General features: G+C 38.2%; 56 protein-coding genes and 1 tRNA gene (1 of these 57 only partly in view). 23 read left to right on the forward strand and 34 right to left on the reverse strand.

The window, feature by feature from the left end; genetic code table 11:
* Both AC1M89_RS00535 and epmA read left to right on the forward strand, forming a co-directional pair.
* On the forward strand, positions 1-146 hold the end of the coding sequence (locus AC1M89_RS00535) for a 4-phosphoerythronate dehydrogenase (protein ID WP_481595606.1). 922 nt of this gene lie to the left of the window's left edge; only the last 146 of its 1,068 coding nucleotides appear in the window; its start codon lies off the left edge, out of view; it ends in the stop codon at positions 144-146.
* Positions 143-1,123: an EF-P lysine aminoacylase EpmA gene (gene epmA / locus AC1M89_RS00540; protein WP_481595605.1), complete on the forward strand. Its 981-nt coding sequence runs from the start codon at positions 143-145 to the stop codon at positions 1,121-1,123. Before AC1M89_RS00535 ends, epmA begins: the two co-directional genes overlap by 4 nt.
* Before the next feature lie 12 nt (positions 1,124-1,135).
* Here the strand turns inward: epmA and AC1M89_RS00545 are convergent, their stop codons facing one another.
* Complete coding sequence (locus tag AC1M89_RS00545; protein ID WP_481596792.1) at positions 1,136-1,591, reverse strand: GNAT family N-acetyltransferase; 456 nt, start codon at positions 1,589-1,591, stop codon at positions 1,136-1,138.
* A 166-nt stretch (positions 1,592-1,757) separates the two neighbouring features.
* Here AC1M89_RS00545 and AC1M89_RS00550 point away from each other — a divergent pair, with 166 nt between their 5' ends.
* The gene (locus AC1M89_RS00550; RefSeq protein ID WP_481595603.1) at positions 1,758-2,384 is read left to right on the forward strand and encodes a LysE family translocator; all 627 of its coding nucleotides are present in this window, start codon (positions 1,758-1,760) and stop codon (positions 2,382-2,384) included.
* A 35-nt stretch (positions 2,385-2,419) separates the two neighbouring features.
* Here AC1M89_RS00550 and AC1M89_RS00555 read toward each other — a convergent pair whose 3' ends face one another.
* The 8 genes from AC1M89_RS00555 to AC1M89_RS00590 all read right to left on the reverse strand — a co-directional run bounded on the left by AC1M89_RS00555 (position 2,420) and on the right by AC1M89_RS00590 (position 13,288).
* On the reverse strand, positions 2,420-3,658 hold the full coding sequence (locus AC1M89_RS00555) for a multifunctional CCA addition/repair protein (protein WP_481613701.1): 1,239 nt from the start codon (positions 3,656-3,658) through the stop codon (positions 2,420-2,422).
* A 79-nt stretch (positions 3,659-3,737) separates the two neighbouring features.
* Positions 3,738-6,017: an NADP-dependent malic enzyme gene (locus AC1M89_RS00560; RefSeq protein WP_481596795.1), complete on the reverse strand. Its 2,280-nt coding sequence runs from the start codon at positions 6,015-6,017 to the stop codon at positions 3,738-3,740.
* A 133-nt stretch (positions 6,018-6,150) separates the two neighbouring features.
* On the reverse strand, positions 6,151-9,015 hold the full coding sequence (locus AC1M89_RS00565) for an EAL domain-containing protein (protein ID WP_481613702.1): 2,865 nt from the start codon (positions 9,013-9,015) through the stop codon (positions 6,151-6,153).
* 169 nt (positions 9,016-9,184) lie between these two features.
* A complete protein-coding gene (locus tag AC1M89_RS00570; RefSeq protein ID WP_481613703.1) occupies positions 9,185-9,895 on the reverse strand; it encodes a 16S rRNA (uracil(1498)-N(3))-methyltransferase in 711 nt (236 codons plus the stop codon).
* A 100-nt stretch (positions 9,896-9,995) separates the two neighbouring features.
* The gene (gene metF, locus AC1M89_RS00575; RefSeq protein WP_035266512.1) at positions 9,996-10,832 is read right to left on the reverse strand and encodes a methylenetetrahydrofolate reductase [NAD(P)H]; all 837 of its coding nucleotides are present in this window, start codon (positions 10,830-10,832) and stop codon (positions 9,996-9,998) included.
* 76 nt (positions 10,833-10,908) lie between these two features.
* Positions 10,909-12,291: an adenosylhomocysteinase gene (ahcY, locus tag AC1M89_RS00580; protein ID WP_481596797.1), complete on the reverse strand. Its 1,383-nt coding sequence runs from the start codon at positions 12,289-12,291 to the stop codon at positions 10,909-10,911.
* Positions 12,292-12,503: 212 nt separating this feature from the next.
* Positions 12,504-12,746 (reverse strand): DUF6500 family protein, encoded by a 243-nt coding sequence (locus tag AC1M89_RS00585; protein WP_481613934.1) that lies wholly within the window; start codon positions 12,744-12,746, stop codon positions 12,504-12,506.
* Between the two features lie 47 nt (positions 12,747-12,793).
* Positions 12,794-13,288, reverse strand: coding sequence for a DUF2938 family protein (locus AC1M89_RS00590; protein ID WP_481591309.1), 495 nt, complete (start codon positions 13,286-13,288; stop codon positions 12,794-12,796).
* Between the two features lie 71 nt (positions 13,289-13,359).
* Between AC1M89_RS00590 and AC1M89_RS00595 the strand changes: the two genes are divergently transcribed.
* Together AC1M89_RS00595 and AC1M89_RS00600 are read left to right on the forward strand one after the other, a co-directional pair.
* On the forward strand, positions 13,360-13,737 hold the full coding sequence (locus tag AC1M89_RS00595; RefSeq protein WP_092766006.1) for a MerR family transcriptional regulator: 378 nt from the start codon (positions 13,360-13,362) through the stop codon (positions 13,735-13,737).
* 84 nt (positions 13,738-13,821) lie between these two features.
* Positions 13,822-14,325, forward strand: coding sequence for a cysteine peptidase family C39 domain-containing protein (locus tag AC1M89_RS00600; RefSeq protein ID WP_481596798.1), 504 nt, complete (start codon positions 13,822-13,824; stop codon positions 14,323-14,325).
* Between the two features lie 133 nt (positions 14,326-14,458).
* On the opposite strand, the gene AC1M89_RS00605 is transcribed toward AC1M89_RS00600, so the two are convergent.
* The gene (locus AC1M89_RS00605) at positions 14,459-14,971 is read right to left on the reverse strand and encodes a tetratricopeptide repeat protein (protein ID WP_035265647.1); all 513 of its coding nucleotides are present in this window, start codon (positions 14,969-14,971) and stop codon (positions 14,459-14,461) included.
* Positions 14,972-15,263: 292 nt separating this feature from the next.
* On the opposite strand from AC1M89_RS00605, the gene AC1M89_RS00610 reads away from it, so the two are divergent.
* Positions 15,264-16,862 (forward strand): bifunctional 3-(3-hydroxy-phenyl)propionate/3-hydroxycinnamic acid hydroxylase, encoded by a 1,599-nt coding sequence (locus tag AC1M89_RS00610; RefSeq protein WP_481595599.1) that lies wholly within the window; start codon positions 15,264-15,266, stop codon positions 16,860-16,862.
* Positions 16,863-16,939: 77 nt separating this feature from the next.
* On the opposite strand, the gene AC1M89_RS00615 is transcribed toward AC1M89_RS00610, so the two are convergent.
* The 4 genes from AC1M89_RS00615 to AC1M89_RS00630 form a co-directional block, all read right to left on the reverse strand.
* Positions 16,940-17,833 (reverse strand): LysR substrate-binding domain-containing protein, encoded by an 894-nt coding sequence (locus AC1M89_RS00615; protein WP_481589734.1) that lies wholly within the window; start codon positions 17,831-17,833, stop codon positions 16,940-16,942.
* A gap of 153 nt (positions 17,834-17,986) precedes the next feature.
* The gene (locus tag AC1M89_RS00620; RefSeq protein ID WP_481595598.1) at positions 17,987-18,325 is read right to left on the reverse strand and encodes a DUF3325 domain-containing protein; all 339 of its coding nucleotides are present in this window, start codon (positions 18,323-18,325) and stop codon (positions 17,987-17,989) included.
* Between the two features lie 5 nt (positions 18,326-18,330).
* On the reverse strand, positions 18,331-20,109 hold the full coding sequence (locus AC1M89_RS00625; RefSeq protein ID WP_481608310.1) for a PepSY-associated TM helix domain-containing protein: 1,779 nt from the start codon (positions 20,107-20,109) through the stop codon (positions 18,331-18,333).
* Positions 20,110-20,112: 3 nt separating this feature from the next.
* Positions 20,113-20,466, reverse strand: coding sequence for a hypothetical protein (locus tag AC1M89_RS00630; protein ID WP_481595596.1), 354 nt, complete (start codon positions 20,464-20,466; stop codon positions 20,113-20,115).
* A 163-nt stretch (positions 20,467-20,629) separates the two neighbouring features.
* On the opposite strand from AC1M89_RS00630, the gene rutD reads away from it, so the two are divergent.
* From rutD to AC1M89_RS00665, 7 genes are all read left to right on the forward strand, one after another.
* Complete coding sequence (rutD, locus tag AC1M89_RS00635) at positions 20,630-21,424, forward strand: pyrimidine utilization protein D (RefSeq protein WP_481595595.1); 795 nt, start codon at positions 20,630-20,632, stop codon at positions 21,422-21,424.
* A 300-nt stretch (positions 21,425-21,724) separates the two neighbouring features.
* Positions 21,725-22,837 carry a pyrimidine utilization protein A gene (gene rutA, locus AC1M89_RS00640; RefSeq protein ID WP_481613704.1) on the forward strand — a complete coding sequence of 371 codons (1,113 nt, stop codon included), beginning with the start codon at positions 21,725-21,727 and terminating at the stop codon, positions 22,835-22,837.
* Positions 22,834-23,583 carry a pyrimidine utilization protein B gene (rutB, locus tag AC1M89_RS00645; protein WP_035265662.1) on the forward strand — a complete coding sequence of 250 codons (750 nt, stop codon included), beginning with the start codon at positions 22,834-22,836 and terminating at the stop codon, positions 23,581-23,583. The genes rutA and rutB overlap by 4 nt, the downstream gene beginning before the upstream one ends.
* 33 nt (positions 23,584-23,616) lie before the next feature.
* Positions 23,617-23,997 carry a pyrimidine utilization protein C gene (rutC, locus tag AC1M89_RS00650; RefSeq protein WP_035265663.1) on the forward strand — a complete coding sequence of 127 codons (381 nt, stop codon included), beginning with the start codon at positions 23,617-23,619 and terminating at the stop codon, positions 23,995-23,997.
* 70 nt (positions 23,998-24,067) lie between these two features.
* Positions 24,068-24,607 carry an NADH-dependent FMN reductase RutF gene (gene rutF, locus AC1M89_RS00655; protein WP_481595593.1) on the forward strand — a complete coding sequence of 180 codons (540 nt, stop codon included), beginning with the start codon at positions 24,068-24,070 and terminating at the stop codon, positions 24,605-24,607.
* Positions 24,608-24,635: 28 nt separating this feature from the next.
* Positions 24,636-26,006 carry a pyrimidine utilization transport protein G gene (gene rutG, locus AC1M89_RS00660; RefSeq protein WP_481595592.1) on the forward strand — a complete coding sequence of 457 codons (1,371 nt, stop codon included), beginning with the start codon at positions 24,636-24,638 and terminating at the stop codon, positions 26,004-26,006.
* A gap of 13 nt (positions 26,007-26,019) precedes the next feature.
* A complete protein-coding gene (locus tag AC1M89_RS00665) occupies positions 26,020-26,886 on the forward strand; it encodes an NAD(P)-dependent oxidoreductase (protein ID WP_481595591.1) in 867 nt (288 codons plus the stop codon).
* Between the two features lie 71 nt (positions 26,887-26,957).
* Here AC1M89_RS00665 and AC1M89_RS00670 read toward each other — a convergent pair whose 3' ends face one another.
* The 4 genes from AC1M89_RS00670 to lipA form a co-directional block, all read right to left on the reverse strand.
* Positions 26,958-27,341: a carboxymuconolactone decarboxylase family protein gene (locus AC1M89_RS00670; RefSeq protein WP_179998434.1), complete on the reverse strand. Its 384-nt coding sequence runs from the start codon at positions 27,339-27,341 to the stop codon at positions 26,958-26,960.
* Between the two features lie 50 nt (positions 27,342-27,391).
* Complete coding sequence (locus AC1M89_RS00675; RefSeq protein ID WP_481588487.1) at positions 27,392-28,573, reverse strand: thiolase family protein; 1,182 nt, start codon at positions 28,571-28,573, stop codon at positions 27,392-27,394.
* 258 nt (positions 28,574-28,831) lie between these two features.
* Positions 28,832-31,306, reverse strand: a complete 2,475-nt coding sequence (locus tag AC1M89_RS00680) for an acyl-CoA dehydrogenase (RefSeq protein WP_481613705.1) — start codon at positions 31,304-31,306, stop codon at positions 28,832-28,834.
* 282 nt (positions 31,307-31,588) lie between these two features.
* Positions 31,589-32,602 (reverse strand): lipoyl synthase, encoded by a 1,014-nt coding sequence (gene lipA, locus AC1M89_RS00685; RefSeq protein WP_481613706.1) that lies wholly within the window; start codon positions 32,600-32,602, stop codon positions 31,589-31,591.
* 210 nt (positions 32,603-32,812) lie between these two features.
* Here lipA and sthA point away from each other — a divergent pair, with 210 nt between their 5' ends.
* The gene (gene sthA / locus AC1M89_RS00690) at positions 32,813-34,228 is read left to right on the forward strand and encodes a Si-specific NAD(P)(+) transhydrogenase (RefSeq protein WP_035265673.1); all 1,416 of its coding nucleotides are present in this window, start codon (positions 32,813-32,815) and stop codon (positions 34,226-34,228) included.
* Positions 34,229-34,299: 71 nt separating this feature from the next.
* On the opposite strand, the gene chrA is transcribed toward sthA, so the two are convergent.
* Positions 34,300-35,505 (reverse strand): chromate efflux transporter, encoded by a 1,206-nt coding sequence (chrA, locus tag AC1M89_RS00695; RefSeq protein WP_481595589.1) that lies wholly within the window; start codon positions 35,503-35,505, stop codon positions 34,300-34,302.
* 124 nt (positions 35,506-35,629) lie between these two features.
* Positions 35,630-36,493 (reverse strand): pirin family protein, encoded by an 864-nt coding sequence (locus tag AC1M89_RS00700; protein ID WP_481595588.1) that lies wholly within the window; start codon positions 36,491-36,493, stop codon positions 35,630-35,632.
* Between the two features lie 99 nt (positions 36,494-36,592).
* On the opposite strand from AC1M89_RS00700, the gene AC1M89_RS00705 reads away from it, so the two are divergent.
* Complete coding sequence (locus AC1M89_RS00705; protein WP_481613707.1) at positions 36,593-37,519, forward strand: LysR substrate-binding domain-containing protein; 927 nt, start codon at positions 36,593-36,595, stop codon at positions 37,517-37,519.
* 128 nt (positions 37,520-37,647) lie between these two features.
* Here AC1M89_RS00705 and AC1M89_RS00710 read toward each other — a convergent pair whose 3' ends face one another.
* The 5 genes from AC1M89_RS00710 to map all read right to left on the reverse strand — a co-directional run bounded on the left by AC1M89_RS00710 (position 37,648) and on the right by map (position 43,765).
* On the reverse strand, positions 37,648-38,862 hold the full coding sequence (locus tag AC1M89_RS00710) for an MFS transporter (protein WP_035265749.1): 1,215 nt from the start codon (positions 38,860-38,862) through the stop codon (positions 37,648-37,650).
* A gap of 140 nt (positions 38,863-39,002) precedes the next feature.
* Positions 39,003-40,121, reverse strand: a complete 1,119-nt coding sequence (locus tag AC1M89_RS00715; RefSeq protein ID WP_481613708.1) for an OmpW/AlkL family protein — start codon at positions 40,119-40,121, stop codon at positions 39,003-39,005.
* Between the two features lie 163 nt (positions 40,122-40,284).
* Positions 40,285-41,355 carry an OmpW/AlkL family protein gene (locus AC1M89_RS00720; RefSeq protein WP_035265681.1) on the reverse strand — a complete coding sequence of 357 codons (1,071 nt, stop codon included), beginning with the start codon at positions 41,353-41,355 and terminating at the stop codon, positions 40,285-40,287.
* Positions 41,356-41,588: 233 nt separating this feature from the next.
* Positions 41,589-42,677: an OmpW/AlkL family protein gene (locus AC1M89_RS00725; RefSeq protein ID WP_481613709.1), complete on the reverse strand. Its 1,089-nt coding sequence runs from the start codon at positions 42,675-42,677 to the stop codon at positions 41,589-41,591.
* Between the two features lie 263 nt (positions 42,678-42,940).
* Positions 42,941-43,765, reverse strand: coding sequence for a type I methionyl aminopeptidase (map, locus tag AC1M89_RS00730; RefSeq protein ID WP_481613710.1), 825 nt, complete (start codon positions 43,763-43,765; stop codon positions 42,941-42,943).
* 209 nt (positions 43,766-43,974) lie between these two features.
* On the opposite strand from map, the gene rpsB reads away from it, so the two are divergent.
* The 6 genes from rpsB to AC1M89_RS00760 all read left to right on the forward strand — a co-directional run bounded on the left by rpsB (position 43,975) and on the right by AC1M89_RS00760 (position 48,401).
* Complete coding sequence (gene rpsB / locus AC1M89_RS00735; RefSeq protein WP_035265684.1) at positions 43,975-44,727, forward strand: 30S ribosomal protein S2; 753 nt, start codon at positions 43,975-43,977, stop codon at positions 44,725-44,727.
* 140 nt (positions 44,728-44,867) lie between these two features.
* Entirely contained in the window at positions 44,868-45,743 is an 876-nt protein-coding gene (tsf, locus tag AC1M89_RS00740) for a translation elongation factor Ts (RefSeq protein ID WP_035265686.1), read from the forward strand.
* Between the two features lie 113 nt (positions 45,744-45,856).
* The gene (locus AC1M89_RS00745; RefSeq protein WP_481613711.1) at positions 45,857-46,369 is read left to right on the forward strand and encodes a DUF3465 domain-containing protein; all 513 of its coding nucleotides are present in this window, start codon (positions 45,857-45,859) and stop codon (positions 46,367-46,369) included.
* A 104-nt stretch (positions 46,370-46,473) separates the two neighbouring features.
* Positions 46,474-47,289, forward strand: a complete 816-nt coding sequence (locus AC1M89_RS00750; protein ID WP_481595584.1) for an AraC family transcriptional regulator — start codon at positions 46,474-46,476, stop codon at positions 47,287-47,289.
* A gap of 93 nt (positions 47,290-47,382) precedes the next feature.
* Complete coding sequence (locus AC1M89_RS00755) at positions 47,383-48,081, forward strand: AzlC family ABC transporter permease (RefSeq protein WP_481588477.1); 699 nt, start codon at positions 47,383-47,385, stop codon at positions 48,079-48,081.
* A gap of 2 nt (positions 48,082-48,083) precedes the next feature.
* Positions 48,084-48,401 (forward strand): AzlD domain-containing protein, encoded by a 318-nt coding sequence (locus AC1M89_RS00760; RefSeq protein WP_481613712.1) that lies wholly within the window; start codon positions 48,084-48,086, stop codon positions 48,399-48,401.
* A 49-nt stretch (positions 48,402-48,450) separates the two neighbouring features.
* Here AC1M89_RS00760 and AC1M89_RS00765 read toward each other — a convergent pair whose 3' ends face one another.
* From AC1M89_RS00765 to AC1M89_RS00795, 7 genes are all read right to left on the reverse strand, one after another.
* Positions 48,451-48,894: an Mpo1 family 2-hydroxy fatty acid dioxygenase gene (locus AC1M89_RS00765; protein ID WP_481588475.1), complete on the reverse strand. Its 444-nt coding sequence runs from the start codon at positions 48,892-48,894 to the stop codon at positions 48,451-48,453.
* A gap of 172 nt (positions 48,895-49,066) precedes the next feature.
* Positions 49,067-49,678 carry a septal ring lytic transglycosylase RlpA family protein gene (locus AC1M89_RS00770; RefSeq protein WP_218947276.1) on the reverse strand — a complete coding sequence of 204 codons (612 nt, stop codon included), beginning with the start codon at positions 49,676-49,678 and terminating at the stop codon, positions 49,067-49,069.
* Positions 49,679-49,961: 283 nt separating this feature from the next.
* On the reverse strand, positions 49,962-50,903 hold the full coding sequence (gene mltB, locus AC1M89_RS00775; RefSeq protein ID WP_416224309.1) for a lytic murein transglycosylase B: 942 nt from the start codon (positions 50,901-50,903) through the stop codon (positions 49,962-49,964).
* 309 nt (positions 50,904-51,212) lie between these two features.
* Complete coding sequence (locus tag AC1M89_RS00780) at positions 51,213-51,866, reverse strand: hypothetical protein (protein ID WP_092766031.1); 654 nt, start codon at positions 51,864-51,866, stop codon at positions 51,213-51,215.
* A 25-nt stretch (positions 51,867-51,891) separates the two neighbouring features.
* A complete protein-coding gene (gene queF, locus AC1M89_RS00785) occupies positions 51,892-52,710 on the reverse strand; it encodes an NADPH-dependent 7-cyano-7-deazaguanine reductase QueF (protein ID WP_481613713.1) in 819 nt (272 codons plus the stop codon).
* Positions 52,710-53,483, reverse strand: a complete 774-nt coding sequence (locus AC1M89_RS00790) for an ABC transporter permease (RefSeq protein ID WP_092766033.1) — start codon at positions 53,481-53,483, stop codon at positions 52,710-52,712. Before AC1M89_RS00790 ends, queF begins: the two co-directional genes overlap by 1 nt.
* Positions 53,480-54,415: an ABC transporter ATP-binding protein gene (locus AC1M89_RS00795; RefSeq protein WP_481595579.1), complete on the reverse strand. Its 936-nt coding sequence runs from the start codon at positions 54,413-54,415 to the stop codon at positions 53,480-53,482. Before AC1M89_RS00795 ends, AC1M89_RS00790 begins: the two co-directional genes overlap by 4 nt.
* 187 nt (positions 54,416-54,602) lie before the next feature.
* Between AC1M89_RS00795 and AC1M89_RS00800 the strand changes: the two genes are divergently transcribed.
* Positions 54,603-54,678, forward strand: a tRNA-Arg gene (locus tag AC1M89_RS00800).
* A gap of 276 nt (positions 54,679-54,954) precedes the next feature.
* The gene (locus tag AC1M89_RS00805; RefSeq protein ID WP_481613714.1) at positions 54,955-55,956 is read left to right on the forward strand and encodes a YrzE family protein; all 1,002 of its coding nucleotides are present in this window, start codon (positions 54,955-54,957) and stop codon (positions 55,954-55,956) included.
* A gap of 327 nt (positions 55,957-56,283) precedes the next feature.
* Here the strand turns inward: AC1M89_RS00805 and AC1M89_RS00810 are convergent, their stop codons facing one another.
* Together AC1M89_RS00810 and AC1M89_RS00815 are read right to left on the reverse strand one after the other, a co-directional pair.
* Complete coding sequence (locus AC1M89_RS00810; protein WP_035265701.1) at positions 56,284-56,640, reverse strand: hypothetical protein; 357 nt, start codon at positions 56,638-56,640, stop codon at positions 56,284-56,286.
* 259 nt (positions 56,641-56,899) lie between these two features.
* Entirely contained in the window at positions 56,900-57,601 is a 702-nt protein-coding gene (locus AC1M89_RS00815; protein ID WP_481613715.1) for a putative quorum-sensing-regulated virulence factor, read from the reverse strand.
* Positions 57,602-57,671 lie beyond the last annotated feature (70 nt).

Consider the following 57,671-nt stretch of genomic DNA (forward strand, 5'->3'; position numbering starts at 1 on the left):
ACCATATCTACGATATCTTTAGAGATGATCAGAACTTAAGAGCATGCCTCAAAGATGGGAAAGTAGATCAAGCCTCATTTGATCAATTACGCAAAACATATCCATTACGTCGTGAATGGGCTGCTCATGGAGGGCCTCAGGCATGACTGACTCTCTGAGCTATCTACCAACTTGCGATTTTGCTGCCATGAAAGCCAGAGCGAGGATGTATCAACAGATTCGCCAATTTTTTTTAGAACGTGATGTTTTGGAAGTGGAAACTCCAATTTTGTCTCATGCTGGAGTAACCGATGTCCACTTGGCGTCAGTTGAGGCAAGTCGTCATGTGCATGGTCATTTGAAAAAGCACTATCTTCAAACTTCACCAGAATTTGCCATGAAACGCCTGTTGGCAGCAGGAGTAGGGCCAATTTATCAAATCTGTAAAGTTTTTCGTGATGATGAACATGGCCGTAAACATAACAGTGAATTTACCATGCTTGAGTGGTATAGACCTGATTTTAGTCTCAAAGACTTAATGTTTGAAGTTACAGATTTACTCAATGTCACTTTGGCACATCGTTTTGGCGAAGTGCGACCTACGATTTTAAGTTATAAACATGCATTTATAGATCGCTTAGATCTCAACCCACTTAAATCCACATTAAAGGAATTAAAGGATTGTTGTAATCGTGTTGGGTTAAATCTAGATCTGGGTGATGATCGTCTAGGTTATATCGACTTGTTATTTTCGCATATGGTGGAACCGAGCTTAGGTTTTGATACGCCTGTATTTTTAACAGATTTTCCACCAGAACTTGCATCTCTTGCAAAAACTCGAGTTGATGAAGATGGGGAATTGGTTGCAGCACGTTTTGAGCTTTACATTGAGGGCTTAGAGTTAGCAAATGCTTATGATGAGTTGATTGATGCAGATGTATTGCGTTCCCGTTTTGAAGCTGATAATGCTGAACGCGAAAAATTAGGCTTAGATGTTATGCCAATAGATGAAAATCTCTTAGCCGCATTGCCTAAAATGCCAGAATGCTCAGGTATCGCATTAGGAATCGATCGTTTACTGATGGTGGCAACAGAGAAAATGAAATTAGAGCAAGTGATTACATTTCCTGCTGATCGCTCATAAGTTTTTTTATCCTCAGAATAAAGGACGATCTTGAGGAGCTAATATTTTGACAAATGTCGTGCTATACGCTTTAAAACCGTGATTTAAATAAAACTGATGTGTAGGTAATCGTTCAGCACGATTACCACTACTGACCACAATTTTTTGAATACCTTGTTGACTGGCTATATGTTCAACGTGAGCCAACAGTTTTTGACCAATCCCTTTATCGCGATGCGCCTGATCTACAATGAGTACTAGAATGCGAAAATACGGATCAGTACATTCCCATGATATTTCTTCAACAAAACCAATATATGCGACAACTTGTCCATGATCGATAAATACTAGGGTTGTATAACGCTCCTGAGCTTGCAACCTCATTAAACGTTCTTTCATAACTTCTGTTCGAGTTGGATAGCCAAGTTGGGTAGTCAATTCAGCGATCGCTGCAACATCATGGTTTAAATTTACAGGTTTAATCAGCATTGTCGTGGCTCTTGAAACATGGTTTATAAGTATGAATTGAAGTATGTTTAAATAATTTAATCTTTCATGTATTTTGTTTAGATAAATTTAATATTTTATCTTTTAATATTGGATTTAATTCATCTTTCCGATTTGAAGATTTAAAACAACAATCATAGGCGACTATATGTCTTTTTCTATATTTTTATCTTTTGTAATTTATACAATTGTGACATCCATAACACCGGGACCTAACAATTTGATGGTCGCAACCTCAGGAGTGAATTTTGGACTCCGTGCGACTTATGGACACATTTTAGGTGTAGCGATCGGTTTTGGGGTCATGGTGATTTTGGTTGGTTTAGGGATAGGTACATTACTGAGTCAAAATCAATTGGTTTACGAAATTCTAAAGTTGATCGGTATTGCTTATTTAATCTACTTAGCCATTAAGATTGCTCAATCAGGCTCAGTTGAATTAGATAAAACTCAAGCAAAACCCATTACTTTTTTGCAAGCTGCATTATTTCAATGGGTCAATCCAAAAGCTTGGATTATGGCAATGGGCGCGGTGACGACTTATTTAGCTGCAGGCAGTGAATTTTATTGGTATATCATTTTGGGTGTTGTGTTTGGGTTAGTCTGTATTCCATGTACGGGAGCTTGGGGAATACTCGGAGAAAAATTACAAACTTTGGTGCGTACACCACAGCATCTAAAAATTTTCAATTACAGTATGGCGCTACTATTAGTGGCTTCAATCATTAAACCAATGGTTGATTCTTTTAAATATTTTCAACAATCATTCTTTTAAAATACGATTACCTCCTGAGTCTCAGGAGGTAAATATTATGCGTTTACCAAGGATTGATGTTTTTCTCGGTGCGTTGCCAAAGCCTCGATTCTTTTTTGTATCAGCATTTCACCAATATCAGGGCCTTTGATCTCAGGCGGTAAATCAGATGCTTTAATTGAACGAACAATCTGTACCGCATCTAATACATATTTTGCTTGAGGATATTCACGGTCTTCGAGACCTAAGCGACCTTTGGCATCACATTCACATGCTTGTACAAAAGCCTCAACACGTTCAGGACGGCGTAATACATCTAAACGTTGTAATAGACGCCAAAGTGTTCCTGGTTTTAATGTAAACGCCTGATGGCATTTAAGATGTTCTTTGCACACCGCAATTGCCAATTGTTTGGTTTGGGTCGGAACTTTAAGACGTTCACATAAATCAGTCACGGGCTGAACACCACGTTCCTCATGCATGATATGGCGAGGTAACTCATCTTTAGGCGTGAGTGCTTTACCCAGATCATGCACTAATACTGCGAAGCGTACATCCATCGAGTAGTCTGCTTTACAAGCTTGTTGTAATGACATCAAGGTATGAATACCACAGTCAATTTCAGGATGGTATTCAGGACGTTGTGGTACACCAAATAAAGCTTCGATTTCTGGAAAGAGGATTTTGAGAGCATCACACTGACGAAGGACTTCGAAATAAATATCAGCATCACGTTCCATTAAAGCACGAGAAGTTTCTTTCCAAACACGTTCAGGCGTAAGTGCTTGCAATTCACCAGAATCAGCCAAATTTTTCATTAAGGCTATGGTTTCTTCAGCTACTTTAAAACCATACTGATGATAGCGAGCTGCAAAACGGGCAACACGCAATACTCGTAGTGGATCCTCTGCAAATGCATCAGAAACGTGACGTAAAATGCGTTGATTCAAATCTTGAAAACCATGATAAGGGTCGAACAACTCACCATCTTCATTCATGGCCATTGCATTTATGGTCAAATCACGACGAATTAAATCATCTTCAAGGGTTACCGAGGGATCGGTAAAAAATTCAAAGCCATGATAACCATGCCCAGATTTACGCTCAGTACGAGCGAGGGCGTATTCATCTTTAGTTTCGGGATGTAGAAATACAGGAAAATCTTTACCAACAGGTTGGAAACCTTGGTTTAAAAGTTGTTCTGGTGTTGCACCGACAACGACATAATCTTTTTCATGATAGGGGTGTCCGAGCAACTGATCTCGCACTGCGCCGCCTACTAAATAAACTTGCATAAAAAACCTCTATTCTTAGCACCATCATGCATCAGAATAGAGGTTTTCTCAAGTCACAAAACGTGCCCTAAATGAAGGATTAGAGCGCGTTTTTTTCCTCTTCTTGAATTTCTGCAACAGTTAATGCAGTCATATTCACAACACGGCGCGTAGTTGCTGTCGGTGTTAAGATATGAACTGGCTTAGCCGCACCTAATAAGATTGGACCAATTGTTACATTATTTCCTGAAGTTGACTTCAACAGGTTGAATGAAATATTTGCAGCATCTAAATTCGGCATAATCAATAGATTCGCAGAACCTTTGAAGCGCGAGTTCGGGAATGCAAAGCTACGGATATTTTCATCAAGTGCTGCATCTGCATGCATTTCACCTTCAACTTCAAGTTCAGGTGCGATTTCAGAAAGGATTTCATACACTTTACGCATTTTTTGAGCGCTAGGATCAGTCTGATCAGAACCAAAACTTGAGTGCGACAACAATGCTACACGTGGAGTAATACCGAAACGACGGACTTCATCTGCTGCTAATATAGTCATTTCAGCAAGCTGTTCAGCCGTAGGGTTACGATTGATGTATGTATCTGCAATGAACAAGTTGCGATCTTCGAGCATCAACGCATTTAAGGTAAAGAAAGTGTTATGACCTTCTTTTAAACCAATGACATTACTCACGAAATCTAAATGAATATCGTAGCTAGAATACGTACCGCATAGCATACCATCTGCTAAGCCGTGGCGTACTAACATCGCTGCAATCAGGGTCGAACGACGACGTGATTCACGTTGTGCATACTCAGGTGTTACCCCTTTACGCATCATCAGATTATAGTAATCATCAGCAAACTTTTCGTAATCAGGATTTGTTTCTTGATCAACGATAGTGATATTCACACCATTTTCTAAACGTAAACCTAATTTCTTAATATTCGCTTCGATTACAGCAGTACGACCCACCAAGATCGGTTTTGCCAGGCCTTCGTCTACTGCAATTTGAACAGCACGAAGAACACGAAGATCTTCACCTTCCGCATAAGCAATACGTTTAGGATCAGTTTTCGCTTGAGCAAAAATTGGTTTCATCATAAATGCTGAGTTGTAAACGAACTCAGAAAGACGCTGATGATACACGGAGAAATCTTGGATTGGACGAGTCGCTACACCAGAATCCATCGCAGCTTTTGCAACAGCAGGCGCAATTTCAAGAATCAAGCGTTGATCTAGTGGGCGTGGAATTAGGTAATCACGTCCAAATGATGCAGATTTTTCACCATAAGATGCAGCATCAGCTTCTACATGTGCCATACGAGCAATTGCGTGTACACATGCAATCTTCATTTCTTCGTTAATGGTTGTTGCACCTACATCAAGTGCACCACGGAAGATATATGGGAAGCAAAGCGCATTATTGACTTGGTTCGGATAGTCTGAACGGCCCGTCGCCATGATGATATCATCACGAACTTCATGTGCATGTTCAGGCAGAATTTCAGGATCTGGATTAGCAAGCGCGAAGATAATTGGATCCTTCGCCATGACTTTGACCATTTCTTTAGTCAAAATACCCGCAGCTGATAGACCAAGAAACATATCTGCACCAGCAATTACGTCGCCAAGCTGAGAACCTTCGATATCTTGAACATAGCGTTTTTTAGACTCGTCTAAACCTTCACGTTTTTTTGTTAAGAGTCCACGAGAGTCAGCAACAATGATATTTTCTTTTTTAGCACCAAGCGCACAAAGAAGATCTAGACATGACAGTGCAGCAGCACCTGCTCCAGAAGCGACGATCTTGATATCTTCAATTTTTTTGCCGTTCAATTGCAAAGCATTTAAAAGCGCTGAACCTACAATAATTGATGTTCCATGCTGATCATCATGAAAAACTGGGATATTCATACGCTCGCGAAGTTTCTGTTCAATATAGAAACATTCTGGAGCTTTAATGTCCTCGAGGTTAATACCGCCGAAAGTCGGTTCAAGAGCAGCAACAATATCTACGATTTTATCTGGATCGTTTTCTGCAATTTCGATATCGAAAACATCAACGCCTGCAAACTTTTTAAACAGGACGCCTTTACCTTCCATCACTGGTTTAGAGGCGAGGGGACCAATATTACCCAAACCGAGTACTGCAGTACCATTACTGACGACTGCGACTAAGTTACCACGTGCAGTATAAAGCGCTGCTTTAGAAGGGTCTTTTTCAATTTCCAAACATGGCACTGCAACACCTGGGGAATATGCTAATGCTAGATCATGTTGGTTGACGAGTTGCTTACTCGGAGTAACGCTGATTTTTCCTGGCGTTGGAAATTCGTGGTAATAGAGTGCTTGCTGTTTTAAAGATTGATCGTCCATCTGAATCCCAGTTATTACAATGTTCCAGCCTTGCTGGTTTTTTGGTTATATCGGTTCGAATATACCACTAGTTGCACATTGATCACAGTTAAAAGTCGAAATTTCATACATATTTAGGACTTTGGTCTAGCCTTTATTTAATTTTTGAGAATTGATATTCATTTTGCAGAAATTGAGTGCTATCAGCGCTATTTAATGGTCTCGAAAAATAATAACCTTGGAAATAATCACAACCTTGTTTTTTTAAATATTCAATTTGCTCGATATCCTCAACACCTTCAGCAACTAATTTCATCCCCATCGTTTTACCCATTGAAATAATTGCATCGACAATAGCATTATTTTTACGAGTGCCAATCTTTGAAATAAAGGCGCGATCAATCTTGAGTGTATCAATAGGATAGTCGGCAAGATATGCAAGTGAAGAATAGCCTGTTCCAAAGTCATCTAAGGCAATTGAGAAATTTTTATCCTTAATTTGGTCTAACAAATCAAAAACATGAGATGATTTATCTAACAATGATGACTCGGTAAGTTCAAACTCTATAAACTCCGGCTTGAGTGAGTATTTAAGCACGGCTTGATCAATAAAATTGAGAAATTCCCCACGATGGATCTGTTGCGCCACGACATTAATAGAAATTTGTAACTTATCAAATCCTAATTCATGCCATATTTTAAGTTGCTTACATGTCTGGAAAATAACAAATTTTCCGATATCTGAGATCAGACTAGTCATTTCAGCAATAGGTATAAAACGATCTGGCATGATGATGCCGTACTTTGGATGATTCCAGCGGATTAACGCTTCAAAGCCGCTCACTTGCATCGTTTTACTTTCTATCTTAGGTTGATAGTAAATTTCTAAGTCCTGATTTTTTATAGCAAGTCGTAAATCTCTTTCGAGCTCAATGTCACTGCCAAAAATGGATTCAGGCTTGTTGTCATAATAATAGGCTGTGCTGCCCCCTAGTTTTTTTGCTTCTGTTAAAGCGCTTTCCGCGTGACTATTTAAGCTACCAATTTGTCTACCATGATTGGGGTAAATTGCGATACCCAGTGAGACATGAATCATGTGTTCTTGCCCATCGATGATAAAGGGTATTTCAAAGGCCTCAAGGATCTGATCGACGACTTGTTGGATCGTGTAATGACTATGATTTAAGTTGTAAATCATAGCAAAGTCATCATTATTTAAATATGAAATCAGAACAGCTTTAGAACAGGTATATTTCAGTCTTCGGGAAACTTCTTTGAGAACTTCATCTCCAGTTTGATGATTAATAAACTCATTAAAATGTCTAAATCGATCAATGTTGAGACGAATAATAGAAAAATGGCTCAGAATTTTAGATTTACTAATTAGATACTGGTGTAACTGTAAATTAAAATAAACACGGTTAGGTAAATCTGTAAGTAGATCGTAATTCTCTAAGTAGGCCATTCTTTCAAGATTTTGTTTCCGTTCAGTCAAATCTGAAATGATGCCTACATAATTTAAAATTCTATTTTTATCATCACGAACTGCATTGATATGCAGCCACAAGGTTAATATTTTTCCTGAAATAAATTCTTCAGTAACCTCAGCATCATATTGTCCGGTGAGTAACACCGTTTGAGTTATATCGGCGTGATGTTGGCTGAGTTGGGATGTGGAAGATTTGGTAATATCAAAGATGTGTTTTGAGATAATATCTTGCGGTGGGATATTGACCAATTCACTAAAATAAGGATTAACTTCTAAAAAACACAAGTTATTGTCTAAAACGAAAACCCCTTGGGCTACTTGATTAAATACATTCGAAGCTAATTTCAATTTTTCTTGTGCTTTTTTTTCACTTTCAATGTCTTGGAAAATACCCACCATTTTAAGAGGTTTATTATTTTCAGGATCACGTGTAATAACTCGACCAATATCTTTAATCCAAAACCACTGATCTTTTACTTTAGTTCTATAATGTGCTTCAAAACGTTCAGTATTTCCTCTTAAATGTTTACGGAGCTCTTTACGATAATTTTCTTGATCTTCTGGGTGAATAAACTCGTTAATTTGATCAGTAGCACTTTGGTAATGTAAAACCTGATTACCATATTTAATTCCTGAAATTTCAATGGTTCTTTTCTCAATATTCCATAGCCAAGATGAAATTCCAGCAGTTTCATGCGCAAAATCGAGGTTAGCTTGATGGTGCTGCAGTCGATCGTTGATCTTATTAATATCGTAGGTTCGTTCAATTACTTTTTGTTCGAGTAATTGATTATGCATTTGTAATTGGCTTTCAATTTCTTTGGATTTTTCAATCTCATTTTTTAGCTTTTCTTGGAGAAGTGATGACTCCATAAGATGTTTTCTAGATTCAGATAAATAGAATTTATTGTGACTATTTAATATTCCAAGACGGCGGTACATCTTATGGGTAAGGATTGCGCAAATAAGTAATACACCAAACCAAATATTAAAGATTAAACTAAAAACATCAGGAGTATTATCTAAAAAAAGGAAATTGGAGAGGACTATGGCCGAAGCTGAAGGCAAAAAAACATAAAGGAAGTATCGTAACCGCTGTGATAAAAATACAATAGCAAAAGTATAAACAATAGATAACATTAACCCAGCTAAAGTCAACATATGTATATCTTTGACTTCTGGATTATGTTCGGGGATAAGCTGTAATACGGTATAAATACCAATAGCTAGACCAGCTCCAGTAATTAAGCAAACCAATTGTGCCCACATGTCTAAGTTAAAAATACTAATTTGATTAGATTTTTTAAAAAAGAGGGTAAAGCAAAAACAGATTAAAAGAATGGCGGTAAATATAATTAGCCAAATGGTATAAGGTATTGAAAAGCTTTTGAAATAAAAGAAGTAAATAAGTTGATTATAGATGCAGGCAAAGAGCACCCACGCTAAAAAAAAATGCAAATTAGATGTCGCACTTTTGATCTGGCTATCGAGTACAGAGTTGGAAACATGCTCTCCCTGAACTTCACTCATAACTGGTAATACCTTAATTTTCTTTCTACTTTATTTGAATTATTTTTGAGTACGAACTTAAAAAAATATAAATTTAGCGCGACAACTCTTTTCTCATTAAAGTACTGTCTAATTGGAAGAAAATCAATTCAATTGTGATTTAAATCACGGAATTTTGAGAAAATATTTATTAAAATTTGTAATTTAAGATCGATAAAGCAACCACTGGTGCAGTTTCTGTACGTAAAACACGTTCACCAATACACCAATTGATAAATCCATGCTGATTTGCAGATTGGATTTCAGCTTCACTTAATCCACCTTCTGGACCAATGAGTAGCGTTATATTTGAGGAGGCATCATTTAACACATCGACCTCATCTTTATTGGGGGCTAAGACTAATTTCGTTTCAGGGAGTGTGCTATTTAACCATTGTGCCAAAGGGAGTGGAGCTAATATTTTTGGAACAATATTCATTCCACACTGCTCGCAAGCTGCAATTGCTATACCTTGCCAATGATCAAGTTTTTTCTGATCACGGTCGTACTTTAAACGCATTTCGCAACGTTCAGAGGTGAGAAGTTGAATTTCAGATACGCCTAACTCAACCGCTTTTTGAATAGCATAATCCATGCGGTCACCTTTACTCATTACTTGACCAAGTAAGGCATTAAAGTTTGGTGTGCGATTGGTTGGGTTAAATTCTTGAATTAGAACCGAGCCTGTTTTTTTATTGGCTTCAGTTAATTCAACTTGATATTCGCCACCTTGACCATTAAACAAGGTCGCTTTTTCACCGACTTGTGCACGTAAAACTTTGACCCAATGATGAAATACAGTTTCAGTCAGTTCAACTGTTGTATTTACATTAAGGTCTGCTTCAATAAAAAAACGAGGCATCTGCATTACTCTAAAATCGGTAAAATAAAAACTTCTTTTATCTTCAGTCCCTACATCAAATAAGGTGAACCTAAGCTGTCGATAAAAGAAGTCAGGAGACTTATGCTAGACCGAGGTCTTTTACAAGTTGACGAGTTGGATCAGTGGTGTTCATCGTATAAAAGTGTAAGCTTGGCGCACCACCAGCAATGAGGCGTTCACATAGCTTCACAATCACTTCATGACCAAAGGCTTTAATTGAAGCAGTGTCATCACCATAAGCCGCAAGTTGCTTACGAATCCAACGAGGGATTTCGGCACCGGTACCATCTGCAAAGCGAATTAAGTTGCTTGCATTGGTAATTGGCATAATGCCAGGTGCCACAGGAATATTCACACCTTCTTTTTGAATGCGCTCTACAAAGTAAAAATACGCATCTGGATTAAAGAAGAATTGAGTTAAGGCTGCATTTGCACCTGCATTGGCTTTCTCACAAAAGCGTTTGATGTCTAAATCAAAGCTATCTGCTTGTGGGTGCATTTCAGGGTAAGCTGCAACTTCAATCTGGAAGTGGTCACCCGAATGTTCACGGATAAAGCGTACTAAATCCTGAGCATACGGTAATTCACCTAAGCCAACTTGACCGGAAGGTAAGTCACCACGTAGTGCAACTATACGGTCAATCCCTTGAGATTTGTATAAATCTAAAAGTTCAGCGATCCGTTCTTTGCTATCACCAATACAAGAGAGGTGAGGAGCAACAGGCGTGCCTTTGCCATTAAAATCAGCTAAAGTCGAAAGTGTACGTTCACGTGTAGAACCACCTGCACCATAAGTCACAGAGAAAAACTCTGGATTCAGCAACTGCAGTTCTTGGTGAACAACCTTAAGTTTTTCCGCACCTGCATCAGTTTTGGTTGGGAAAAACTCAAAAGAAATTGGAATCTGTTTAGACATGTTCAAATCCTTTGTACTTATTTCAGCAAAATAGAATTCAAAGAAAAGCAGGCTGTTCAGCCTGCTTGTTCAAAGATTAGTATTTATAAGCGTCAGATTTGAATGGACCTTCAACAGCAACCCCAAGGTAGTCCGCTTGTTCTTGAGTTAATTGAGTCAGAACACCACCGAAACCTGCAACCATTGCTGCAGCAACTTCTTCATCTAATTTCTTAGGAAGAAGTTCAACACGAATCGCTGCTTGTTTTTGATCTTCAGGAAGTTCAGCAAATTTCTCTGCGAACAAGTGCATTTGACCTAAAACTTGGTTCGCAAAAGAACCGTCCATCACGCGTGATGGGTGACCAGTTGCATTACCAAGATTTACTAAGCGACCTTCAGAAAGAAGAATGAGGTAATCATTTTCATTTTCTGAACGATATACTTGGTGAACTTGTGGTTTAACTTCAACCCATTTATAACCACGTAAGTAGTTGGTATCGATTTCAGTGTCAAAGTGACCGATATTACAAACTACTGCACCTGCTTTTAATGTATCAAGCATTGCAGCGTCACAAACGTGGTAGTTACCAGTCGTTGTTACGATTAAGTCAGTATTTTGAAGAAGGTCAGCGTTAACGTCTTCTTTTTTACCTGTTTGTACGCCATTCTTGTATGGAGAAACTACTTCGTAACCGTCCATACATGCTTGCATTGCACAGATTGGATCGATTTCAGAAACACGTACGATCATGCCTTCTTGACGAAGCGATTGCGCAGAACCTTTACCTACATCACCGTAACCAATTACAAGTGCACGACGACCAGATAACAGCATGTCAGTTGCACGTTTGATGGCATCGTTTAGAGAGTGACGGCAACCGTATTTGTTGTCGTTTTTAGATTTAGTGACTGAATCGTTAACGTTGATCGCAGGCACTTTCAATGAACCGTCTTTCCACATTTCGAGAAGACGTTGAACACCTGTCGTGGTTTCTTCAGTAATACCGTGAATTTTTGCGAGTACTTCTGGGTATTTTTCATGAACAAGCGCAGTTAAGTCACCACCGTCGTCCAGAATCATGTTGGCATCCCAAGGCGTACCATTTACATTAATTTGTTGTTCAAGACACCACATGTATTCTTCTTCAGTTTCGCCTTTCCAAGCAAATACTGGAACACCAGAAGCTGCAATAGCTGCCGCAGCGTGGTCTTGAGTTGAGAAAATATTGCAAGATGTCCAACGAACTTCAGCACCAAGCTCTACCAAAGTTTCGATAAGAACAGCTGTTTGGATTGTCATGTGGATACAACCCAAAATTTTAGCACCAGCAAGTGGTTTAGCCGCAGAGTAACGCTTACGCAGACCCATAAGGGCTGGCATTTCAGCTTCTGCAAGTTTGATTTCTTTACGGCCGTAGTCAGCAAGTGAAATATCGGCAACTTTATAATCTGTAAATGAAGCATTAACCGCGTTCATCACGATCTCCTTATAAAAAACAAAAATTGATCATTATGTTCGCGGATGCCGTTGTTGGTCCATCTGAGCAGATTGACCGATCGTCGAGCCTGGCGCTTTTACATTTTGTACTTGTAAAACGTCGCAGCATCCCTCGACTAGGGCAGTATTGTACTTATAAACTTGCGAATTTCCAATGTTAAGTTGGTTATTGGTGATTCAAAGTATTTCAATTAAATCGCGTCAACTTCAGATTCCGATGATATTAGAGATTTTATTTTCTGTGCTTTTTCAAAGTGGTCAAGTTTATGTTTCATGATCCACCAATGAGCTACTTCCATGAGTGCATCGGGGTCATTATTTCTATTTGAAAAGAAAGCATAAAATGACAAACCTACAGATTCTCCCTTCCGATCGATTTTTTCATCACAAATTCGAATAATTTTGTCTTTGATTGATTTATTTTGGCAACGTATTAGAAATTTAATTTAAAATTTTTATCATTCAATCTATCAAGCTTTCATTAGTGTAATGTTGAGAAAATGTAGGATTGAATAATTTGGGCTATAAATAAACCGATTCCGAAGTTTAAATGTGCCACTAAGCTATTTTTTATGCTGATCCATTGATTGGGCGTTTTACTCGCAAAGAAACCAAATCCAAGAATAGGTTGCATCACCAAAAATGGGATAATAGCAGTTGAAAGTCCAAATAAAATAGAAGATATAAAAGCTTCCAAAGTAGTATGTGAATTATCGATATAAGTATAAATTAAAGCGAAAAAAATACCGGTTATATAATGAAATACCCAACCCGTAATGTATTCAAATTTGTGTACAGGGGCTTCGGTAATATTTCTGTATACGTATTTTTTATTTTTAACTAAAAAGAAAAACCTACCCAAATAAGCATAGTTAAATGAGGGGATTTTAAAAATCATCGCTCTTGCCCAACCTAAAAAATCCATAATTAAAGTAGCGCTTAGGCCTAAAGCTAAAATGTAAATTAAAATATTCATGAAAGGATGACTCTCTAATTTAAGTCATGCTAGTGTGCAACTTAAAGCTAACTTGAAGTCAAGGTGCATTAATGGAAATAGATATAGGTGATCTAGCTGATCGGACAAATACTTCAACTGCCACGATTAGGTTTTATGAATCAAAAGGACTTATTCGATCTATTGGAAGGAAAGGGCTTAGAAGACAGTATTCATCCCGAGCAATACAGAATATCTCATTAATCAAGATCTTCCAAAATGGTGGTATGACGCTGAGCCAAATTAAAAATATGGCAATTGATCATGAAAAAATTAAAATTAAAAGAGATCAAGTTAGGGAAGCAAAAAACGAAATCAAAGATAAAATTGAGACTTTAAATAACTTACTCTTAATTTTGACACACGTTGAAAAATGTCCATACGATGACCATTTACAATGTCCAGACTTTTTGAAACTTTTAGATGAGTGAGCTTGAATTTTGTATTTAATTTCTTAAATTTTGAAGAAGATTATTTGTTATAATTGATAGCTCAATAAATAATATATATTTTTGATGGAAATTCCCGAAGAACTCGCCAATCTAGAAGCCAATGCTGGTATTTATGCCGTATGGATGCTCTTTCAACATCTTGGGTTAGACCCAGACATTGAACAACTAAAAGAAGTCTGTGGTTATGTAGAGGGTGATGGAACGACCACGATCGGTCTAGCGGTGGGACTTAAAAAATTTGGCTTAGATGTGGAATTTACCACAGATGAAGACAATGCACTTCAAGAGCAAGAAAAGCTAAGTTATTTAGAAGCTGAAAAACTTGCGCTAAAAATATCCCCCGCAATCAGCTATCAAGATATTCAAATCGCATTTGATGCCAATAAGTTCGTGATCGTGTATTACGATACTTTAGAAGGCATTGGTAATCATTCATTGATTTATGACATCAATGAAGAGGAAATCTGCTTTTTTGATAGCTTTGAAGCAATGTCGAAAAAAGTATTTGAGCAGCAAAGGGCAGTAGACGGGATCTGTAGACAAGCCATCATCGCTGAAGTTAATTAATATCTAAAAGTAAGTCACTGTCTTATAGTGCGTTACTATTTTAAGGTATGTTAAAGTTTTAACAAGATCTAAAGTAGTTCAATAAAAAGCCTTCAATCATGAAGGCTTTTGAGGCAAAAAAACGAGATTTATCTTAAGTGCTTGATTGAGCCTTTTCCTGCCAATAATCAGCTTTTTCCTCGTTTACATCCACACCTAAACCATGTGCATAGATGGCAGATAAATCACGCATTGCTTGAGTATCACCAAGTTCAGCGGCTTGAGTCACCAATTCAACAGATTTTTGTACATCTTTTTCGACCACATTACCACGACGGTAATAACCTGCGAGCTCTAAAATTGCAGCAGCATGTTGATGTTTACTAGCTTGCGTGAGCCAGTTAAAACCGTACTCAAAGTTTAGTTTTGCATCTTCAGGATCTTCTTCTAAAACTTCTTTTGCATAATGGGTATAACCTTCCCCTAACCAGTACATCGCTTCGACATGACCCAATTGACCAGCACGTAAAGCCCATTCTTCTGCAAGCGCAATGTCTTCATCGTGTTCACTCGTCATATAAAGTTCAGCAAGTTCAAATTGAGCAGCGGCATTACCTGCATGAGCACGATTTTCGAGAGCAATCGGGACGGTAACACGTTTCGTCATAGTGGGATTCCATGGCTTCAAAGCGAAGCAAAAAATATTAAAGTTGTTCCCTGATTATACTGCAAAACTGATTCAAAGCTTGAGTAGTATGGTTCGAGCCTATTTACTAAGATATTTTGTAGATGAATTACAAATTCAACTATAGGTAAAAGCTATAGATGAGCGACATAAATTAAGGTTTTTTGATGGAATTGAAGTAAAAGTCACAATTTCTTAAATTTCATAAGACCTTAGCATAACTTTTTCCTATGCTGAAAATCCTCTCTAATGCGAATATTAGAGGAGATTGACCATGTCACAGACCAACACTTATTCAGCAGATGTGATCGTACTTGGTGCAGGCCCAGTCGGTTTAACGATGGCGAACGGCCTTGGCCTTGCGGGCTTAAAAGTAAAAGTGATTGAACAGCTCGATCAATTGATTGATTATCCTCGTGCAATTGGTATTGATGATGAATCTCTAAGAACAATGCAATCGATTGGTTTGATCAACAAAGTATTGCCGCATACCACTCCCGATCATGCGATGCGTTTTCTTACGCCTTCAGGCCGTTGTTTTGCAGATATTCAACCTAAAACACGTGAGTTTGGTTTCCCTCGTCGTAACGCATTCGTACAACCTTATGTTGATGCAGAATTATTGGAAGGTTTAGAACGTTTTGATGATGTGGAAGTACTTTTTTCTCGTCAACTTCAAAGTTTTAAGCAGACTGAAGATCAAGTTGAAGTTCAAATCCAAAATAAAGATAAAACAATTGAATATATAACTGCAAAGTATCTAGTGGCATGTGATGGTGGTAATAGCTACGTTCGCCGTATGTTGAATATTCCTTTTGAAGGTAAAACTGCACCAAACCAATGGATTGTTGTCGATATTGCAAACGATCCATTGGCGACACCACATATTTACTTATGTTGCGATCCAGTACGTCCATATGTGTCAGCGGCTTTACCACATGGTATCCGTCGTTTTGAATTTATGGTGATGCCAGGGGAGACGCAAGAGCAACTTAGCCAACCTGAAAACATGGCTAAACTTTTATCCAAAGTATTACCAAACACTGAAAATATCGATGTGATCCGAAATCGTGTTTATACCCATAATGCACGTATTGCCAGTAGATTTAAAGAAGGGCGTATCTTACTTGCGGGAGATGCAGCGCACATTATGCCAGTATGGCAGGGACAGGGTTATAACAGTGGAATGCGTGATGCGTTCAATTTATCTTGGAAACTGGCTATGGTCGTACAAGGTAAAGTAGATGCTAAAGTTCTAGATTCTTATCAAGAAGAGCGTCATGATCATGCCAAAGCGATGATTGATTTATCTGTTACAGCAGGCCATGTGCTGGCTCCGCCTAAAAAATGGCAAGGTACTGCGCGTGATGCTATTTCATATGTTCTAAATTACATTAAACCAGTTAAACAATATTTGTTGGAAATGCGCTTTAAGCCAATGCCACAATATAAATCTGGTATTTTGGTTGGACAGGTCAATAAGACATCACCAATCGGTAAAATGTTTATTCAACCTAAAATGCAAGATAGCACAGGTCAGGTGAAATTACTGGATGATTTTATTGGTCAAGGCTTTGCTATTATTGCTTGGGGAGTAGATCCGACTTGGGGACTCACACCAACAAGTATTCAAAAATGGAAAGCCTTGGGTGTGAAATTTATTAAAGTCGTTCCACCTGAACAATTGAAAACTGATGCTCATGATGATGAAATATTGACACTTGGGGATACAGAGCATGCGATTCGTGCGTGGTTTGGTCGCACTCAATATTCGATGGCATTTTTAAGACCAGATAAATTTGTCGCGGGCTTAAGTATTCCTCAGACGAGCGAAGAGCTCAGTCAAAAGCTGTTTGATAAACTTGGCGTTTAATCAAAAAGTTTAAGACTAATCTAAAAGAAAACCTGCAAATTTGCAGGTTTTTTATTTTTAAAATAGCGTTCAAAGTTTTAAAAAATATGACAATGAAAGTGTTGGCTTAGAATATTTTTCACAGTTTGCAAATGCTTACTTTGATCTTGTTTTCTGAAACTCAAATATAAGCTGATATTCGGTAAATCAATTTCAGTTGACTTAATTAAGACATTTTCACTGAGCAAGCTTTCAACATATTTTGGAACAATGGTCCAACCGACTTGCATCGCTACAAGATTAATATTCATTAAAATGTTACTCGAGTATTGAGCAACTTGAATAGATGTATTTAGAGCTTCAAAAATGTTTTGAATTTTTTGGAATAAGATCGGTGAGGCAGTTTCCTCGCTCATGATAAATTTTTGGGCAATTAAATCCTGTTTTGAAATACAGTCTAAATGCGCATGGGCTGAATGACGAGGAATCAGCAAGATCAGAGGCTCACTGAACAATTCGATAGAGGTAATATGCTCATCATCGATACATTGGCGAGTGAATGCGACATCAATTTTTTGATCACGAAGTGCTTGGATTTGATGTACACAGCTCAAACTATGAAATTGAATATCTAAATCAGGCTGTTGTGCACGAATAATAGGCATGACATAGGGAAAAATTTTCATTTCTGCCACAGGTAAAAAGCCAATATTTAATTTATTTTTCTTGGTATTCGCCATAATTTGAATCTTGTGTTTGGCGTCTTGAGCAAGTTTCAATATATGTCGAGCATCTTTTAAAAAAGTTTCTCCTTCCTCTGTGAGCGATAAGCTTCTGCTTTTACGAATCAGCAGGGATGTACCTAATTCCGCTTCAAGATCTTTAATTTGCTGACTTAAAGAGGGCTGCGCTATAAAGAGTTTTTCTGCAGCACGCGTAAAATTAAGTTCTTCGGCAACTGAGACGAAATATTTCAAATGTCGAAGTTCCATGCGTACCGATCCTTAATCGCCATAATAAATGAGGTTGATTATACGTTTGAATTGCTAGAACTTCAGCGTGATTCACGTTTAAAGCTAATTTAAGAAGAAAAAAACCGACCCATATTGAAATGAAATATTGGTCGGTTTTTATCAAGTAAAGTATTAAATGATTGAGAAGATCAAGCTAATGAATCCAATAAAAGATACGCCCAAAATGATTTTTTTTATTTGTGACTCAAAATAGGTCAGACAAAGTGCAACAAAAAGCGCAGCGAATGTCAGTACACCAACCCAATAACTCATCATATTACTGACTTGTCCTTTGCTCATGCAGAGGATAAGCCCTAACGACAGGAATCCCCATCCAACCATTGAGGCTATTTTCTGGTGTTTAATACTCAATGTTTGACCAAAAATTTGTTTTTGATGCTTTTGTATTGCACTGGCTAAACCTATAAAACCTAAAGTACAAACTGCCCAAATGAGGAGAAAAAAGCTCATGGTGATTACCCCTCTACCTTAGGTAAAACTTGACTCTTTTTTAATGGAGTTCCTTGATGATTTTGAACTTTGTAAAGTGCAAAATAAAAAACTACTGCTAAAACTATCATCGCCAGATCGAACGAAGCGATAACCCATTGTCCGTGAGCTATAGAACGCCATAAAGGTTGACCACCTGTGATAAAGTTTAAAAGCGGAAGTAAAGCAAAAAGCAGGGTAGCGAGACTCAGTAATTCAAGCCAAGCTTGGCGATGGGTGCGAAAAACAGCATAAACCAGTGTGAAGAGCCACACTATAAAGAATGTACGGATTTCCCAGTTTATACGCATTTCCATATCAACAGGGATAAAACGGTTTGCATAAAAATAAGCTGCACAAGCAATTGGTAAGCCGATAATCGCAGCGATGTTGGTAATCTCGACCGTACGATACCCAAAGGATTTATAACCTTGTTTCGCTTGTTGAGGTGCACGTTTGACGCACCATAAAATTAATCCTGTTGCGACCATTAGCGTGCCAACGATACCAGAAAAAAAGAGTATCCAACGTAAGGCTAAATCAACTCCTCGTGCTTCATGTAGAACAGTGACAACATTGTAAATGCCATTGGGAATAGAAGGATTTTTGAGTTGAGCGGAATCATCTGTAATGTTTTGACCTGTCACACCATTGAAGTCTAAAGTTTCATATACGCCACGATGAGCGATACTTGCGCCGTGTAAAGCACGTAACTCAATGGTCGCCTTCGATGTATTTGGTGCTTTAATTGTGATCGAACCAATCGGATTGTTTTTCCACTTCGCTTCAGCTTGAGTGAGGATCGGAGCAATATCTGTAAGTGGTGCAGGTTCAGCTTTTCGATCTTGGTTGCGCGTACGTCGACTTTCACCTCGATTCTTTCTCTCACCATCCATTTTGTTAGTATGTTCATTTGATGCTGACTGCGTACCACGAGCCTCAATTTCTGTACGAGCATTCATCATTGAGCGCTGATTTCCTTGCGGTTGATCAGTACGAGTCTGCCCTTGTGGTTCTGCTGGATTTTGAATTAAGGATTTTCGTTGGTCTTGTAGAAAGGCGCCACGATTGTCATAAATTTGCTGTACCCCCCATGGCATGATGGTAAACAATAATAAAAGTAAACCACTAAAAGTGATCATGATATGAAAGGGAAGTGCGAATACAGCTGTTGCATTATGTGCGTCTAACCAAGAACGCTGTCCTTTACCTGTTCTAAAGGTAAAGAAATCTTTAAAGATTTTCTTATGGGTGATGATGCCACTAATAATTGCAACAAGCATAAACATGGTTGCTATGCCCACAATCCAACGTGACCATATACGTGGCATTCCGTATAATTCAAAATGGAAACGATACAGAAAACTACCACCACGGGTTTCACGGGCTTCTAATACTTCACCTGTGGCACTGTCAATCGTCACACGTTTACCACCGCGACGAGCATTGGGATCTTCTCCGACATTCCGGATATTCAGTGTGGTGTAATTTTGACGAGCATTGGGCAATTGAATTCCCCAGCTCCCTGCATCATCATGATTATTCTGCAAATATTGCAGAGCCACTTGCGTCTGCTCGAGTTGAGATTGGCTTGGAATCGATTGGTGATACTCGGGCTTCATCCATGTACTGATTTCTGCTTGGAAAAAACTCAAAGTACCAGTTACAAAGATCGCATACAGCAACCATCCTAGTATCAAACTAGCCCAAGTATGTAACCATGACATAGACTGGCGTGGGCCTTCAGCTTTGGCATCACTTCTCATGAATTAGTTCCCCATGATTTTATAGATGAGAAATAAAGCAAGGCTAGGTAAGACGATGCCCAATGTAGCTTTTCTGGTTTTGTGAACCATAAAAACCCAAATAAACGCTGCACACTGTAAACAGAAAGCAATGAGCGTTGCTGACATCGCTGCGCTAGATTGATATGTGCTAAATGTTTGTGCAATCACGATAGCAGAGAGGGATGCAAGCAAATAACCTCCAATACCCGCCAATAAAAAACGATAGAGCACCATCAGGCGATAACTGATAGAAACTGATTTAGTAGTCTTACGAATTTTTTTTACTTGATTCCCAAGTGTTAACTCGCCTGGTAGTTCGAATTCTGTACTGTTCATAAAAGTAAGAAAGTGTGAGTGTATGTAATTATTGTAAATGATAACAATTATTGTTTATCTTTAGAATTATAAATTTAGCATTTTAGAAATAAATTTTTAATTGAATTAGCTTGGGCATGTTAATTGCAGAGTTGTAGTTATTTTTTATCGATAGGTAAAATTTATGACGTATCAAGTTTTTTACTGCAAAGCTAATCCTAATGCTCAATTTGTGTTGTTATCTTCAGGGTTAGGAGGGCATGGACATTTTTGGCATCCTCAATTAGATATATTGACTCGATTTTTTCATGTCATTACATATGATCAACAAGGATGTCATGCAGATGCTGCATTACTAGCACCAACTTATTCAATGACCGATATGGCAATACAAGTGATACAGATTTTAGAGGATCTAAAGATCGATGAATTCCATTTTATCGGTCATGCTTTAGGTGGGCATATTGGAGCGGAGTTAGCCGTTTTAATTCAAAATACAAAATTGGAAATGTTGAGTTTGACCAATATTAATGCGTGGGACTCACTAGATCCACATACGCTCAAATGTTTTGAAGCTCGAGAATCGTTATTAGAAAATGCTGGTGCAGAGGCATATGTTAGAGCTCAAGCATTATTTCTTTATCCACCTGTATGGATCTCTGTTAATATCGATCAAATACAACAAGCAGAAAATAATCAACTCCGAAACTTTCCACCAAAAGAGAATGTATTGAGACGTCTGAAGGCTTTAAAGGAATTTAAAATAACGAATGAACATATCACCGCACTTCAACGAACTCCAATTCACTTGATTGCAAATCGTGATGATTTCTTGGTTCCAGTACATAAGACTCTTGATCTTCAGAAAAATTTTGTACATGCACAATGCTCAATTTTTGATGTAGGTGCACATGCTTCTACTGTGACTGAGCCAGATATCACTAATCAGGCAATTATTCAATTTCTTCGATCACTCTAGCATTTGAAACTTTTCAATTGCATATAAAAAACCACGATTGAGATCGTGGTTTTTTTAATTATTTTACCAAATGGTATTTTTTGGAACATCTTGTGCACTTTTTTATGACGTTATTTAGGAGTAATGGGTATTGGGATTATATGATTAATTTATCATAAGGTAAAATATAAAATTATTAAGTTGTTGTAATATATAATAAAATAATAATTGGCACATCATTTGCTAAATATCTAATACAAGCTCTAAGGCTTAATCCTACTAAATAAAATTTAACTGATCGTTAAATTAGGAGTGTTAGATATGAAAATTGGTGTCTTTTGTCCGATCGGAAATAATGGCTGGTTACTCTCAGAAAATGCTCCTCAATACAAACCAAGTTTTGAGTTAAATAAAAAAATTGTCCAACGCTCAGAGCATTACGGTTTTGACTTTGCATTGTCTATGATCAAGCTGCGTGGTTTCGGGGGTAAAACTGAGTTTTGGGATCACAACTTAGAAACTTTTACGCTTATGGCGGGTCTTGCTGCAGTCACCAGCAAAATAAAAATTTATGCAACAGCTGCGACGCTAGTGATGCCGCCTGCCATAGTTGCACGCATGGCATCTACGATTGATTCAATTTCGAATGGTCGTTTCGGCCTAAATGTCGTCACAGGTTGGCAAGCGCCAGAATATACCCAAATGGGCATGTGGCCCGGTGATGAATATTTCGGAAAGCGTTACGAATACTTATCTGAATACGTACAAATTCTGCGTGAATTATGGGCAACAGGTAAATCTGATTTTAAAGGTGACCATTTCCAAATGGATGATTGCCGAGTTAGCCCACGCCCGCAAGCAGAGATGAAAATTATCTGCGCTGGTCAATCGGATACAGGTTTGGAATTTTCTGCTCAACACGCTGATTACAATTTTGTTTTTGGTAAAGGGCTTAATACACCAACAGCATATGCAGAAATCAACGATCGTTTAAAAGCAAAAACAGATATTACGGGGCGTGATGTTCAAACCTACGTTTTGTTCATGATTATCGCTGCTGAAACAGACGAAGAAGCGATGGCGAAGTGGCAACATTATAACGATGGCGCTGATATTGAAGCGATCAACTGGTTAATGAATCAAGGCGGAAAAGATACTAAATCCGGTGCAGATACTAATATTCGTCAAATGGCTTCATCAGTATCACCAGTCAACATCAATATGGGAACGTTGGTGGGTTCTTACGAAACTATCGCAAAAATGCTAGATGAGATTAGTGAGGTGAAAGGAACTGAAGGCATTTTACTGACATTTGATGATTTTGTTGAAGGTGTTGAAAGTTTTGGACAACGGATTCAGCCGCTTATGAAATGTCGTGAACATGTTGTGGTTGAAGGAATGAGTTCAGAACCTGTGTTGGAGAAAATCGCATGAGTCATTTAGAAAATACCGTTGAAGCTGGATTTACTGCACAAGCGGGTACGGGTGTAAAACTCAAAGCCGAACCGGAAAATATTGTGCTTGCACCAGAGCAAACAGCACTAATCGTGATTGATATGCAAAATGCGTATACGTCAAAAGGTGGTTATTTAGATCTTGCTGGGTTTGATGTGTCGACGACAAAACCTGTGGTTGAAAATATTAAAAAGGCAGTTTCTGCAGCACATGATGCTGGTATTCAAGTGATCTATTTCAAAAACGGTTGGGATAATCAATATCGTGAAGCAGGTGGTATTGATTCACCAAACTTTCATAAATCAAATGCACTGAAGACCATGCGTAAGCGTCCTGAGTTACAAGGCAAATTGTTAGCAAAAGGGGATTGGGATTTTGAGTTGATTGATGAGTTGGTGCCAGCTCCGCAAGATATTGTGATTGAAAAGCCTCGTTATAGTGGATTCTTTAACACAGCGCTAGACAGCATGCTCAGAGTGCGTGGAATTCGTAATTTGGTTTTTGTCGGTATCGCGACCAATGTATGTGTTGAATCGACGCTCAGAGATGGCTTCTTTCTAGAATATTTTGGCGTGGCTTTAGACGATGCCTGTCATCAAGCAGGGCCAAAAGAAGCCCATGTCGCAAGTATGTACAACATAAAAACCTTCTTTGGATGGGTGTCGGATACAGAAAGTTTTGTCAGTAGTTTTGCAGATCAACCAACACTCGCTGAAAGCGCATAGATATTTATAAATTCTAAAATTAGGAAATAAGTCATGTCAAAAGAAGTCATTATTCCAGTGGGTTCAGGTAAGCCACTCGCACCGTATTCGCCAGCAACTAAAGCAGACAACATTGTCTATGTTTCAGGCACTTTGCCTTTTGATGAAAACAACAATGTAGTTCATGTTGGAGACGTAGCAGCACAGACACGCCATGTCCTTGAAACAATAAAGAAGGTCATCGAAACTGCTGGCGGAACAATGTCGGACATTACTTTCAACCATATTTTTCTGACAGATTGGGCAAACTACGCTGCAATGAATGAAGTATATGCCGAATATTTTCCGAATGCAGAACCAGCTCGTTACTGTGTTCAAACAGGATTAGTCAAACCTGATGCACTCATCGAAATTGCTTCAATTGCTCATGTTTAATTTGAAAGCTTTCATCACCCTATTATGAGTCCCTCACTGACTGCTTAGGCGATGAGGGATGGAGAACACTATGAATGCAAATGTGCAATCAATCAATTTACCCGAGGCAGTGAGTGCCACACTCAACATTGACCAACAGGTTTTTAGACAAGGAATGTCGAATTTAGGTGCAGCTGTCAATGTCATTACTACAGCTGGTCTAGCAGGAAAAGCTGGCTTCACAGCTTCAGCTGTATGTAGTGTGACAGATACGCCACCAACATTGCTGGTATGTCTAAATCGATCAGCATCTGTATTTGAAACATTTAAAAGTAATCAGGTTTTGTGTGTCAATACTTTAAGCAGTAGTCAAAAGCATTTATCGAATGTGTTTGGGGGTAAAACTCCAATGGCAGAACGTTTCGAAAAGGGGGACTGGTCAACATTAGTCACAGGTGCACCTATTTTAGAAGGTGCGCTAGTGAGTTTTGATTGTGAAGTCGTACAAAGTTTATCGGTAGGCAGTCATGATGTTTTGTTCTGCCATGTAAAGGGGATGAAACAGCAAGCGGGTGAAAAAGCCCTCATGTATTTTAACCGCGTATATTGCGAGCCAGTTCCAATGGTCTAAAACAGCATGCTTGATCAGGAGAAGGTCGATGAGCACAAAAGAAACATGGTTTCCAAAATTTAAACCTTTCCAAGGAAATCTAGACACGACCGCAGTTCAAGTAGATGAGTACTTGCCGCCAGGTAAAAGTATGGTATTGGGGCTGCAGCATGCATTTGCAATGTTTGGGGCAACAGTACTTGCCCCATTACTGATGGGTTTCGATCCGAATCTTACAATGTTTATTACGGGTATTGGGACAATATTATTTTTCCTAATGACTGGGGGGCGTATGCCGAGCTATTTAGGTTCGAGCTTCGCTTTCATTGGAGCAGTCATTGCAGTCACTGGTTATACCGGTGTTGGCTTAAATCCAAACTTAGGCTTAGCACTTGGCGGTACCATTGCATGCGGTATTTTGTACGCCTTGATCGGTTTGATCGTGATGAAAACTGGCACAGCATGGATTGAAAAGTTGATGCCACCAATTGTGACTGGAGCAATTGTGATGATCATTGGTTTGCATTTAGCGCCAGTGGCGATCAAAAGTGTCTCTGCTAATCAGTTTGATTCATGGATGGCTCTAATCACGATTATTTGTATTAGTGTAATCGCCGTATTTACTAAGGGCATGATCCGTAGATTGTTATTGCTCATTGGCTTAGTGGCTTCTTACTTTATTTATTTTTTACTCACCAATGTTTTGGGTTTTGGTACAGCGATCGATTTTACTGAAGTCAGTGAGGCAGCTTGGTTCGGTTTACCTACTTTTCATGCGCCAGTGTTTGAATTTAATGCCATGCTGCTTATTGCTCCCATAGCGATCATCTTAGTTGCAGAGAATCTAGGACATTTTAAAGCGGTATCTGCAATGACTGGACGTAATCTATCACCATATATGGGAAGAGGTTTCTTTGCAGATGGTGTATGTACGACCTTGTCTGCATCAATCGGTGGAACAGGAATGACAACATATGCTGAGAACATTGGTGTTATGGCGGTAACCAAAATTTACGCAACCACCATATTTTTATTTGCTGGCGTATTTGCAATTTTGCTAGGTCTATCACCAAAATTTGGCGCGGTTATTAGTACGATTCCTGTCGCATTATTAGGGGGAGCTTCGATTGTTGTTTTTGGTCTGATTACAGTGGCCGGTGCTAAAATTTGGGTGGACAACCGCGTAGATTTTACCAAAAACAGTACTCTGTTGATTGCTGCTGTCACCTTAATTATGGGGACAGGCAATTATAGTTTGCAAATTGGCCATTTTGATTTGGGTGGAATAGGGACTGCAACATTAGCGGCTATTTTATTGAATCTTTTCTTAAATCGAGAAGATAAGAATGCGCAAACAGTAGAGCTCGAAAACGAACCGCATTCAGCAGAAGCAACGGCACTCCCTAACACTCAAATTTAAGGTGAAATTAAAAATGAAAATTGCATTTATCGGTTTAGGTGCTATGGGATGGCACATGGCGAGCCATTTACCAAAACTAGGATTTGAAGTTTTAGTTTGGAACCGTAATTTTGAAAAAGCAGAAGCACATGCACAAACATTTGGTACTAAAGCGACTTCTGTCGATCAAGCAGTGAAAGCAGATTTTATTTTCAGTTGCTTACCCACCAGTGCAGATGTCGAACAGCTTATTGCTCAAAATCCTCCGGTCAAGGGGAGCGTATGGATCGACTGTACCAGTGGTGTACCTGTAAGTGCTTTAAAACTTGCAAATCAGTTGAAATTTAATGGTGTTGAATATTTAGATGCCCCCGTTTCTGGGCAAACTATAGGCGCTGAAAAAGGGACATTGACGGTAATGGTTGGGGGGGATGTCGATGCTTATAAGCGTGCAAAACCGATTATTCAGGCATTTGCAGGATTAATTGAATATGTCGGGGAGAGTGGTTCTGGATTTGCTGTTAAAGCAGTGAATAACACGTTGATGGCAACCCATCTATGGGCACTCGCAGAAGGATTGACGGTATTAAAGTCAAAAGGAGTAGATTTGAATAGTGCATTGAATTGTATTAATCATTCTAGTGGTAAAAGTTCAATGTCTGAAAATATTATGGCGCAACGTGTTCTGAGTCGTGCGTTTCCAAAAACCTTTGCCTTAGCTCTTTTACAAAAGGATATAGGAATTGCGACTGATCTAATTCAAGAGCAAGCGTTGAATTTGCCAGCGATGCAACTTATACAAAATCAGTATATGCAAATTGAAAAAGTGAAAGCTCAAGATTCTGATTTTTCAGCTGTGGTTCAGGTGCTTGAACATCAATCTAAAATTGAATTAAGTTAAATCTAGCGTCCAAATACCTTAAATACCGCTTAATGTAGATTAAGCGGTTCATCTATGAATGCTCAATGAGATTAGCTTTGTTGATATTCATTAATGACTTCTAACGCGGCTCTAAATGCTTCTTGTGTAGCTGGAGCACCACAGTACGGCAAGCTGTGCAAAAGAACCTCTTGGATTTCCTCAACAGTTGCGCCGTTATTTAAAGCACCACGTACATGACCTTTAAGTTCTGTTGGGCTTTTTTGGGCTGTTAAAAATGCAATCGTGATTAACGAACGATACTTGCGTGGTAAAACGCCTTCACGTTGCCAAGTTGAACCCCATGCATGCTCATTAATCCAATCTTGAAGTGGTTGAGTAAATGGAACTGTATTGTCTTGTGCACGTTTGACAAAAGTTTCTCCCATCACTTCTGTACGAACTTTTAAACCATTTTCATAATCTTGTTTTGACATTTTTTTCCTCATAAAAAAAGCGCATCTTGAGATGCGCTATAGCATAAATATTAAGCTGGGATTTCAATCGCAATCGCAGTTGCTTCTCCACCACCAATGCAAAGTGCGGCAACACCTTTTGTTTTACCTAAGCGTTTTAATGCATGGATGAGAGTCAAAATAATTCGTGAACCTGATGACCCCAATGGATGTCCGAGTGCACAAGCTCCACCGTGGATATTCACTTTTTCAGGATCTAAATGAAAAGCATCGATCGCTGCCATGGTCACCATCGCAAACGCTTCATTAATTTCCCACAAATCCACGTCTTCAACAGTCCAGCCCGCTTTGTTTAATACTTTTTCTATTGCACCAACAGGTGCGATGGTAAATTCTGATGGGTGTTGAGAGTGCGTTGCGTAAGCTTTAATCGTTGCTAAAGTTGAAAGTCCCTTTGCTGTTGCGAGTTCAGCAGAAGTCACTAAAAATGCTGATGCACCATCACTAATTGAACTGGCATTGGCTGCAGTAATTGTACCGTCTTTAGCAAATGCTGGGCGTAGCGTAGGAATTTTATCAATTTTTGCTGTAAATGGATTTTCATCTTGGGCAACGATGACATCGCCTTTACGTGAACTTACTGTAACAGGGGTGATTTCATCTTTGAAATAATTATTTTGAATCGCATTCTGAGCACGAGTTAAGGAGCGAATCGCGAAATCGTCTTGTTGTTCACGTGTGTAGTTTTTCTTATCTGCCATTTCTTGAGCAAGAATACCCATTGAATAGCCAGTTTCAGCATCTTCCAAACCTTCTTGGAACATGTGATCAATCACTTTGCCATGTCCCATACGGTAACCTGCGCGTGCTTTGTCCATGAGATAAGGTGCATTCGACATGGATTCCATTCCGCCAGCGACAATAATATTTGCCGAGCCAGCTTTAATGGCATCTGCAGCTTGCATTACGGCTTTCATGCCAGACCCACAGATTTTATTGATCGTTGTTGCACCTACATGATCTGGTACACCTGCAATTCGCATCGCTTGACGAGCAGGACCTTGTTTTAATCCCGCAGGTAAAACACAGCCCATAATCACTTCATCTAGTTGGTCTGCAGCAAGCTTAGATTGGTCAAGTACGGCTTTAATGACTTCAGCACCAAGTTGCGGGGCTGTTAAGCTTGAAAGTCCTCCCTGAAAGCTACCCATAGCGGTACGGCTACCTGCAACTAATACGATTTCTTGACTCATAGCGTTGATCCTTGTCCTGTAGTTTATATGATTCAAATGCGTGTCAATTTCATATGTTCAAAATTTAATGACAGCTATTTTATTAGTTGTAATCACATTATCATAAAAAATGAATAAAGATTCATTATTTTGTTTTCATTTAATTTCGCTTATTTTGATGTTGTTTTCTATAACACCATAGTGGAATGAAATATAAAAAGTGGAATGAAAAATAAAAAACGACCCTTTAGGATCGTTTTTTCAGAAGCAATTGAGTGACTAGTATTGTGTAGATTTTGACAACACCTGAGCGTGAGGGTTCTCAAGTTCTAAACTCTGGTTAAGTTCAGTATCGAAAACATCGGTCAACATACTGTCAAAACGTTTAGCGTTATACGTAAGTAACTGATCTGCTTCAGCCTGAGTGATGAACTTGTCATTAAGAGAAGACTCAATGTGCTCTTCAAAAGTCAGACCTGTAAATTGGCCTTTGGATTCAGCCTTTTTAAACTTATTCCATAATTCCTCAATTTGAAGCAACATTTGGAATGTAGACTCCATGCGCCCATTGACATCATCGGGATCAGTACTATAGAAGACATGTTTTTTTAATTCATTGCGGAAAGCATTTTCCTGAAGAATTAGTTCACCTAATTTAAGTTTCAAGGCATCCGATGGTTGAGCAATAGGACGACCAAAAGGGAAACAAATGAGTTTGACTAAGCTTGCGGCGATTTTTACAGGGAAGTTATCAAAAAGACCATAGAAAGCTTCTTGAGATGCATATAATGCTTTCTCAAGTGCGAGTTTAGCATGCAGTTGTTCAGCTTCAGTACGTTGACCATTTTCATAAAATTTAAGAATTGCAGTCGCAATAAATAAGTGTGAATGCATATCTGCTAATCGTCCAGACAGCATTTCTTTGCGTTTGATATCACCTGCAAGGAGGCCTAAGCACATATCTGCGACTAAGGCAAAATTAGCACTCAAACGATTAATGGTTTTGTAGTAAGGGCGACTGAAATCATCAGCCTTTACTGAGCCTTCTATTGATCCGCCTATAAAACCATAAGCAAATGATTTAGCGGTTCGATTAAATGTATAACCCAAATGCTTATAAAGAATGTCATTAAAATCTTTTAATGCTGCATCTTTATTTTCGGCTTGTAAAAGTTGTAATTCTTCAAATAAATAGGGATGACAACGCATCGAACCTTGACCAAAAATCATCAGTGAACGACTCAGAATATTGGCACCCTCAACAGTAATCGAAACAGGGATCGCTTGGTACATGAGCGCCAAGAAGTTACGAGGACCCATTTGAATAGCACGCCCGCCCACAATGTCCATACTATGATTAACAATCTTACGCATGGTCTCAGTTGCGTAGTATTTTGCCATTGCAGTCATGACTGCAGGTTTACCCCCTTGGTTTAGGCCACAAGTGACGAGGTAACGGAATGCTTCAAGCATATAGGTATCGCTAGCGATATCACTTGAAACCTCTTGAACACCTTCGAATTTACCGACTGAAATTTTGAATTGTTGACGGACACGAGCAAAGGCGCCGACATTTAAATAACACATTTCACCTGCAGCTGTTGATAGTGCTGGAAGAGAAATACCGCGGCCAACTGCCAGACATTCCATCAGCATACGCCAGCCTTTACCTGCATTTTCTACACCACCAATAATCCAATCCAGCGGAATGAAGACATCTTTACCATCCACGGTACCATTCATAAATGGTGAACCTGGATTATGGCGTGCTCCTACAATCACACCTTCATGATCAGCTGGTAATAGGGCACATGTGATTCCGTATTCAGTTTTGTTTTTATCACCTAGTAAACCTTCAGGGTCATATAATTTGAAAGCTAAACCGACCACCGTAGCAACAGGGGCAAGTGTAATCCAACGTTTGGAAAAATTCATTTTTAGGCCAAGAACTTCTTGTCCTTCAAATTGACCATAACAAACCACACCTGTATCAGGAATTGCACCTGCATCTGAACCTGCTTCAGGGCTTGTTAAACCAAAACATGGAATTTCTTCACCTTTTGCTAAACCTGGTAAATAACGATTCTTCTGATCTTCAGTACCGTAGTGTAAGAGTAATTCTCCTGGACCCAAAGAGTTCGGCACCATACAACTGACAGCAGTGGTAAGTGAGCGTGAGGCAATCTTACTCATGATACGGCTTTGCGCAAATGAGCTGAATTGTTTACCACCGTATTCTTTTGGGATAATTAAACCCAGAAAACCTTTGGATTTAATAAATGACCAGACTTCTTCAGGGAGGTCTTTACGATGATGGTGAATATCCCATTCATCCAGCATCTGGCAGAGCTGTTCGACTTCATGATCGATAAATGATTGTTCTTCTTCAGACAGTGTGGGGTACGGATACTGATCAAATTTCTTCCAGTCTGGTGCCCCCATAAATAATTCTTTTTCCCACCAACTGGTTCCTGCATCCAATGCTTCACGCTCAGTACTACTCATTGTTGGCATAGCATTGGCTAGAGCTTTATAGGCAGGTTGTGTAATAAATTTCATCCTTAACGCATCAATACTGACAATCAATGAAATTAGGATAAAAGGAATACCGAGTATCAGCGACCAAGGGCTGATCAACGCGACTAAAATAGATACGACTGTGAGTGTGATAGCCCCAGAAGTTCTTGAGAATTCGAAATAAAAAATAGCCCAGAGTGTTATAAATAAAATAATTAAACTGAGTATAAAAAACATTATGAACTGCTCCATTTATGATTTGGTCATGGAGCCAATACCCACAGTAAATTTAATCAAAGCACAAACATCAGATCTACAGCGATATTGGATCATGAAATGTGAAACGAAAGTGTTGAGTTCTAAAACGGACGCATATTAATACTTATATTGGATAAGATTGTTTGAAAAATATTCAAAATTCAAGCTGAAGAGAGATAAAAAATGTGTCAATAAGTAATTGAGAATTATAAAAACCACAAACAAAAAAGCCCTCATACGAGGGCTTTAAAGTAAGAAGAATTATGCTTCGATTGTTTGAACAGTAATTTTCTTTGCAGGATCAGCTTTACGACGAACTGCTGGTACTGGTTCGCCATAGTATTGACGATCAGCAAAATAACTTGAACGTACCATTGGTGCAGCCCAAATATTTTTAAAGCCTAATTTTTGCCCATGTGCTGTATAGCGTTCGAACTCTTCAGGTGTGACGAAGCGATCAATTGGTGCATGTTCTTTTGATGGTTGTAAATATTGACCAATCGTTACGTAGTCAACATCGTGTGCTTTAAGGTCTTCAAGAAGTGCGAGAACTTCTTCTTCAGTTTCGCCAATACCTACCATCAAGCCACATTTAGTTGGAATATCTGGGCAGTATTCTTTAAACATTTTAAGAAGGTTTAAGGAATGTTGATAGTCTGAACCTGGACGCATTGCTTTGTATAAACGTGGTACGGTTTCAATGTTGTGGTTAAACACATCTGGAGGACATTCCGTCATGATGCGTAATGCAACATCCATACGACCACGGAAATCAGGTACTAAAATTTCCAATAATGTATTAGGACTTAAAGCACGCGCTTCTTTAATACAATCAACAAAGTGTTGCGCTCCACCATCGAGTAGATCATCACGGTCTACAGATGTTATGACAGCGTATTTCAAACCTAAGTTTGCAATTGTCTCAGCCATGTGGCGTGGTTCATCTGGGTCTAATGCATTCGGACGACCATGTGCCACATCACAAAATGGGCAACGACGTGTACAAATGTCACCCATAATCATGAAAGTTGCTGTACCACCACCAAAACATTCAGGAAGATTTGGACATGCAGCTTCTTCACACACTGTATGTAATTTTTGTTCACGTAAAGTTGATTTAATGCGTTGAACCTCTTCTGGTGCAGCCATTTTGACGCGAATCCAGTCTGGTTTACGAGGTGCTTCAACCGTAGGAATCACTTTTACAGGAATACGTGCAACTTTCTCAGCGCCACGAAGTTTTTCACCCTGTACTGGTTTACGGTTTTCTGACATATTCAACGATTCCACTAATGTGTGACGGGAGGAAATATTAAAAATAGGTCTCTTATTATAGCGAATTTATGCATAAATTGGGCAAAAACGATATTCATAAAATAAATGTGGCTATCAAGCAATATATGGTATTGAAATACAGCAAATGTATGCATTTTCAGTCATAATATAAGTTAGATAAATGAAGAGATAATTGTATAGGAGCATTGAATGCCGCGTAAGAAAGAGGTCGTGAGTGGAACCTTTGTCAAATATGATGCAGTCGTTTTAGGTTCAGGCCCTGCTGGTGAAGGTGCGGCAATGAAACTTGCCAAATCAGGCAAGCGCGTTGCAGTAGTTGATATGCGTGAACAACTTGGTGGTAACTGTACGCATGTAGGAACCATTCCAAGTAAAGCTTTACGTCAAACGGTTTCTAGCATTATCCGTTATCAACGTGATCCAATGTTCCAAAAAGTGGGTGATTGGAAACAATTCACCATGAAGCAAGTGCTTCGTAATGCGCATAAAGTGATCCAACAGCAAGTGGATACACACTCGCGTTTTTATGACCGTAACCGCATTGATATTTTCCACGGTCGTGCTTATATCCAAGATCAAAATACGGTGGTGATTTTCACGCCTGAAGGTGTGAAAGAAACGATTATTTTTAAACAGTTGGTGATTGCGACAGGTAGTCGTCCATATCGTCCTTCAATTTTAGATTTTAATCACCCACGTGTGTTTGATTCTGACAAAATCTTAGACCTAGATTTTTCAATTCAAAAAATCATTATTTATGGCGCTGGTGTCATTGGCTGTGAATATGCATCTATCTTTATTGGCTTAGATCACAAAGTTGATTTGATTAATACTCAGCATAAATTATTGAGCTATTTAGATGACGAAATTGCAGATGCATTGTCATATCACTTACGTGAACAAGGTGTATTGATTCGCCACAATGAGCAGATTGATCACTTAGAAACATTTGATGATCATGTGGTGTTGCATCTTGAAAGTGGCAAGAAAATTAAAGCTGATGCAATTCTATGGTGTAATGGTCGATCTGGTAATACAGATGGTCTTGGCTTGGAAAATGTCGGTATCAAACCAAACAGCCGTGGACAACTATCAGTGAACGAGCAGTATCAAACTGAGGTTGAAAATATTTATGCTGCGGGTGACGTAATTGGTTGGCCGTCTCTAGCTTCAGCTGCATATGACCAAGGTCGCTGTGCTGGCGCGATTATGAGTGGTGAACAAGGTATCCAACCCGTGGTTGATATCCCTACTGGTATTTATACCATTCCAGAGATTTCATCAATTGGTAAAACTGAGCAGGAATTAACTGAAGAAAAAATTCCTTATGAAGTTGGTCAGGCGTCTTTCCGTCACCTTGCTCGTGCACAAATCACGGGAGATACAGTGGGTGAGTTAAAGATTTTGTTCCATCGCGAAACCTTAGAAATTTTAGGTGTGCATTGCTTCGGTAATAATGCTTCTGAAATTATTCATATTGGTCAAGCCGTGATGAATAGTCCGAACAACACGATCAAGTATTTTGTTGAGACAACGTTTAACTACCCAACGATGGCTGAAGCTTATCGCGTAGCAACGTTAAACGGGATGAATCGCTTGTTCTAAGGCAACGTGATGACAAAAAACTCGCAAGTTCAGGCTTGCGAGTTTTTTATTTTTGCATTTAAGTTTGATCTTTAAATCACAAAATACAATAAAGCTCCATAGCTAACAAAGCTCGCTAATAAAGAGATGATGACAGGGATTTTTGATCTCAGTAAAAGAATGACAATGCCGATAAAAATAAAATCATAAATTGAGTGTAGATGTTTTTCAGCCATTTGAGCAATTAAACAGAGTAATAATCCGATGACCGCTGCATTAATAGCAGCGACGGCTGCTGCAATCTTTTTGTTTTTGACCCATTTTGACCAATAAGGGAGCGTGCCGAAAATAAGCAGAAATGAGGGCAGGAAAATTATACTGGTTGCAATCGCAGCGTTCAGTAAAGGCGATGCGCTAAATCCTAAATATGTGCCAACGTATCCTGCAAAGCTAAATAAAGGGCCTGGAATAAGTTGAGCAAATGCATAGCCTAAGTCAAATTGTTCCGCAGTGATGTGTTGAGTAAGCACAAAATCTTCATACATGAGTGGCAGGATGATATGACCGCCCCCAAAAACCATTGAAGCAGTGTGATAAAAGCTTTCTATATTTCTAAGCAAGCTTGATGAATAGATAAATTGCAGCGCAGGAAAAAAAATAAATAAAGCGACAAACAGGATGAGCCAGAGATAATGATATTTTGAAGATGTCTGAGTGGTTTTTAAGCGAGGTGATGGCTGAGATTTTCCTTTTTTTGTAAAAGCTAAGCCAATGAATCCAGACACTAAAATTAAGAAAATTTGACTATAGCTCCACTGTGTAAAATAAATAAAAAAAGCAGAACTCAGCATCAGGACATACTGCCAAATTTCAGTACAGAAGCTTTTGAACATTTGTAAAAAAGCCCAAATGACGACGGCTATTACAATCAAATGGATGACGTGAAAGAGTTCAAGAGGTACATCGGAAAAAAAATATTGACCAAAAATAGCAAATGAAGTCATTAGAATGAAGGCAGGTAATGTAAATCCTAACCAAGCAATAAAGCCCCCCCAATATCCTTTGGATAAATATCCTATCGATAGCCCCACTTGACTACTGGTCGGACCTGGCAACAATTGCGCTAATGCGACCAATTGTCCATATTCATGAGAGCTTAACCATTTGAGTTGATCAACAAAAGTGCGATGAAATAACACTAAATGCGCTGCAGGACCGCCAAATGAAATACATCCTAATTTAAGAAAAATAAAAAATAGTGCTGATAAGCTAACTTTAGGAAAATTATCTGATTTCATTTAGTAATCGTACGATGTTTTTGAACTAAGTCTAATAGGCGATTATGACAAGTATTTGAAATTAATGAAGGAGTGATGAGGGGTAAGCCTTATCTTGAAAATGATAAGGCTTGTGGATGTTAAATTAAGCAAAATTTCCATTTCTGAAATCATCAAATGCTTGCACGATTTCTTCCTGAGTATTCATGACGAAAGGACCGTGGGCAACAATGGGTTCATTCAATGGTTCACCACTTAAGCAAAGAATTTTCGCCGTACGATGAGCAAATATTTCGACTTGTGTTGATTTTGGGTCAAGATAAAGCGTTTGCATGGCTGTATAGATCTGACCATCAATCTCAACTTCTCCATCAAGGATGAAAATCAGATGATTCCAGTTTGGCATAAGATTTAATGGAAGGCGTGCTCCATGATTAAGTCTAATGTCATAAACATTCATGTTGCTAAATGTTTGAGCTGGTCCTTGATAAACAGTTGAGCCGATTTGATATTGACCAGCAATAACACGAATCTTGGTTTGCTCATCGTGAGATAAAACTTCAGGAATATTTTGCTCAGTCAATTCCTGATATCTCGGCTCAGTCATCTTGGCATGCTCTGGTAGATTTACCCAAAGTTGAACCATATCCAAAACTCCGCCAGTTTTTGCAAAAGCTTCCGAATGGTGTTCTTCATGCAGAATACCTTTACCTGCGGTCATCCATTGCACTTCGTTTGGACCAATTTTTCCATGATTGCCTTTTGAGTCACGATGCTCTAATTCGCCGTTATAGACAATCGTCACCGTTTCAAAGCCACGGTGGGGGTGTAAACCAACACCGCGTTGGTGGTGACTTGGAGAAAATCGATATTGACCTGTATAACCCATTACCAAGAATGGGCTGGTATGATTTCCTATTTCATGCATGGGTAACATAGAGTTTGTTGGAAAACCATCACCCACCCATGTGCTTCGATCGCTGGTATAGACTTTCTGAACTTGTGTCATTTGTATTCCTCTATATATCGTTCTAATCATGATATTGAGGTATATTGATGAGATTACAGGGCGATTCTCTCAACAGATAATTCCAAAAATGAAACAATTATGCAAAATTTAAATGATTACTACTATTTTGTGCAAGTCGTGAAATATCAAGGTTTTACTAAGGCAAGTGAAGCTTTAGGTATTACAAAATCTAAGTTGTCTCGTCATATTTCAGATTTGGAAAACCGTTTACACGTAAGATTATTGCAACGAAATACACGAAAGTTTGCCGTAACCGCAGTTGGTCAAGAATTTTTTGAATATTGTATTAAGATTTTGGATCAAGTGGAGGCGGCAGAAAATTTTGTAGAGCAAAGTTTGTCGAGCGAGCCTTCAGGTTTAATTCGAATCTCGTGTCCAATTGGTTTGGTCGAGTTTCCATTGGGGAATATGATTGCTAAATTCATGCAACATTACCCACGTGTTCAAGTTCATCTGGTCGCAACAAATCGTAAAATTGATCTCATAGAAGAGGGGATTGATCTGGCTGTTAGGGTGAGAAATTTACCACTTGAAGATAGCGACTTGATTGTAAGAGAGCTTGATGCTTGGCAACATGTTTTAGTGGCAACGCCTAAATTAATTCAACAGATTCATGAGCCTATCCATTTGGATAACCTTGCACAACTTCCGAGTATAGGTTTTCATGTCCCGAAATCGATTTGGAGATTTCAATCTAAAGTTGACACAGTTAGTCAATTTCAAGAAATAGAATTCTTTCCAAGACTCAAAACTGATAATTTTGCTGCCATGAAATCTGCAGTATTGAACAGTGTTGGAATAGCATCATTACCTAGAGTGTTTGTTTATGAAGAGCTTAATCAAGGCACTCTTGTAGAATTAGTCCCTGAATGGGAGTTGCCACGTGGCGTTATTCATGTTGCCTATACATCACGACAAGGCATGATGCCTGCCGTGAGGTGTCTATTAGATTATTTAATTGAGGAGTTTAAAAAACTGAGCTGTCAAAACTATGAAATTATATAAATTAATGTGCGCAAAAAGCTTGGTTAAAATATGTAAATAAATCAGGAGTGTTCATCCACAAAGTAATCGATAGACTAAGCAGAAGGATGACTCCGATGAATATGCTGATGTTGAGCAGATTGAAGCGATTAGTCATTGACGACATTCTCCTCATTAACAAATAAATGAATCAATACACCGAAGATACTGAGCGCAATACACATCATCCAAATAATATTGTAATTGCCTGTCATATCATGATTTAAGCCACCCAACCATCCTCCAAAAAATGAACCGACTTGGTGAGTAAAAAATACAATTCCACTTAGCATGGTGAGATACTTAACCCCAAACATATTGGCAACAATACCATTGGTAAGAGGAACGGTTGATAACCATAACAACCCCATAATGATGGCAAAACTATAAATCGTAAAGATCGAGAGTGGCAATGCGAGGAATAAAATGATGGCGATGCCACGTAGTCCATATAACCACATGAGCAATTTAGGTTTGGAATATTTATCACCCAGCCAACCAGCAGTGTAAGTTCCAACAATATTAAATAGCCCAACCAAGGCTAAAAACATAGTACCAGTGGTGGTGCTAAAACCATGGTCAGTTAAATAACCCGGCAAATGAATGCCCAAAAATACGACCTGAAATCCACAAACTAAAAATCCTAATGCCAACCAGATAAAAGGTTTGTGGTTTTTGGCAACTATGAGTATTTGTTTAAAACTTAAAGAAGGTTTAGCAATCGTATCAACTGTTTGAGGCGCTTGATACATTGGAGCTTTTAGCATCCAAGCCAAGGGTACAATTAATGCAATTAAAATCGCTGTGATGAGTAGCGCCGATGACCAACCAAAATTTTGTAAGAGTAAAAGTGTGGTTGGCAACATAATAAATTGACCAAAAGAGCCTGCTGCGCTGGCAATGCCCATAGCCATACTACGTCGACTTGGATGCGCTGCACGTCCGACAGCAGAGAGCAAAACAGAAAATGAAGTAGCTGATAAAGCCAGACCAATGATTAAACCTAGACTAAGATTGATGAGAAGCCCTGTTGAGCTAAATGCCATCATCACAAGTCCAATCGCATATAAAGCGCCGCCTACGGCAACGACTTTTTTACTCCCATATTTATCTGCTAGCGCTCCCGTAAAGGGTTGAACAGCACCCCATAATAAATTTTGAAAGGCAATTGCTAAACTAAAAACTTGATGATTCCAATTAAATTCATGACTCATTGGAACTAAATACAAGCCAAACCCATGTCTGACACCTAAGGAGAGTGCCAAAATAAAAGCACTCCCAATGAGCATAAAGATGAGGGGTTTTGAAAATTTGGTTTCTGACATGGTCAATCCGCTTAGCATTTTTTGTAATTTTAAAAGATCAGTAGCATCATGACGACAGAATAAAAATTTATCAATCAATAAAATTTAGTTATTAGAATGAATAAAGCGGCACTTGGCCGCTTTATGAAGACTGATGGAAATTAGAATCGATAACCAATACCGGCATATCCCAGAATCGGATTAATTTCGATATCTGATTTTGCATTGATTAATTCACCAAGTTCAGCATCGTTTACGGTAATTGTTGTTTCACCTTTAAGATGCGCATAGGAAATTGATCCGACTGCAAACCAACGATCATTGAAATCATAAGTAAAACCAGCAGTAGCTACAGGGGCGAAAGCATCTTTAGCTTCAAGTTTAACTTTAGGATTCGCTGTACTTTCAATTCCATCAAGTGCTTTCCCAGCTTCACCTAATTTGATGTTCGCAATTTTATGACCTGCAGCGACTAGATCAGCTTCAAGGTTGGAGTTCATTTCCAATTCATTGAAGTATGCATACATCAAACCAAGTCCTACATATGGTCTAAATTTATTTACGCCTGTTTTGCCAAAATGATATTGGAATTCGAATGCTGGCGTCCATGCACGAGCTTCTGCAACCTTACCATGACCTGATAAATCAGTAATGAAGATGTCATCTTTTAAAGGCAAATCGTTTAGAATTGCACCAATCCCTGTCGGGGTAGCGATGCCTGAAAGTGGAGCATAAATTTGTCCTTTCCCCTGAATGTCGACTTTAGGTGGAATTCCAGCTTTCACTTCAAATGAAATATTGTCGGTGAAAAAATAGTTGGTCATGATTCCGAGTGTTGTGACATCATCTGCTTCAAGTCCAGTGCCTTTAGCTTCCCAGTTGTTTAATCCGTTGATTACTGCTTCACCAGAGGTATTTTCACGTAAATAGGTCTTGCCATCTTCTTTGTAGCTAATGAGATTTAAAACATCTGCAGCTACAGCAGTTTCGAGTAATTGCTTTTTAATTGCAGTTCCAGGAGCGCTATCGTCAATGGCATTCAATACAGAATCGACTTGCACATTTCCAACCTTCGTTTTTTCACCCTCAGCTACAGCAGTGTTAATATTAATTGGTTGAGCTTTACCCTGAGGCATTACATGTAATGCACCCACTGACACAGAAAAACGTTTAAAGCCGTCGCCATCTTTTAAACTAAAATAAGGTGAATCTGCATAACTGAAGACTGGAAAACTTAAAGCACTGATGGATGCAACTAAGTAAGCTAGTTTTTTTTTCATTATGGAACTCCATGTCCAAAACTGTAAATAAAGAGTGATTATTTTTGTATTTTTATTATCAAATTTATTTTTAGACACATTGTAGTAATAATTTGCCAATTGTGTTTGGTTTTTGTTTGATTACAAAAAAAAGAGGCAATTGCCTCTTTTCTTACTCTATGCGTTAGAAACGCATGCCAACCCCAGCATAGCCCAATATCGGGTTAATCTCGATATCAGCTTTTGAGTTGATTAACTCTTGTCCAGTATTTTCATTGACGACTGTGATCTTCGTTTCATTCTGCAAGTGGGCGTAACTAATAGATGCTACTGCATACCATGTATCATTAAAGTCGTAGGTGAATCCAACTGTAGCTATAGGTGCAAAAACATCAGTTGCTTCTAAATTAACTTTCATTTTTCCATTGGTATCTTTCTTATCGAGTGCTGCACCAGCATTTTGATTAATAATATTTTGGATCATATGCCCAGCGGCGACTAAATCTTTTTCAATACCTGGATCCATTTTTAGTTCATTAAAATAAGCGTACATTAATCCAACGCCAACGTAAGGGCGGAATTTATTAATCCCGGTCTCACCAAAACGATATTGTAATTCAAAAGCAGGGGTCCATGCTCTAGCTTCAGCAGCTTTTGAAGATTGTTCTAGATTAGTAATATGAATATTATTTTTGAGGTCTAAGTTCCCCGCAATTCCACCTAACGGTGCTGCAGTAGCTGAGAAGGGGGCTTTAATATTTCCAATACCTTTGATATCCACTTTAGGTGGAATTCCACCTTTTATTTCCACAGACAAATTATCTGTAAAGTGATAACTACTCATGATGCCAACTGTTGTAACTTTATCAGCCTCCAAGCCAGTATTCGGATTATCCCATTCAGCTAATCCATTAATATAGGATTTTCCACTAATAGCCCCTGAGACATTGCCTTGAAAAGCAGAAATTAATTTAACAATACCTTCTACTAAATAATTTGGTTTACGATCTGGGTCAAGGTTATCGATTACCGTGGAAGCATTAATATCCCCAACTTTTGATTCATAATTGTCATTTATGACTGTTTTTACATTAAAAGGTTGGGCCTTACCTTGCGGCATTACATGTAATGCACCCACTGAAATTGAAAAACGCTTAAACCCCTCATCAGAAAGGCTGAAATATCCTGACTCCGCATAACTCAGAGTAGATAAGAATGAACTTGCGAATAATGTAGGAACTAAAAACTTCTTCATTGTTTGAAGGACTCCATGTCCAATTTTTAGTTCATTTTATATTCATTAAATCATCTAAATGCAAAGCAGTTTGTTCACTTGAAATCAAATTTATTATCCTAATTTACAATTGTTAAATTATTGAAAAATATGATATAAGTTGGATTTTAAAGTGTGTGTTAATTGTCTTATTTTTTCTTTATTTGTGATAGGTTGGGCATATTGGGGTATGGCTTCAATATGCCTCAAGTGTTTTAGAAGCGATAGCCTACACCAGCATAACCAATGATAGGATTTACTTCTAAATCAACTTCCGATGAAAATAATGTTCCGAGTTTATCATCGTTGACTTCAATTGTGGTTTTACCTGTTAGGTGTGCATAACTAATAGATGCAACTGCAAACCAGTTCTGATTGAAGTCGTAAGTAAACCCAAGCGTGGCTATTGGCGCAAAACTCAATTCGGACTCAAGTTTAACCTTGGGATTTGCTGTACTTTTTTTACCTTTAATTAATGCATCGCCACCGCGTCCATTTTTCATATTGGCAATCATGTGACCTGAATCAATTAAGTCTTTTTCAAGGCTTGGATTCAATTCTAATTCATTGAAGTAAGCGACCATAAGTCCAAGCCCAACATAGGGTCTAAATTTATTGATCCCAGTCTGTCCAAAATGGTACTGCAATTCCCACATTGGGGTCCATGCACGAGCTGTCGCAATAGAGTTTCCATGACTCTCAAGATCTGTAATTGGCAAATCATTCTTCAGATAAATGGTAGGTAGGGAGATCAACCCTAATTTTGAATTGGCTTCAGCTGTAAACGGTGCTGTAATCTTACCTTTTCCTTGAATATCTACTTTTGGGGGGAACCCAGCTTTACTCTCGAATGAGATCTTATCGTTGAAATGGTAATTGATCATGATGCCAAGTGTTGTGACATCATCTGCAGTCATTCCAGAACCATCCATACTCCAACTTTCAATGCCGCTTACAGTTGAAGTTCCACTTTGACTGGCTGGATAAGTATCGCTAAAAGCATCAACGATCTTCAAAAGTGCTTGCATACTTTGATTTTCTTTTTCTTTATCAGGATCTAAGTTCTCAAAAACAGTAGAAAGTGTAATATCACCATTTTTTGCAACTTCACCATTTTTTACTGCTGTACGAATTTTAGGTGCCTTGGCTTTACCTTGAGGCATAACATGTAATGGTCCGACTGAAATTGAATATCGTTTAAACCCTTCAGTTTCATCCAGATTAAAAAATGATGATTCTGCATAAATAGTTGTAGATGCAAAAACAATAGGTACGACCATGCACCAGAATGCTTTTTTCGTCATTTTGGACTCCCTGTCCGATTTTGTTGCTAGTTGTTGTTTTACATTCTTTAAGCGTTATATAAACATAAAATGAATCAGTTTGAAAAGCGTTTTTACGCATTTTTGTGATAAAAAATTTTTAAAAATCATGAATTTAAATCTTGAAAATCCAACATTTGTTAGGTTTGTTTGTGAATTTATTTCTGATTGAGTGACTTAGCAAAATAAAAAGTCAGATCAATTTAAATTGGTCTGACTTTTTTAACTTTATTAATTAACTAAAATTATTGAAATCGGGATAAATCCTCTTCAGGGCGAGCAGTTAATACCTCGACACTTGTTTTAGTGACTAAAACAGTATGTTCATATTGCGCAGATAATTTATGATCTTTCGTTACAACTGTCCATTTATCACCAAGAAGTTTAGTTTGCCATACACCAGCATTGACCATTGGTTCAATTGTAAATGTCATACCTTCTTCTAAAACCATGCCTGAATTTGGTTGACCGTAATGAAGCACTTGAGGTTCATCATGGAAAACAGTTCCAATACCATGACCACAATATTCACGAACGACACTGAAACGCTCTGACTCAACATATTTTTGAATCGCATGACCAATATCACCGATCGTCGAACCAGGTTTTACCGTAGCAATACCACGATACATTGCTTCTTGTGCAACTTTGCATAAGCGATCTGCAAGAATAGAAGTCTCGCCACCCACGATGTACATCATGTTGGTATCACCATGAAATCCATCTTTAATCACAGTGACATCAATATTCAAGATGTCACCTTTCTTCAAGATTTTGTTTTCAGAGGGAATACCGTGGCAAACCACATGGTTTACTGATGTGCAAATCGTATGCTGGAATGCAGGACGACCAGGCGCAGCACCATAGCCTAGGCAAGCAGGAATGGCATCTTGTTTATTCACAATATAATCATGACAAATCGTATCCAATTCTAGTGTACTCACACCAGGCTTGATATGCGGTTTGATCATATCCAAAACTTCTGCCGCTAGTCGTCCCGCCACACGCATCTTTTCGATATCTTCAGCAGATTTAATTAAACGACGTGGTGCTTCATAAGTACTGTTCATGATCTTTAAAAACTTTTGGAAATTTGTGTGTGACTATGGTATAAATAGCCGCCCAATTTATCAAATGCTTTTCGTGAATAGATTCACTTAATCGGATGATATGTTGGTTAATAAAATCCGCACATATGTCGACACATTACTCTGGGTGCCCGTAAGGGTGGAGAATGCGGACATATGGAGGCCTAACCCAAACTTTTAAGGTAAAGAAAATGGCAGATTACAACGTAAGCATGCGCGACCTTCTTCAAGCTGGTGCGCACTTCGGTCACCAAACTCGCTTCTGGAACCCAAAAATGCGTCAATACATTTTTGGTGCGCGTAACAAAATTCACATCATCAACCTTGAGCACACTGTTCCTGCGTTAAATGATGCATTGAACTTTGTTAACAACCTAGCAAGCAAAAAGAACAAAGTATTGTTCGTTGGTACTAAACGTGCTGCTTCTAACATCATCCGTGAACAAGCTCAACGTGCTGGTCAACCATATGTAGATCACCGTTGGTTAGGTGGTATGTTGACGAACTGGAAAACTCTTCGTCAATCAATCAACCGTCTTAAAGATCTTCAAACTCAGTCTACTGACGGTACTTTCGCTAAGCTTACTAAACGTGAAGCTTTAGAGCGTACTCGTGAAATGGAAAAACTTGAACGTGCTCTTGGCGGTGTTAAGAACATGGGTGGTTTACCTGACGCATTGTTCATCATCGACGTTGACCACGAAGCGATTGCAATCAAAGAAGCTAAGAACCTTGGTATTCCAGTAATCGGTATCGTTGATACTAACTCTAACCCAGATAACGTTGATTTCGTTATTCCTGGTAACGATGATGCGATCCGCGCTGTAACTCTTTACGCTACTGCGATGGCTGATGCGATTATTGCTGGTAAAGAATACGCTCAAACTCAAGCTAATGCGCAAGCTAAAGGCGAAGAAGCTGCTAAAGAAGCTCCTGAGGCTTAATGCGATTTGATGCGGATTTGTCATTTTTGCGACACGTAATCGTGGCATCTTAAGCATCAATCAAGCAAAACGGCCCAGATGATTAATTTGGGCCGTTTTTGTTAACAGATACATATCTCGACCGAATTTAGGAGAATAACATGACTGCTATTACTGCAAGCATGGTTAAAGAGTTGCGTGATCGTACTGGTCTAGCAATGATGGAATGTAAAAAAGCGTTGACAGAAGCTGGTGGCGATATCGAGTTAGCGATCGACAACCTTCGTAAATCTGGTCAAGCAAAAGCTGCTAAAAAAGCAGGTAACATTGCTGCTGATGGCGCGATTACAATTGCTCAAGAAGGCAATAAAGCAATTCTTTTAGAAGTAAACTGTCAAACTGACTTCGTTGCTAAAGACGAAAACTTTGCTGGTTTCTCTGCGAAAGTTGCTGCTGCTGCGCTTGCTGCGAATGTAACTGATGCTGCTCAAATTGCTGAATTGAAACTTGAAGATGGTGCAACTGTAGAAGAAGCTCGTATTGCGCTTGTTCAAAAAATCGGTGAAAACATTCAAGTTCGTCGTGCTCAAATCGTTGAAGGTGAAAACCTTGCAGTCTACAAACACGGTTTAAAAATCGGTGTTGTAGTTTCATTTGCTGGTGATGCTGCTACTGGTAAAGGTATCGCAATGCATGTTGCTGCGTTCAACCCAGTTGCTGTAAATGCTGAAGGTGTTTCTGCTGAGTTAATCGCTAAAGAGAAAGAAATTGCTGAAGCAAAAGCAATTGAATCTGGTAAACCAGCGAATATCGTTGAAAAAATGGTAACTGGTTCAGTTGAAAAATACTTAAATGAAGTTGTTCTTGAGCGTCAAATGTACGTTATCGACAACGACAAGAAAGTTGCTGATGTTCTTAAATCTACAGGTACAACTGTTGCTCAATTCGTACGCTTCGAAGTGGGTGAAGGTATTGAGAAAAAAGCTGAACTTTCTTTCGCTGAAGAAGTTGCTGCTGCTCAAGCTGCTGCAAAATAATTGATTCAATTATTTTGAAAAAGAAAAAGCCCTTAAAGGGCTTTTTCTTTTTTTTGATGAGTCTAAATGATATAAACTTTAGGATGAAATAAAAATATAACTTAGAGATCAATATGTCTCAGAAATCAAAAATGAGTATTGTTGCGTTAATTGCAGTGGTGGTCGCAGCATATTTCGGTGTCGATTTAAAACAGGATTTAAAACAGAGTAATGAGCACGCACTAAATCCTACAGATGCAAGTACTCAATATAATGATGCTAACCAACGAGAACTATCCTCTGCGGATAATGATGATGCCGCAAAAATAGCGACACTTTTTCAAAAAAAGATGAGTGATGTGCAAGTTAGGGCTTCTGGAGAAGTTGTTGCAATATTAAATGATGATAATGAAGGATCTAGACATCAGAAATTTATTTTAAAACTTAATCATGGTCAGACAGTCTTGGTAGCTCATAATATAGACTTGGCACCACGTGTTGAGAATATTCAAAAAGGGGATATCGTCGAGTTCTATGGTGAATATGAATATACCGACAAGGGTGGTGTAATTCATTGGACTCACCATGATCCTCAAAAACGGCATATTGATGGTTGGTTAAAGCATCAGGGTCGAAGTTATCAATAATTTTTATAAAAATAAATATATGAGATGAGCAATTTCATTCTAGATTTAAAATGCAGGCGTGATAGTTTTTATGCAATTTTATAGGCGTAATATCCAGAAAAAAGATGCAAGAGTCTGCTAATTATCTTCATTTCAAAGAATTGGGCGGATTGGAATTATTAAAAGCTCAATTTCAACGTAAGCAATTTTCAAAACATGCTCATGAGGGCTATTGTATTGGTGTCATTGAAGATGGGGCACAAAGTTTTTACCGCTCTGGAAAGCTTCATATCGCACCTAAAGGCGATATTATTCTGGTGAATGCTGATGAAATACATACTGGTTCATCCGCTGTGGAAACTGGTTGGAAATATCGAGCAATTTACCCAACACCTGAAATGATATTAGATCTGAGTCGAGATTTTTTTACAACCAAGAATGCAGTCCCATGGTTCTCGGATGCAGTGATTCATGATTTGGGTTTGGCGAGGCAACTAGTATTTTTATTCGATTTATTTGAGCAGGGCGAGGATACTTTGCTTAAAGAAAGCCTCTATTTGACGACATTGGCCAGATTGATCTATTGCTATGGGCGGGCGAAATTAAGTCCAATCAACATACCAGAAATGAGAAAAAAAGTTGAACTAATAAAAGAACTTATGAGTAGTTTTCCTGAACATGACTATTCTCTACACGAGTTGTCTGCATATGTAGATACAAGCCCATGGCATTTATTACGTGAATTTAAAAAACATACGGGATTGCCTCCACATAGTTGGCTTGTTCAAAGAAGAATTCAAAAAGCTAAACAATTGCTTAAGCAGGGGGTGCGAATAACTGAGGTTGCACAACTCACTGGATTTTCTGATCAGAGTCATTTAAATCGACATTTTAAAAGTGCAATAGGTGTAACGCCTAGACAATATCTTTTGAACTATTAATTTTCCTTAAATTTGCGCCGCAATATTATTCAAGATCAATCATTACTCATCAGATGATAATAATCGATAAGTGAATCAGATTAAGATGTATTGATGAAAAAGATGAGTGATACAAAAAAGAATTTTATACATGGTGTGCTGGGTATTATGCCGTTGGCAATTGCAGTCATGCCATGGGGGGTATTGGCTGGCTCTTTGGCGATACAGACTGGATTGAATGCGATACAAGCTTTTGCAATGTCATTGTTTATGTTTGCTGGTGCTGCACAATTAGTGAGCTTAGGATTGGTTTCGGGGCAGGCTTCGCTGATGACAATCTATCTGACGATTTTTTTTCTGACGAGTCAGCATTTAATTTACGCGCTTAATTTTCGAAATGATGTTAGTAAATTTCCACTATTTAAACGTATTGTATTTGGCTTTCTGCTGACGGATGAATTATTTGCGGTTGGTGTAAAAAATAAATCACAACGCTCATTCGCATATTTATTTGGAGCAGGACTTTGTTTTTATATTTTTTGGCTGATATTTAGTTTATTTGGGATTGTGCTTGCTCACTTCATTCCTAATTTATCAAATTTGCATCTTGATTTCTCAGTCGTTGCACTGCTTATATTAATTATAGTGCCAATGATAAAAAATCTTACAATACTTGTTGGTGTTGTGATTACCATAATTTTTTCTTTAATTTTAGAAGCTTACCAAGTAAATGCAGCGTTAATTATTTCTGGTCTATGTGGAATGTTTGCCAGTGTGATAGTTGAAAAATGGCAAACAACAAAAGGGGATTAAAAATGAGCTGGATGCTTTTGCTGGGGTTGTCGATCATGATCTTTATTAATCGATATTTATTCTTGGAGCCAAGGGTAAATGTGCCACTTCCTAGAATTTTGAAACAGATGTTGAAATATTCTGCGCCATGTTTGTTGACTGCAATATGTGTACCGATTGTATTTTATGAAGCAGCAGAATTAAGGGTTATGTCGAGTAATCACTATTTATGGGCAGCAATATTTTGTGTACTGCTTGCGCTAATAAGTCAAAAAGTTTTCAGTAATTTAGTTTTTACTTTACTGTTTTTCTATCTCATAAATTACTTAATTAGAGCATGAACATCGGGCTAAATTAAATTCTAATTTAACCCATGCTGTATTTGCTAATTTAAGCGCTGATTTGGCGTGATTTCCAATTGGGTAGTATCTTATCTAGGTAGGCATCCATACACCATAGAGGGCCAATCAGAAGGAATTGGAGGTCTTTAAAGAAAGATGGCTTTTTCCCTTCAATTTTGTGCCCGTAAAATTGACCTATCCAAGCCAAAACGAATAGAGCAATATAGAATCCTTTCCCGAATGGAAGAAAAATAATAAGCCAAGACATGACCAATAATAACGCTGCCATTGCAACCGCGAGTACAAGATCTAATCTTGCATAAAAGATGAGTGTTAACACCAGTAAAAGGGTAGTCAGTAATGCGCTGAAATGAGCGAGTATGCCAATGATCGAGAATAGAATCGTGGGTACGCAAATCCAGTGTAATGTTTTATTGGTTGGGTTTTGATGGCTATCACTATATTCATCTAACCATTCTGTAATTGTCTTCATCCTATTTCCTTCACTGATTATTTGAATTTTATTTATTCTATAAACTACATTATGACATAAGATGATAAATCAAGATTCTTTTTTGTATATTGGTCACATCAAAAAAAATTAAAAATAATAAAGCCACTCAATGAGTGGCTTGCCGTTAAATGCTTCGCTGAATCATGAGAACCTAAGAGTTTGGACCATCCACACGTTCGATGCTTACACGCGCAGTACCAGCATTGGTAATACCAAGAGATTTCGCAGCACCGTAAGATAAATCTACAACACGATTACCATGAAATGGGCCGCGATCATTTACTTTAACAACGACGCTTTTACCATTAGATTTATTCGTTACACGAATATAGCAATTAAGCGGTAGGCTACGATGCGCTGCAGTAAGTGCATTCATATCAAATGTCTCGCCACTTGCAGTTTTACGACCGTGAAATTGACGACCGTACCAAGAAGCAACTCCTGTTTGACTAAAACGACGAACAGTGTTTGAAGCAACATTATTAAGTTTATCAATCACTGAAGGCTCTTCAACAGGTACTTGAATTTTCGCTGCAATTGTTTCGCGACGAATTTTATCACCTGAACTTTCAGTAATTGCTAAACTGTTTAAATTCGAGAAGTGCGAATTGAAACTTGTAGAGTCTTTGCTAATCACGCGTGAAGCAAGACTTGATTGGTCAACATCATTATTTAGATAAGAGGATTGAACTAACTCGGCATGAGTTTGAGTCAAAGCCAAACTAATACCTAATATTGATAACATTTTCAGCGAAGCATGCATCGTTTAACTCCTTGGAACCCTAAGTTAATTATCTAAGTTGCTGATAATTAACCTAAATGGTCTGTAAATTTACTTGTGCAACTGCATTTAACGGTAGTGGATGATATTCATCCTGATACAAAAGTGTCTAGCTTTATTTTCACTTTAGTTACAAAAACGACAAATTATCACAAAATATGGTTAAAAATTAATCAATAGTGTAACAAAATATGTAAAATGTGCAAATAGTGAACTTAATCACAAAAATATTTATTGACTTTTGTGAAAACAAGTAGATTTATATTTATCTACTCGCGATTTCAGTCCCTAAAAGCCACAGTGCAGTTGCATACATTCGACTACGGTTATAGGTCGTAATGACTTGAAAATTAGGATATGTAAGGTAATAAGCTGGTCCATAATTTTCTTGTAGTTGAATCACATTGACCATGTCTAAGTCATCTATTTTAACAATAGGATTGAGTGGGCTAATGCCTTGAACTTTTAATGCACCATATGGAGTAGGTTGTGTTAAGTCTTTGGCTATGATGGCATCCGCATTATTTCCTTGGTAGCGTGCGGCAAAAGCAATCGGTTGATCTCGTTGCCAACCATGTTGAGCAAGATAATTTGCAATAGAACCAATTGCATCTACAGCAGAGTTTCTGAGATCGATATGACCATTACCGTCATAATCCACACCAAATTTCGGAATATTGCTTGGCATAAATTGAGGATAGCCCACAGCACCAGCATAAGAGCCAACGACTGAATTAGCTGGAATGCCGTCCTTATAAGACCATGCAATCAAAGCGCTTAATTCGTCTTGAAAGTATTGTGCACGTCGTTCATATCCAAACCCTAAAGTAGCTAGTGCATCACGTGTGATGAATGAACCTTTATTTGCTCCAAAACCTGTCTCTACGCCGAGAATACCGAGAATGATGGACTGGGGAACACCGAACTGCTGTTCTGCTCGATTTAAAGTGTCTGCATATTGATTTTTAAAACGCACACCACGTTGAATTGTACTTTCTGCTAAAAAATTCTTTTTATATTCGTACCAAGGCTTGCTTTCTCCTGGGCGATTCATAATGTTGATAATATTTGGTAGGTTTTTTGATCCATTCATGGCCCAGTCAACTTGCTCAGCACTCAAACCATAGGTCTGCATCGTTTTTAGTTTAAAATTTTGATATTGAGGATGTTGAGCGAAGTCGTTGGCTTGAACAAAACTTGTGATCATAAACGCACTGAGTGCTAAACCAATACGTTGTAATTTAACATTAAAATTTTCAAATAACATAACAGCAGCAGATCCAATTATTATCGGTGGTAGACGCAAAGGTATAAGTGTTGATAAGGATTAAAAGTTCAACATCATTTGATTAATCGCAATGTTTATTAAGATAACATTAGGTCGTGATGGATTCACAAAAACCTACATAAAAAGTGTAAAAATGGATGAATTATGCCTTTTATTTATTCAATATTGATGAACTATTTTTAAAACATAAAAAAACCTAGCAGAAGCTAGGTTTTTGATTAGTCTGATTTATTCTTGAATAAATAGCGTGTCATGATATTCAGCTGTAGCTAACAATTCTTCTTTAGTAAAGTTAGGAATGAGCTTATCAATAGCAATATGAACTGCTTTGATGACCGCTGAAGAAGCGATATCAGACGCCTTACGTTTAATCATACCCAAATCTAAAGTCTTGTTAAAATCATTCATAAAGTGACGAACTGCAGCTTCACCGAATTGCTTGTATTGTTCAGACAGAACTGCACGATTGACATCATTGCCTGCACGTACTTCTGCAAAGCTATTTTTTAAGTTTGTCACTAGATCAGCAGGTAATGGAGCACCGACACGATAATTACCCTCTGGATCTTTGAATAAACTCTTTTCAGAGAATTCAATCGATTGTCTCACGACGTCATTTGGTGCTTTACCCAATAACTGTTTAAGTAGTACCGATACTGTTGATTTAATATAACCAGCAAGTTTTTCAGCTGTTTCTCGTTTGTCACTTGCAGGGAAACGACGTACAAGTTCAACTAAAATTGCATCGATAATTTCATCATTAATAGCGAGTGCAGTTTGATCACGCAAAGGGTAAAGTGGTTCGTTTGAATTTTTTTTCTCAATTCCAGTTTGAATATTCTTTAACAAAGATTCAGATGGAATAAAACCAAAATATGACATCGTATAACCTCAACTATTCTTCAATTTATTGTCGCGCCAATCGAATTGGGCTTGGCATCCATGCAAAGTCCGATACACGACAAGGGTTAATGTCTAAACCACCACGGCGTGTATAAGTCGCATATACCATCAACTTTTCAGGATTAAAGTTTTCCCAAATGTCTGCGTAGATTTGTTCAACGCATTGTTCGTGAAAGCCATTATGCTGACGATAGGAGATAATATAAGCTAAAACTGAACGATAACAAGGTTTTTTGCCACGATATCTTAAAAAAACTGTGCCCCAATCAGGCTGACCTGTGACTGGGCAGTTACTTCTTAATAAATGCGAATATAATTGAATTTCAACGATTTCTTCGGAAGACGCTGCATCGAGTTTAAGTAAGCTCGCATCAGGGTGGTTTTCAAGACGTTCAGGCTCATAATGGTCGATGCATATTCCTTCAGGCTGGGCAATATTCAACTGATCAACATCGAATAATTCAAGTCTGACTTCTGCATTGGCTGCTTTAGAAAGATCACGCTCGACTGTCTCAATAAACTGATTTTGAGATTCAAATTTAGCAAAATTCAGACTATTGAAATATAGTTTAAGAGATTTGGACTCGATGAGATAAGGTGATGAAGCAGGAAGATGCATTCGACCAATTGCAACTTGAGGAATCCCTAACAGATTCAACCAAGAAATTTCAAAAATATGCCACCAATCAATTCCTTGTTGAATACCATCTACATGTGCGTACTTCGCTCGTGCTTCTGCGCGAGCAATTGGAAATAACACCCCAGGTTGATATTCAGTTGGATAGTTGGTGTCTTTGCCTAAAAGAGATTGTTCAACGCTCATTATTCACGCATTCCTGAACCACGGGAGAGTAGGTGATAAGCGACCGCATATAGCACGGCGCAACACGCTGTGATTACTAATAAAGAGATAGATACATTTACATCGCTATGACCAAGAATTCCATAACGGAATGCATTGACCATATATACGACAGGGTTAATTAAAGATAGATTTTGCCAAAATGGGCTTAATGCAGAAATTGCATAGAACACCCCACCTAAATAGGTCAACGGTGTTAAAACAAAAGTGGGAATAATCGAAATATCATCAAATGACTTTGCATAGACCGCATTGATAAATCCACCTAATGCAAACAGTAATGACGTAATGAGTACGGTATAAATTGTGACGAACCAGTTGGTAATATATAAGTCAGTAAAAAATAAACTCATTGCAGTCACAATGATAGCAACCAATAAGCCTCGAGCAACACCACCAAGCACATAACCCCAAAGTACGGCATGTAAAGGCACTGGACTCATGATCAGTTCTTCAATACTTTTTTGAAATTTAGAACTAAAAAAGCTTGATGAAACGTTGGCATAACTATTAGTAATGACAGCCATCATAATTAGACCAGGTACAATGAACTGCATGTAGGTAAAGCCACCCATTTCCCCAATTCTTGAACCGACTAGATTTCCAAAAATCACAAAATACAGTGACATGGTAATTGCTGGTGGTAACAATGTTTGTGGCCAAATGCGCATAAATCTACGAATTTCCTTATGGATAATCGTATATAAAGCTACAGCGAGTTGGTTAAAATTCATTGCGCAGCTCCATCAAGATTCTTTTCGACCATTTTGACGAATAGCTCTTCTAAACGATTTGATTTATTACGCATACTTCGAACTTGAATGTTCTGTGATTCTAGAAGTTGAAAAAGATCATTCATGCTATGTGCTTTATCAAGCGTAATTTCTAAGGTCACTGGATCAACCAAATTAAATTTCACACCAATAATGTCAAGTTGTATCGGTTCTATAGGTTCAGCCAAATCAAAAATGAAAGATTCTTCATTTAATTGATTTAAGAAGTTCTTCATGGTGGTGTCTTCTTTAATGACGCCACGATCAATAATTGCAATTTTGCGACACAGTACTTCTGCTTCTTCTAAATAATGTGTTGTGAGAATGATAGATGTACCTTTCTGATTCATTTCTGTTAAGAAGTCCCACATCGAGCGACGTAGTTCAATATCAACACCAGCAGTCGGTTCATCGAGAATTAACAGTTTCGGATCATGCATCATTGCTCGGGCAATCATAAGGCGGCGTTTCATTCCCCCAGATAGCATACGGGCTTGAGTAGAACGTTTTTCCCATAAACCTAATTTGGTCAGATACTCCTCTGCACGAGTTTCAGCAACTTTTTTTGGAATGCCGTAATAACCTGCTTGTGTGACTAAAATATCGAAAGTCTTTTCAAATTGCGCAAAGTTAAACTCTTGAGGGACTACACCCAAGCATTGTTTAGCTTGAGAAGGATGTGTATCGAGGTTATGACCAAAAATCTGGACAGTTCCTGCAGTTTTTTTTGTAAGAGAGCTGATGATGCCAATAGTGGTTGATTTACCTGCACCATTAGGGCCTAGAAGTGCATAAAATTCACCTTCTGGAACATCTAAATTAATTCCTTTTAGTGCTTGAAAACCATTTCGATAGGTCTTCGACAAATCCCTTAAGGTCAATGCATCAGTCATGAATATCTCGAATGGTGAAAAGTTGAGATATTGTGAGTGATCTTGAAAAATAAACCAAGCTTTGTAATCAGAATTCTCTGTTTTGATGTTGAAACACTGTATAAAGCATGAGCACTAAAAATTCGAAAGATATATAGTTGCTTTACCTTAGAGTTTTTTTTGTTATGATGTGCGCACTTCCTAAAATGCGCTCATAGCTCAACTGGATAGAGTACAGGTCTCCGAAGCCTGTGGCGTGGGTTCGAGTCCCGCTGAGCGCACCATTTCTTTTATGTCTTTCAAACAAAACATAGTCCGTCAAATAAAATATTTTTAGTAAATTTTTATCAAAATTTAGTGCGTAATCTGAATTGTTAATCTGAGTCGATTGAATCGTGAGATGCTCCAATACTGACAAATAATAATATATTTAGTCTCAAAATAAACATAAAAATGCAAAATATTTCACATAAAATTTACATGGCTTATTTTAAATTTAAATTGCGGTATTGCCGTATAAATCACATAAATTATGAATAATTCAAATAAGAGGCACAACAATGTACGAAGAAAAAGTTTTGATCCAAAATCGAATTTCGTGGGCGAGTATTTTCGCTGGCGTTATTGTTGTATTAGCTATTTCAATTTTAATATCATTACTAGGCGTTGCATTGGGATTTGCGCTCCTAGATCCACAATCTACCACTGATATTACAAATGGCTCAGGGATAGCAATAAGCGTATGGACAATTATTTCATTGTTAGTATCGTTGGCTATTGGTGGATTTGTTGCAGGTCACTTAGCTCAAGCTGATGGTGCAATCCATGGCTTTATTGTCTGGTCACTTTCATTGCTGTTAGGTATCTGGTTTGGTGCAATGACCATTAGCGGCGCGGCAAAAATTACTGGTAGTGCGATTAGTTCAGTCAGTAGTGCTGCGGGTAGTGTAGCATCAGAAATTGGTCGAGGTGGCGTTAATATAACTCAGATCGGAGTTCAAGCTTTTGAGGAATTGGTTCCTTTACCAAAGCTTGAAAATAGTGATGAAAAGATGTCTGAGGCATTACGCAAAACAGGAATCGAGGAATTGCAACCCGAATTCTTAAAAGCGCAGGGTGAATGGGCAAAAGAGCAAATTAAGGTTGCTGCAAAAGAATTGGTGATTCATCCAGATAACAGTGATGCTATTATTCAAAAGTTATCAGAACAATTAAAAACTCGTGCACAATCTGTAACTGCTTCTATTAATAAGAATGAAGTCAGTGCTGCTTTAGCGAAAAATTCATCTCTAACTCCGCAAGAAGCGAATCAAGCTGTCAATAATTTCCTTATACAGCAGGATAAATTCTTTAATGATTTAGAGGCGAATATTCAATCTGCTAAATTAAAATACGCTGAACTAAAAGATCAAGCACGTGAAAAAGCAGCTAATGCGACTAAAGCTGCTGCAAAAGCTGCTTTATGGTCATTCATTGGTTTATTGATTGGATTGATTGTGACGATTTTTGCTGGACGTTTTGGTGTAAATCATTCAAATAATCGTTCACGTCATTTGGCTTAATTCTGTGCTTAAAATTAGAATTAAAAGTCGACCCATTTCGGTCGACTTTTTTGAATTAAAACTTTGTTCATATTCGCGAAACTTATTCTTATCTATAAATAAAAAAATTCAATTGTATTTTTTTTATACAGTTGTTGAAAAGTGTTAAAGTGACTTCACATCACATATTGAAAGTATTAAATTAAAAATCACAGTAGGTTGTAAATATTCAACGCTACTGACGAGTTGGACGGATCAATGACAGTTAGTTGAGTTCAGTTGAACAATAAATCTAACACTAGCCTTCCAACATAAAGCCCGCGTAAAGCGGGCTTTTTCATATCGGAATTATGCTTTAAACATGACTTCAACATCATATTTTCGAAATTCACTGAGCAGGTCTTGAATGATCGATCCACCCGTTTGTTCTGAAGCATTGAGCAGGACTTCTTTATTTTCAAGGCTATCAAAACATTCTATGTGATTGATTTGCCATTGATGATCTTGATCAGCTTGCTCAATGATAATACGTCGAGGCTGCAATGAGCCATCTGCTTGACGCGGAATAACATTGGTAATGGCGAGCTGGATTTTCTCCACCTGGTCATGGGCATGCAAGAAGGTGAGAACCCAATTTCCGACTTTTTTAAGATACATAGGATTATCTAAAGGATCAAATTCTAGAATTTGGCTGAGTTTAGACATAAGGCACCTATTTATACCGTTGTTGTATGATCGTATTAATATATTTATGACAAAGATGTTCTACTTCGCCTTAGTCTAATAGCGGATGAGGTGGGCAGTGTTGAATGAATAAAAATAATAAAAAATATTTAATTATCATGTGATTATATTATTTTAATTATTGGTGTAAATTTTAGTTTAATCGTTTAAAAGTATTAAAAAAAATAGTTAATTTCTCACTTTGAGGTTTAGGTTCAAAGTGAGAGTCATGAAATATTGCTTAAAGCGTATCAATTAAAGTTTTTTCTAAGGCTTTTTTCAAATAGGGATCCAAGTCTTCTTGTCTTAGTAACCATGAAACATAATCACTTGGAAGATCTACAATGGCTGTCCCACGATGTTTACCGAAGTTAATTGTACGAGGAATACGTGCATCTTCAGATACTTCATAGAGTTCTTCAATGTTTTGAATACCCAAATGATGAATAATGTGCATTAAGATATTTGCAGTCAAAATAATATCTGCGTCAGCTCGATGGGCACCTTTTAACATCTCTCTAGCTTTGCTACTGCCTTTACTAATCATATAAATTAAAGCAGAAATGTTGTGTGCTTCTGCATGAGGCCAAACTAGTCGAGAAAGAGCGAGTGTACAGATGGCTTTAATATGACTTGTTTCAACGCCGCATTGCTGAATAGCTCGAATATCATAATCAATATTATGACCAATAATATACGTCGTTTCTTGAGGTAACTCGAAGGTTCTGAAGTTGGGTTGATCTACTAAATCGCTTTCAAGAATATGATGAACCGCCATTGCAGCATAGGAAATTTTTTCGTCACCAACGCTATATAGTTGGTCAAAGATTTTTTCGCGATCAAGACTTAATTTGCCTTGTTCAATCTGAATAGGAGCATATGCAATTTCTATGGGCAAACCGTTTAATGTATGGGTTTCAGTATCCAAGATAATGGCTTGCATGCAAATGTCCAAGTAAATGATAAAGATGTAATTAATTTAACATTTTCAAATCTGAGCTCACAGTAATAAA

The organism is Acinetobacter sp. ANC_7635 (assembly GCF_056779945.1).

Coding starts and splice junctions, on each gene's coding strand:
- epmA (WP_481595605.1), top strand. CDS start 143: ATGACTGACTCTCTGAGCTATCTACCAACTTGCGATTTTGCTGCCATG.
- AC1M89_RS00545 (WP_481596792.1), bottom strand. CDS start 1,591: ATGCTGATTAAACCTGTAAATTTAAACCATGATGTTGCAGCGATCGCT.
- AC1M89_RS00550 (WP_481595603.1), top strand. CDS start 1,758: ATGTCTTTTTCTATATTTTTATCTTTTGTAATTTATACAATTGTGACA.
- AC1M89_RS00555 (WP_481613701.1), bottom strand. CDS start 3,658: ATGCAAGTTTATTTAGTAGGCGGCGCAGTGCGAGATCAGTTGCTCGGA.
- AC1M89_RS00560 (WP_481596795.1), bottom strand. CDS start 6,017: ATGGACGATCAATCTTTAAAACAGCAAGCACTCTATTACCACGAATTT.
- AC1M89_RS00565 (WP_481613702.1), bottom strand. CDS start 9,015: ATGAGTGAAGTTCAGGGAGAGCATGTTTCCAACTCTGTACTCGATAGC.
- AC1M89_RS00570 (WP_481613703.1), bottom strand. CDS start 9,895: ATGCCTCGTTTTTTTATTGAAGCAGACCTTAATGTAAATACAACAGTT.
- metF (WP_035266512.1), bottom strand. CDS start 10,832: ATGTCTAAACAGATTCCAATTTCTTTTGAGTTTTTCCCAACCAAAACT.
- ahcY (WP_481596797.1), bottom strand. CDS start 12,291: ATGAACGCGGTTAATGCTTCATTTACAGATTATAAAGTTGCCGATATT.
- AC1M89_RS00590 (WP_481591309.1), bottom strand. CDS start 13,288: ATGAATATTTTAATTTACATTTTAGCTTTAGGCCTAAGCGCTACTTTA.
- AC1M89_RS00595 (WP_092766006.1), top strand. CDS start 13,360: ATGGAAATAGATATAGGTGATCTAGCTGATCGGACAAATACTTCAACT.
- AC1M89_RS00600 (WP_481596798.1), top strand. CDS start 13,822: ATGGAAATTCCCGAAGAACTCGCCAATCTAGAAGCCAATGCTGGTATT.
- AC1M89_RS00605 (WP_035265647.1), bottom strand. CDS start 14,971: ATGACGAAACGTGTTACCGTCCCGATTGCTCTCGAAAATCGTGCTCAT.
- AC1M89_RS00610 (WP_481595599.1), top strand. CDS start 15,264: ATGTCACAGACCAACACTTATTCAGCAGATGTGATCGTACTTGGTGCA.
- AC1M89_RS00615 (WP_481589734.1), bottom strand. CDS start 17,833: ATGGAACTTCGACATTTGAAATATTTCGTCTCAGTTGCCGAAGAACTT.
- AC1M89_RS00620 (WP_481595598.1), bottom strand. CDS start 18,325: ATGAGCTTTTTTCTCCTCATTTGGGCAGTTTGTACTTTAGGTTTTATA.
- AC1M89_RS00625 (WP_481608310.1), bottom strand. CDS start 20,109: ATGAGAAGTGATGCCAAAGCTGAAGGCCCACGCCAGTCTATGTCATGG.
- AC1M89_RS00630 (WP_481595596.1), bottom strand. CDS start 20,466: ATGAACAGTACAGAATTCGAACTACCAGGCGAGTTAACACTTGGGAAT.
- rutD (WP_481595595.1), top strand. CDS start 20,630: ATGACGTATCAAGTTTTTTACTGCAAAGCTAATCCTAATGCTCAATTT.
- rutA (WP_481613704.1), top strand. CDS start 21,725: ATGAAAATTGGTGTCTTTTGTCCGATCGGAAATAATGGCTGGTTACTC.
- rutB (WP_035265662.1), top strand. CDS start 22,834: ATGAGTCATTTAGAAAATACCGTTGAAGCTGGATTTACTGCACAAGCG.
- rutC (WP_035265663.1), top strand. CDS start 23,617: ATGTCAAAAGAAGTCATTATTCCAGTGGGTTCAGGTAAGCCACTCGCA.
- rutF (WP_481595593.1), top strand. CDS start 24,068: ATGAATGCAAATGTGCAATCAATCAATTTACCCGAGGCAGTGAGTGCC.
- rutG (WP_481595592.1), top strand. CDS start 24,636: ATGAGCACAAAAGAAACATGGTTTCCAAAATTTAAACCTTTCCAAGGA.
- AC1M89_RS00665 (WP_481595591.1), top strand. CDS start 26,020: ATGAAAATTGCATTTATCGGTTTAGGTGCTATGGGATGGCACATGGCG.
- AC1M89_RS00670 (WP_179998434.1), bottom strand. CDS start 27,341: ATGTCAAAACAAGATTATGAAAATGGTTTAAAAGTTCGTACAGAAGTG.
- AC1M89_RS00675 (WP_481588487.1), bottom strand. CDS start 28,573: ATGAGTCAAGAAATCGTATTAGTTGCAGGTAGCCGTACCGCTATGGGT.
- AC1M89_RS00680 (WP_481613705.1), bottom strand. CDS start 31,306: ATGTTTTTTATACTCAGTTTAATTATTTTATTTATAACACTCTGGGCT.
- lipA (WP_481613706.1), bottom strand. CDS start 32,602: ATGTCAGAAAACCGTAAACCAGTACAGGGTGAAAAACTTCGTGGCGCT.
- sthA (WP_035265673.1), top strand. CDS start 32,813: ATGCCGCGTAAGAAAGAGGTCGTGAGTGGAACCTTTGTCAAATATGAT.
- chrA (WP_481595589.1), bottom strand. CDS start 35,505: ATGAAATCAGATAATTTTCCTAAAGTTAGCTTATCAGCACTATTTTTT.
- AC1M89_RS00700 (WP_481595588.1), bottom strand. CDS start 36,493: ATGACACAAGTTCAGAAAGTCTATACCAGCGATCGAAGCACATGGGTG.
- AC1M89_RS00705 (WP_481613707.1), top strand. CDS start 36,593: ATGCAAAATTTAAATGATTACTACTATTTTGTGCAAGTCGTGAAATAT.
- AC1M89_RS00710 (WP_035265749.1), bottom strand. CDS start 38,862: ATGTCAGAAACCAAATTTTCAAAACCCCTCATCTTTATGCTCATTGGG.
- AC1M89_RS00715 (WP_481613708.1), bottom strand. CDS start 40,121: ATGAAAAAAAAACTAGCTTACTTAGTTGCATCCATCAGTGCTTTAAGT.
- AC1M89_RS00720 (WP_035265681.1), bottom strand. CDS start 41,355: ATGAAGAAGTTTTTAGTTCCTACATTATTCGCAAGTTCATTCTTATCT.
- AC1M89_RS00725 (WP_481613709.1), bottom strand. CDS start 42,677: ATGACGAAAAAAGCATTCTGGTGCATGGTCGTACCTATTGTTTTTGCA.
- map (WP_481613710.1), bottom strand. CDS start 43,765: ATGAACAGTACTTATGAAGCACCACGTCGTTTAATTAAATCTGCTGAA.
- rpsB (WP_035265684.1), top strand. CDS start 43,975: ATGGCAGATTACAACGTAAGCATGCGCGACCTTCTTCAAGCTGGTGCG.
- tsf (WP_035265686.1), top strand. CDS start 44,868: ATGACTGCTATTACTGCAAGCATGGTTAAAGAGTTGCGTGATCGTACT.
- AC1M89_RS00745 (WP_481613711.1), top strand. CDS start 45,857: ATGTCTCAGAAATCAAAAATGAGTATTGTTGCGTTAATTGCAGTGGTG.
- AC1M89_RS00750 (WP_481595584.1), top strand. CDS start 46,474: ATGCAAGAGTCTGCTAATTATCTTCATTTCAAAGAATTGGGCGGATTG.
- AC1M89_RS00755 (WP_481588477.1), top strand. CDS start 47,383: ATGAAAAAGATGAGTGATACAAAAAAGAATTTTATACATGGTGTGCTG.
- AC1M89_RS00760 (WP_481613712.1), top strand. CDS start 48,084: ATGAGCTGGATGCTTTTGCTGGGGTTGTCGATCATGATCTTTATTAAT.
- AC1M89_RS00765 (WP_481588475.1), bottom strand. CDS start 48,894: ATGAAGACAATTACAGAATGGTTAGATGAATATAGTGATAGCCATCAA.
- AC1M89_RS00770 (WP_218947276.1), bottom strand. CDS start 49,678: ATGCATGCTTCGCTGAAAATGTTATCAATATTAGGTATTAGTTTGGCT.
- mltB (WP_416224309.1), bottom strand. CDS start 50,903: ATGATCACAAGTTTTGTTCAAGCCAACGACTTCGCTCAACATCCTCAA.
- AC1M89_RS00780 (WP_092766031.1), bottom strand. CDS start 51,866: ATGTCATATTTTGGTTTTATTCCATCTGAATCTTTGTTAAAGAATATT.
- queF (WP_481613713.1), bottom strand. CDS start 52,710: ATGAGCGTTGAACAATCTCTTTTAGGCAAAGACACCAACTATCCAACT.
- AC1M89_RS00790 (WP_092766033.1), bottom strand. CDS start 53,483: ATGAATTTTAACCAACTCGCTGTAGCTTTATATACGATTATCCATAAG.
- AC1M89_RS00795 (WP_481595579.1), bottom strand. CDS start 54,415: ATGACTGATGCATTGACCTTAAGGGATTTGTCGAAGACCTATCGAAAT.
- AC1M89_RS00805 (WP_481613714.1), top strand. CDS start 54,955: ATGTACGAAGAAAAAGTTTTGATCCAAAATCGAATTTCGTGGGCGAGT.
- AC1M89_RS00810 (WP_035265701.1), bottom strand. CDS start 56,640: ATGTCTAAACTCAGCCAAATTCTAGAATTTGATCCTTTAGATAATCCT.
- AC1M89_RS00815 (WP_481613715.1), bottom strand. CDS start 57,601: ATGCAAGCCATTATCTTGGATACTGAAACCCATACATTAAACGGTTTG.